Source organism: Chelativorans intermedius, assembly GCF_025398255.1.
GTDB lineage: Bacteria > Pseudomonadota > Alphaproteobacteria > Rhizobiales > Rhizobiaceae > Chelativorans > Chelativorans intermedius.
Genome location: NZ_JAODNW010000025.1, coordinates 1 through 48,200, shown reverse-complemented (window position 1 = coordinate 48,200; position 48,200 = coordinate 1). Strand labels below are relative to the sequence as shown.

General features: G+C 64.5%; 47 protein-coding genes and 1 tRNA gene. 25 read left to right on the top strand and 23 right to left on the bottom strand.

Annotated features, from left to right (window positions below; genetic code table 11):
* Positions 1-309 precede the first annotated feature (309 nt).
* Complete coding sequence (locus tag NYR58_RS17150) at positions 310-2,673, bottom strand: hypothetical protein (RefSeq protein ID WP_261522377.1); 2,364 nt, start codon at positions 2,671-2,673, stop codon at positions 310-312.
* A 473-nt stretch (positions 2,674-3,146) separates the two neighbouring features.
* A complete protein-coding gene (locus NYR58_RS17145; protein WP_261522376.1) occupies positions 3,147-3,983 on the bottom strand; it encodes a site-specific integrase in 837 nt (278 codons plus the stop codon).
* A 375-nt stretch (positions 3,984-4,358) separates the two neighbouring features.
* Between NYR58_RS17145 and dusA the strand changes: the two genes are divergently transcribed.
* Both dusA and NYR58_RS17135 read left to right on the top strand, forming a co-directional pair.
* Positions 4,359-5,366 carry a tRNA dihydrouridine(20/20a) synthase DusA gene (gene dusA / locus NYR58_RS17140; protein WP_261522381.1) on the top strand — a complete coding sequence of 336 codons (1,008 nt, stop codon included), beginning with the start codon at positions 4,359-4,361 and terminating at the stop codon, positions 5,364-5,366.
* An 81-nt stretch (positions 5,367-5,447) separates the two neighbouring features.
* Entirely contained in the window at positions 5,448-6,269 is an 822-nt protein-coding gene (locus NYR58_RS17135; RefSeq protein ID WP_261522375.1) for a sulfite exporter TauE/SafE family protein, read from the top strand.
* Here NYR58_RS17135 and NYR58_RS17130 read toward each other — a convergent pair.
* Positions 6,266-6,967: a TIGR02281 family clan AA aspartic protease gene (locus NYR58_RS17130; RefSeq protein ID WP_261522374.1), complete on the bottom strand. Its 702-nt coding sequence runs from the start codon at positions 6,965-6,967 to the stop codon at positions 6,266-6,268. The two genes, NYR58_RS17135 and NYR58_RS17130, sit on opposite strands and share 4 nt — an antisense overlap.
* A gap of 3 nt (positions 6,968-6,970) precedes the next feature.
* Entirely contained in the window at positions 6,971-7,198 is a 228-nt protein-coding gene (locus NYR58_RS17125; protein ID WP_261522373.1) for a DUF1289 domain-containing protein, read from the bottom strand.
* A 124-nt stretch (positions 7,199-7,322) separates the two neighbouring features.
* Here NYR58_RS17125 and NYR58_RS17120 point away from each other — a divergent pair, with 124 nt between their 5' ends.
* On the top strand, positions 7,323-8,255 hold the full coding sequence (locus tag NYR58_RS17120) for a nicotinate-nucleotide--dimethylbenzimidazole phosphoribosyltransferase (protein ID WP_261522372.1): 933 nt from the start codon (positions 7,323-7,325) through the stop codon (positions 8,253-8,255).
* A 9-nt stretch (positions 8,256-8,264) separates the two neighbouring features.
* On the opposite strand, the gene NYR58_RS17115 is transcribed toward NYR58_RS17120, so the two are convergent.
* Complete coding sequence (locus tag NYR58_RS17115) at positions 8,265-9,791, bottom strand: sensor histidine kinase (protein WP_261522380.1); 1,527 nt, start codon at positions 9,789-9,791, stop codon at positions 8,265-8,267.
* Positions 9,792-9,894: 103 nt separating this feature from the next.
* Here NYR58_RS17115 and NYR58_RS17110 point away from each other — a divergent pair, with 103 nt between their 5' ends.
* The 4 genes from NYR58_RS17110 (at position 9,895) to NYR58_RS17095 (ending at position 12,330) form a co-directional block, all read left to right on the top strand.
* A complete protein-coding gene (locus tag NYR58_RS17110; protein WP_261522371.1) occupies positions 9,895-10,503 on the top strand; it encodes a thermonuclease family protein in 609 nt (202 codons plus the stop codon).
* Entirely contained in the window at positions 10,490-11,101 is a 612-nt protein-coding gene (locus NYR58_RS17105) for a glutathione S-transferase family protein (RefSeq protein ID WP_261522370.1), read from the top strand. Before NYR58_RS17110 ends, NYR58_RS17105 begins: the two co-directional genes overlap by 14 nt.
* A 12-nt stretch (positions 11,102-11,113) precedes the next feature.
* Positions 11,114-11,728 carry a uracil-DNA glycosylase family protein gene (locus NYR58_RS17100; protein WP_261522369.1) on the top strand — a complete coding sequence of 205 codons (615 nt, stop codon included), beginning with the start codon at positions 11,114-11,116 and terminating at the stop codon, positions 11,726-11,728.
* A gap of 110 nt (positions 11,729-11,838) precedes the next feature.
* The gene (locus tag NYR58_RS17095) at positions 11,839-12,330 is read left to right on the top strand and encodes an Lrp/AsnC family transcriptional regulator (RefSeq protein WP_261522368.1); all 492 of its coding nucleotides are present in this window, start codon (positions 11,839-11,841) and stop codon (positions 12,328-12,330) included.
* 5 nt (positions 12,331-12,335) lie between these two features.
* On the opposite strand, the gene NYR58_RS17090 is transcribed toward NYR58_RS17095, so the two are convergent.
* From NYR58_RS17090 to moaA, 10 genes are all read right to left on the bottom strand, one after another.
* Positions 12,336-12,896, bottom strand: coding sequence for a DUF3299 domain-containing protein (locus NYR58_RS17090; RefSeq protein WP_261522367.1), 561 nt, complete (start codon positions 12,894-12,896; stop codon positions 12,336-12,338).
* Positions 12,893-13,444 (bottom strand): GNAT family N-acetyltransferase, encoded by a 552-nt coding sequence (locus NYR58_RS17085; RefSeq protein WP_261522366.1) that lies wholly within the window; start codon positions 13,442-13,444, stop codon positions 12,893-12,895. Before NYR58_RS17085 ends, NYR58_RS17090 begins: the two co-directional genes overlap by 4 nt.
* Before the next feature lie 19 nt (positions 13,445-13,463).
* Entirely contained in the window at positions 13,464-14,339 is an 876-nt protein-coding gene (locus NYR58_RS17080) for an NAD(P)-dependent oxidoreductase (protein WP_261522365.1), read from the bottom strand.
* Positions 14,340-14,387: 48 nt separating this feature from the next.
* On the bottom strand, positions 14,388-15,218 hold the full coding sequence (locus NYR58_RS17075; RefSeq protein WP_261522364.1) for an ABC transporter permease: 831 nt from the start codon (positions 15,216-15,218) through the stop codon (positions 14,388-14,390).
* Positions 15,215-15,928 (bottom strand): ABC transporter permease, encoded by a 714-nt coding sequence (locus NYR58_RS17070; protein ID WP_261522363.1) that lies wholly within the window; start codon positions 15,926-15,928, stop codon positions 15,215-15,217. Before NYR58_RS17070 ends, NYR58_RS17075 begins: the two co-directional genes overlap by 4 nt.
* Before the next feature lie 147 nt (positions 15,929-16,075).
* Positions 16,076-16,861 carry an ABC transporter substrate-binding protein gene (locus NYR58_RS17065; RefSeq protein WP_261522362.1) on the bottom strand — a complete coding sequence of 262 codons (786 nt, stop codon included), beginning with the start codon at positions 16,859-16,861 and terminating at the stop codon, positions 16,076-16,078.
* Between the two features lie 129 nt (positions 16,862-16,990).
* Complete coding sequence (gene mobB, locus NYR58_RS17060; RefSeq protein ID WP_261522361.1) at positions 16,991-17,503, bottom strand: molybdopterin-guanine dinucleotide biosynthesis protein B; 513 nt, start codon at positions 17,501-17,503, stop codon at positions 16,991-16,993.
* Positions 17,500-18,111 carry a molybdenum cofactor guanylyltransferase MobA gene (gene mobA / locus NYR58_RS17055; protein ID WP_261522360.1) on the bottom strand — a complete coding sequence of 204 codons (612 nt, stop codon included), beginning with the start codon at positions 18,109-18,111 and terminating at the stop codon, positions 17,500-17,502. Before mobA ends, mobB begins: the two co-directional genes overlap by 4 nt.
* 10 nt (positions 18,112-18,121) lie before the next feature.
* Positions 18,122-19,327: a multidrug effflux MFS transporter gene (locus tag NYR58_RS17050; protein WP_261522359.1), complete on the bottom strand. Its 1,206-nt coding sequence runs from the start codon at positions 19,325-19,327 to the stop codon at positions 18,122-18,124.
* A 170-nt stretch (positions 19,328-19,497) separates the two neighbouring features.
* A complete protein-coding gene (gene moaA / locus NYR58_RS17045) occupies positions 19,498-20,493 on the bottom strand; it encodes a GTP 3',8-cyclase MoaA (protein ID WP_261522379.1) in 996 nt (331 codons plus the stop codon).
* Between the two features lie 181 nt (positions 20,494-20,674).
* On the opposite strand from moaA, the gene NYR58_RS17040 reads away from it, so the two are divergent.
* Together NYR58_RS17040 and NYR58_RS17035 are read left to right on the top strand one after the other, a co-directional pair.
* On the top strand, positions 20,675-21,028 hold the full coding sequence (locus NYR58_RS17040; protein ID WP_261522358.1) for a DUF971 domain-containing protein: 354 nt from the start codon (positions 20,675-20,677) through the stop codon (positions 21,026-21,028).
* Complete coding sequence (locus NYR58_RS17035; RefSeq protein ID WP_261522357.1) at positions 21,018-21,650, top strand: pyridoxamine 5'-phosphate oxidase family protein; 633 nt, start codon at positions 21,018-21,020, stop codon at positions 21,648-21,650. The genes NYR58_RS17040 and NYR58_RS17035 overlap by 11 nt, the downstream gene beginning before the upstream one ends.
* Before the next feature lie 8 nt (positions 21,651-21,658).
* Here the strand turns inward: NYR58_RS17035 and NYR58_RS17030 are convergent, their stop codons facing one another.
* Complete coding sequence (locus NYR58_RS17030) at positions 21,659-22,111, bottom strand: MarR family winged helix-turn-helix transcriptional regulator (RefSeq protein WP_261522356.1); 453 nt, start codon at positions 22,109-22,111, stop codon at positions 21,659-21,661.
* A gap of 45 nt (positions 22,112-22,156) precedes the next feature.
* Here NYR58_RS17030 and NYR58_RS17025 point away from each other — a divergent pair, with 45 nt between their 5' ends.
* Complete coding sequence (locus tag NYR58_RS17025; RefSeq protein WP_261522355.1) at positions 22,157-23,086, top strand: alpha/beta fold hydrolase; 930 nt, start codon at positions 22,157-22,159, stop codon at positions 23,084-23,086.
* A gap of 157 nt (positions 23,087-23,243) precedes the next feature.
* Complete coding sequence (locus NYR58_RS17020; protein WP_261522354.1) at positions 23,244-25,127, top strand: L,D-transpeptidase family protein; 1,884 nt, start codon at positions 23,244-23,246, stop codon at positions 25,125-25,127.
* A 1-nt stretch (position 25,128) separates the two neighbouring features.
* Here NYR58_RS17020 and NYR58_RS17015 read toward each other — a convergent pair whose 3' ends face one another.
* The 3 genes from NYR58_RS17015 to gph all read right to left on the bottom strand — a co-directional run bounded on the left by NYR58_RS17015 (position 25,129) and on the right by gph (position 27,490).
* Complete coding sequence (locus tag NYR58_RS17015) at positions 25,129-26,583, bottom strand: TrkH family potassium uptake protein (RefSeq protein ID WP_261522353.1); 1,455 nt, start codon at positions 26,581-26,583, stop codon at positions 25,129-25,131.
* Between the two features lie 81 nt (positions 26,584-26,664).
* Positions 26,665-26,739, bottom strand: a tRNA-Val gene (locus NYR58_RS17010).
* A 55-nt stretch (positions 26,740-26,794) separates the two neighbouring features.
* Entirely contained in the window at positions 26,795-27,490 is a 696-nt protein-coding gene (gene gph / locus NYR58_RS17005) for a phosphoglycolate phosphatase (RefSeq protein WP_261522352.1), read from the bottom strand.
* A 100-nt stretch (positions 27,491-27,590) separates the two neighbouring features.
* Here gph and rpiA point away from each other — a divergent pair, with 100 nt between their 5' ends.
* The 9 genes from rpiA (at position 27,591) to gltX (ending at position 37,602) form a co-directional block, all read left to right on the top strand.
* On the top strand, positions 27,591-28,295 hold the full coding sequence (rpiA, locus tag NYR58_RS17000) for a ribose-5-phosphate isomerase RpiA (protein WP_261522351.1): 705 nt from the start codon (positions 27,591-27,593) through the stop codon (positions 28,293-28,295).
* 31 nt (positions 28,296-28,326) lie between these two features.
* The gene (locus NYR58_RS16995) at positions 28,327-28,878 is read left to right on the top strand and encodes a DUF2059 domain-containing protein (RefSeq protein WP_261522350.1); all 552 of its coding nucleotides are present in this window, start codon (positions 28,327-28,329) and stop codon (positions 28,876-28,878) included.
* A 121-nt stretch (positions 28,879-28,999) separates the two neighbouring features.
* Positions 29,000-30,382, top strand: a complete 1,383-nt coding sequence (gor, locus tag NYR58_RS16990; protein WP_261522349.1) for a glutathione-disulfide reductase — start codon at positions 29,000-29,002, stop codon at positions 30,380-30,382.
* A gap of 143 nt (positions 30,383-30,525) precedes the next feature.
* Positions 30,526-31,902 carry a class II 3-deoxy-7-phosphoheptulonate synthase gene (locus tag NYR58_RS16985; RefSeq protein ID WP_261522348.1) on the top strand — a complete coding sequence of 459 codons (1,377 nt, stop codon included), beginning with the start codon at positions 30,526-30,528 and terminating at the stop codon, positions 31,900-31,902.
* Between the two features lie 113 nt (positions 31,903-32,015).
* Positions 32,016-32,432, top strand: coding sequence for a GFA family protein (locus NYR58_RS16980; RefSeq protein WP_261522347.1), 417 nt, complete (start codon positions 32,016-32,018; stop codon positions 32,430-32,432).
* Positions 32,433-32,450: 18 nt separating this feature from the next.
* Positions 32,451-33,038, top strand: coding sequence for a hemerythrin domain-containing protein (locus NYR58_RS16975; protein WP_261522346.1), 588 nt, complete (start codon positions 32,451-32,453; stop codon positions 33,036-33,038).
* 50 nt (positions 33,039-33,088) lie between these two features.
* The gene (locus NYR58_RS16970; protein WP_261522345.1) at positions 33,089-34,765 is read left to right on the top strand and encodes an NAD+ synthase; all 1,677 of its coding nucleotides are present in this window, start codon (positions 33,089-33,091) and stop codon (positions 34,763-34,765) included.
* 221 nt (positions 34,766-34,986) lie between these two features.
* Positions 34,987-36,222, top strand: a complete 1,236-nt coding sequence (locus NYR58_RS16965) for an MFS transporter (protein WP_261522344.1) — start codon at positions 34,987-34,989, stop codon at positions 36,220-36,222.
* A gap of 6 nt (positions 36,223-36,228) precedes the next feature.
* Positions 36,229-37,602, top strand: coding sequence for a glutamate--tRNA ligase (gltX, locus tag NYR58_RS16960; RefSeq protein WP_261522343.1), 1,374 nt, complete (start codon positions 36,229-36,231; stop codon positions 37,600-37,602).
* A 324-nt stretch (positions 37,603-37,926) separates the two neighbouring features.
* Here the strand turns inward: gltX and NYR58_RS16955 are convergent, their stop codons facing one another.
* From NYR58_RS16955 to NYR58_RS16945, 3 genes are read right to left on the bottom strand one after another with little or no spacing between them, the layout of a single operon-like run.
* The gene (locus tag NYR58_RS16955; RefSeq protein WP_261522342.1) at positions 37,927-40,251 is read right to left on the bottom strand and encodes an NADP-dependent malic enzyme; all 2,325 of its coding nucleotides are present in this window, start codon (positions 40,249-40,251) and stop codon (positions 37,927-37,929) included.
* 34 nt (positions 40,252-40,285) lie between these two features.
* Positions 40,286-41,128 carry a fumarylacetoacetate hydrolase family protein gene (locus NYR58_RS16950; protein ID WP_261522341.1) on the bottom strand — a complete coding sequence of 281 codons (843 nt, stop codon included), beginning with the start codon at positions 41,126-41,128 and terminating at the stop codon, positions 40,286-40,288.
* 54 nt (positions 41,129-41,182) lie between these two features.
* Positions 41,183-41,962 carry an SDR family oxidoreductase gene (locus NYR58_RS16945; protein ID WP_261522339.1) on the bottom strand — a complete coding sequence of 260 codons (780 nt, stop codon included), beginning with the start codon at positions 41,960-41,962 and terminating at the stop codon, positions 41,183-41,185.
* Between the two features lie 125 nt (positions 41,963-42,087).
* On the opposite strand from NYR58_RS16945, the gene NYR58_RS16940 reads away from it, so the two are divergent.
* Complete coding sequence (locus tag NYR58_RS16940; RefSeq protein WP_261522337.1) at positions 42,088-42,903, top strand: UDP-2,3-diacylglucosamine diphosphatase; 816 nt, start codon at positions 42,088-42,090, stop codon at positions 42,901-42,903.
* Between the two features lie 13 nt (positions 42,904-42,916).
* On the opposite strand, the gene dgcA is transcribed toward NYR58_RS16940, so the two are convergent.
* Entirely contained in the window at positions 42,917-43,897 is a 981-nt protein-coding gene (gene dgcA / locus NYR58_RS16935; RefSeq protein ID WP_261522335.1) for an N-acetyl-D-Glu racemase DgcA, read from the bottom strand.
* Positions 43,898-43,996: 99 nt separating this feature from the next.
* Here dgcA and NYR58_RS16930 point away from each other — a divergent pair, with 99 nt between their 5' ends.
* The 4 genes from NYR58_RS16930 (at position 43,997) to NYR58_RS16915 (ending at position 48,075) form a co-directional block, all read left to right on the top strand.
* Positions 43,997-45,181 carry an MlaE family lipid ABC transporter permease subunit gene (locus NYR58_RS16930; RefSeq protein ID WP_261522333.1) on the top strand — a complete coding sequence of 395 codons (1,185 nt, stop codon included), beginning with the start codon at positions 43,997-43,999 and terminating at the stop codon, positions 45,179-45,181.
* Positions 45,181-46,002 (top strand): ABC transporter ATP-binding protein, encoded by an 822-nt coding sequence (locus NYR58_RS16925; RefSeq protein ID WP_261522331.1) that lies wholly within the window; start codon positions 45,181-45,183, stop codon positions 46,000-46,002. The genes NYR58_RS16930 and NYR58_RS16925 overlap by 1 nt, the downstream gene beginning before the upstream one ends.
* Positions 46,003-46,019: 17 nt before the next feature.
* On the top strand, positions 46,020-47,396 hold the full coding sequence (locus NYR58_RS16920) for an MlaD family protein (protein WP_261522328.1): 1,377 nt from the start codon (positions 46,020-46,022) through the stop codon (positions 47,394-47,396).
* A gap of 70 nt (positions 47,397-47,466) precedes the next feature.
* On the top strand, positions 47,467-48,075 hold the full coding sequence (locus NYR58_RS16915) for an ABC-type transport auxiliary lipoprotein family protein (RefSeq protein WP_315903347.1): 609 nt from the start codon (positions 47,467-47,469) through the stop codon (positions 48,073-48,075).
* Positions 48,076-48,200 lie beyond the last annotated feature (125 nt).

The following is a 48,200-nucleotide window of genomic DNA, read 5'->3' as shown; positions in this document are numbered from 1 at the left end:
CTCCTGCAGGATCCCGACAATCTGTTCTTCGGTGAAACGTGATTTGCGCATCGTCTGTTCTCCTTGTTGCTTCGAACGTTAAGAGAACAAACTCTCCTTTTGAATGGCCCAGTTTCTTGGGGGCAGGTCAATTCCGCTTCCGGCCCTATACTGGCCGTGCCAACGTGGTGTCATGAAGGAATCGAACTCCTAAGTCCGTTGACTGAGCTTTCTCCTGTCCGAGATGATGGTCAAACCCATTTGCATCCTGGGCAACTTACGAGCTTCGTATGCGGCGCAGCTGCTTACCACCGGCTTGCCCGAAGCCGCCTACGCCGCTTCCCAGACCTGGTTCAAAATCCGCGCAGCGAGAGCCGCCTTGTCCTGCGGCAGAAAACGACCGTAGTGGTGCGCGACCATATCAGGGGTGTCCTGGATGGCATAGCTCGCCTGCTCATAGGAACCGGTCTGCTTGAGAATATGCGTCGCCAGCACGTCGCGGACGTTATGTGGGCCGTGAGGGAGGAGACCGGGAATCGCGCCCCGTCCCGTGTAGGGGTTATAGATTCCATATCGCTGGATCGTCAGGCGCCAGGCCTCATAAAATGTGTTCTGATCGTACGAAGCGTCCTTGCTCGTCGTCTTCACCGTCTTGACGAAGAATGTGCCTGGATCCTCGGCACCCCCGAGAAGCACACGCCGATGCCGGTCGATATAGGCCTCGATGTGATCGTAGAGGCCGCCGAGGTCAGGGAGGATCAGTCGAAACGGCTTGCTCCCGAAATAGGACGAGTTGGCGTTCTTGAAGGCGACCGACGGGATCAGCACTTCCCAGCCATTGTCTCGTTCGCTCCATCGGATCTCGCCGCGCTTCATGTCAGCCAGCTGCCGCTCGGATCGCGGCAGTTTCCCGCGTTCGCAGACCATCAACTGACGCAGGTTTTTCTGCCGCAATCCAAGGTGCAGCCCGAAGCGCAGCATCAGGAATGATCGGGCAGCTTCCGCCGCCGGGCGACGATAGAGCCGCTCGTCCGGCATGAGCCGGAGGATCTCTTCCGTGATCTTCCGATATTCACCGACCGGGCTTTCGGCCTCCAATACCGGCATGATTGGCTCGAACGGGTCACGATGCACCCGTGCGACACGCTGGATCTCCCTCGCGCGGGAGGACGCATGCTTGAAATAGACGTCGCAGGCATCGTCCCAGTCGGCACAGGCGCGGTCGATGTCCGCCTGCGTAATCAGTCCTTCGATCGGCCGGAGCCGTGATCCGAGACGAGGATGCTGCCGCAGCCAGCCCGTTTCCCTCCGGGTGAGGGCGAGCGAAATGCGCAGCATGTCCACCTCCCAGGCCGTATAGAAGCCACGCCGCCTTTCGCGCCATTGCACATACCAGTCCCAGATGGAGGGGAAAACGAGAAGGCCGAAGGTCAGGTGTTGCAGCGGCACGCCGTAGCCGCGGACCGGGCCGCGCGGATGGGCGGCCAATGCCCCGAACATCAGGCCGAGATGCTCAACCTTCTGCGATGCGGTCTCCTCGCCCCAGACACCATTCCGCTGCAGACCGAATGCGGTGAGCGTTGCGGTCTTGAACCGGATGAGTTCGGCCATTTCCATGGCGAGGACGGGTGGAGCATCGATGACGCCGGACCGCAGATCCGGATCGGTGAAGGAAGTGCTGTCTTCGTCCTGCTCCTCGTATTTGTTTCGGTGGCAATCCGCAGCGTCAGACTGACCGTATGCGATCCCTGGAAAACGGATTGCGTAGCGCTGCTTCATCGCGGCCGCCTGGAACCGCCTGTAGTCTGTTGAGCCCCTGATGATGACGCGCTGAACCCATTCAAGGATTTCCTCCTGTTCCTGGCGGGGGCGTGTGTTGAAATCGTCAGGCAGGTGCCAGGCGAGCCGCCGTCGCTCGGCCGGAGCGATATCGTCGAGGACGTAGCCAGAGGTCGACCGCGTCTGATGCGGGAGCTTTGCTTTGAAATAGCCCGCCGGGAGGCGATAGCGGCGCTCAACGCGACCGAGAACTTCCATGCTTGCAACGCTGCGGGGCGCCTTCGTTCCCTGCAGCCAGTGGCGGATCGTGGAATGGTCGAACTTTTCGTCATCGCGAACGACGGCACGGTGGAGATGCCAATAGCTGTCGCCGTGGCGACGCATGTGCAGCTCCAGTGCCTCCCGAAAGGTTGGTGGGTCGAGCCAGTCATCGAAGAGGGGTGTTGGGAACTCCTCGATCGCGCGCGGCTTGATGCCGGGCTTCCGCCGGTTCGTTGCGGGCTGCCGTTCTGATCGATCCGTCGCGTCAATGTGCGCGGCAGCGCTTGGCTTTTCCACTGGCTGTCGCGGAGGACGGCCGCGTCGCGGACGCGGCTTGGAATCCTCTGTCGTTCGGATCTTGGCGGAAGGGCGATTGGTAGGGTTTTTCGTATTCCGGACGATTGCGTCGAATGCCGGTTCGATCACCGCTCTCGCGCCCCGAAGGACATCCCTGTCAAGGCCGCATTGAAGAGCGATTTCATCCCAATCGTAGCCACGCACCTTGCGAGGCGGTGTTTGCGACTGGGCGATCAGGCAGAGGAGAAATTCTTTGATCCGTGTGCTGTCCCGCGGGGGCAATGCGGGATCGACACGGAGGCGGCAGAAATCGGAGATCTTGCGGGCAAGCAGTTTGGTATGCGGAAGGTCAGGCATGTGGGTAGGCTATGACGATTCTCTGCGGTGATTGACGAAGACCGCGGTCTTATCCGATTCGTCGCATCGGATGCCCAATCTCCTTGCCAATACGCTGGCACTGCCGATCGGACGGCTTTATGCTTCTGATGGAGTAGGCCCCAGCTTGTCATGATGTCGGCGATGTCGACATTCCTGCTTCCGATGACATACGTCGTGGCGATTGGGACCGAGGCCAAGCTTGTGGTGCAAGGTGTGAATAGCACTGACCGAGAGCGACGGGCCCATTTAAGCTGCCCTACCTCAGCATCCCCGCTATTTTAGTGTTGGTGGGATTGTTTAAATAGCGCCGCGTGTGAAGCCGTATCTCGGGTCTATTTCCTACGCTGCTGTGCGAATATTTGGTGAAGAAGCGCTGTCCCCATCAGGAGCAGCATGGGATGAAGCGGAGAGGTCGGTCGCAGGTAAAGATGATACAGCCCCCGCAACCAGACCTAGTCCTCCGCGAGCATTCGGAAGAACTCCTCCTCGGAGGCCTGCTTTGACGTCTGCAGCTGATGCAGATCCTCGGGTTTGAGGTTGGTGTACCGCCGGAGCATTTTCCAATCCCGATGCCCGGTTACCAGCGCGACGCGTTCAATCGTCAGGCCTGCCTCGAATAGCCTGCTTGTGGCTTCATGGCGCAGGTCGTGAAAGCGCAGATCCTCAATGCCGAGTTCCTTTCTTCCTCGTCGAAACGCCGTGCCAACCGATTTGTGGTGATAGGGAAAACAACGGCCTTTCCCACCGGTTAGCACCTTTTGTTCAAGAAGAAGGTGCCATGCATCAAAACCTGCAAGGTTGAGGAGGGGGACCTTTTGGTGGTTGCCATCCTTGCGGCGCGGATCTTTCCTGTCGCGGATGAGCACCACGCGCTTCTTGAGATCGACGTCGCTCCAATCGATTTTACAGATTTCCTCCTGGCGCATGGCTGTGGCGATCGCAAAACGGACGATCCGACCCATTGGAATGATCGTGTTGGACTTATTGTCGAAGTAATCGAGCAGCGCATCGATCTCGTCTTCGGTAGGGCGCCGATCTCGCTCGAATGATCGGCCGACGAGGCCAAGCCGGGTGAGGGCGGCCCGGGCGAGGCGGACGCTTTCGGTGTCGACCGATATTCCGTGAACTGCAGCTGCGTGCGTTAGAACTGTCCGAAGATAGGATAGGTCAACGGAAAGGGTAACAGGACCCGCTCCCTGTTTCGCACGACGCTGGCCGTATTTTATGATAGCCGCGCGGTCGAGACGTTTAATCCGGGTGGTGCCCAGATCACGTTTCAAAGCTTCCATGACAGCCTGCTTTGAACGTCGGAGGGGACGCCCGACCTCGTGGAGGTCCGAGACGTGCAGGTCAACGAGATCGGCAATAGTCTTGGCATCTCGAATTTGCCGATGACTTGGTTCGCCACCAATGTCGATCAAGCGCTCTGTTTCTATCGCCCACTCGTTGGCGAGGGACTTGAGACGGAACGTCTGCGATGCATATTTTCCCTTTCGGCGAACGAGCGCTCGCCAGGTTCCCTCTTTGGTTTTGACTATGGTCGCCATGTTCCGTACAGCTTCCGAAATCCGTACAATTTCCGTACACCAAGAGATCAAAACCGGTACAAATCCGTACAAAATGATCCAATTCCGTACAGTTCGTTCACGGTTCAGGCCATCGAAATGTATCATAAATCATTGAAAAACAAAGAGAAAATATTCGCCGTCGCCCCGATGATGGATTGGACGGACCGGCATTGCCGTTTCTTTCATCGCCAGCTTACCAGACGGGCGCTGCTCTATACGGAGATGGTGGTGGCCGATGCCGTCATCCACGGGGAGCGGGAGAAGCTCCTGGGCTTCGATGCCGTGGAGCATCCCGTGGCGCTGCAGATCGGCGGATCCGAACCTGCCAAGCTGGCCCGGGCGGCGGCGATTGGCGCCGATTTCGGCTATGACGAGATCAATCTCAATGTCGGCTGTCCCTCCGACCGGGTGCAGTCGGGAACCTTCGGCGCCTGTCTGATGAAGACGCCGGATCTGGTGGGTGCGTGCGTGGCGGCGATGAAGGAGCGCGTCAAGGTTCCCGTGACGGTCAAGAGCCGTATCGGCGTCGACGACCAGGACCCGGAGGAGGCGCTCGACAGGCTTGCCGAGGCGGTCTTTGCCGCCGGCGCGGATGCGCTGTGGGTGCATGCGCGAAAGGCGTGGCTGGCGGGGTTGAGCCCGCGCGAGAACCGAGAGATACCGCCGCTCGACTATGGGCGCGTGTATCGCCTGAAAGAAAAATACCCAAACAAATTCATAGGAATAAATGGCGGCATTCAAAGTCTGGATGAGGTTGAGGCGCACCTCCTCCGGCTCGACGGTGCGATGATGGGGCGGGCTGCCTACCACACCCCGGCACTGCTTGCGGATGTCGATCAGCGCCTGTTCGGCGAGAAGCGTCGCAGGGCCGATCCGGCTGCCGTTGTCGAGGCGATGGCAGCCTATGCCCAGCGTCATATCGCGGCTGGTGGCCGGCTTTCCCACATCACGCGCCATATGGTGGGGCTCTTCCACGGGCAACCGGGGGCGCGACGCTTTCGGCAGATCCTGTCCACGCGGGCCACGCGGCCGGGAGCCGGCGCCGATGTGCTGCGAGATGCGCTCGCCGCCGTCGGGCTGCCGGAGCGCGAGGCCGTGGCCTAGCCGCTTGCGGCTGGCGGCAATTTACTTTGGACGCGCGGCGCGCTAGCCAATCTCCCGACAAGGTATGAGGAGAGGGCGGGGATGGATTTGCCGGCAAGCGAGATCGCGAGTTTTGCGCTGGCCATAGGGGCGGCCGGTGTTGTGGCAGGGCTGCTGGCGGGCATATTCGGCATTGGCGGCGGTGCCGTTCTGGTGCCGGTCTTCTATCAGGTCTTCGGGCTTCTGGGTGTTGACGAATCGGTGCGAATGCACCTGTCGGTCGGGTCTTCCCTTGCCATCATCGTGCCCACCTCCCTGCGTTCCTGCCGGGCGCATTTCCTGCGCGGGGCCGTGGACATGGAGCTTCTGCGCAGCTTCGTGCTCGCCGTGCCCGCCGGCGTGGTGGCCGCCTCGCTCACGGCGGCCTTCATCTCCAGCGCCGGGCTGCGCGCCGTCTTTGCCGCGATCCTCTTTCTGGTGGGGCTGAAGCTTCTGTTCAACAGGAAAGGCTGGAAGATCGGCGAGGAGATTCCCGGCAATCCCGTGCGCTCCCTCGTGGGCTTCGTCATCGGCTATCTTTCCACGCTCATGGGGATTGGCGGCGGCATCCTCAACAACACCTTCATGACCTTGTTCGGCCGCCCCATCCATCAGGCGGTGGCCACATCCTCCGGCGTGGGCGTGCTGATCTCCGTCCCCGGTTTCCTCGGCTACATGTGGGCCGGCTGGGGCCTTGCGCAATTGCCCGTCGCCTCCACGGGCTATGTCAACTGGATCGCCGTGCTTCTGGTCATCCCCATCACATTGCTGGTGGCCCCCCTTGGCGTGCGCATTGCGCATGCGCTCGACAAGCGTCATCTGGAGATCGGCTTCGGCTGCTTCGCGCTGTTCGTCTCGGCGCGCTTCTTCTGGAGCCTTCTCTAGTCCCGCAGTATCAGGCGGTCGCCGCGCATCTCGAAGCCCGACAGGCTGCTCAGGAACTGCATGCCGAGCAAGGTCTGCTCCAGCCGCCCAGGTTCTGCCACCAGAACCGGCACCTGCGTGCGTTCGATGGGGCCGATGGCGAGCGTGTCGACCCTGGCGCGGGCCGCATGAGCGCGCCCATTGGCCGTCATCACGGGCACGGAAAAGCGCAGATCCTCGACCGCGATTCCGACGCGCCGGGCATCCGCGGCCGAAAGCACGGTCGCCGAGGCGCCGGTGTCGACCAGGGCACGCACCGTGGTTCCATTCACCTGCATGCGCACCTCGAAATGCCCATTGGAAGACTTGTCCAGCATCACCGCCTGCCCGCCGGTTGCCGAGGAGATGGTCATGGGACTGCCGGGCACGAGGCCGGCTGTCAGCCGGCTCGCCATGTCCTGCAGCTCGTAGCGGTACTGATAGCCGGTCGTCAGCACGAGAAGGATGATGAGCCAAAAGGCGAAGTTGCGCATGGCCGCCGAGCGCCGCCTGACCGAGAAGACAAGGCCGACGACCAGCACGGACAGCCACAGGCTCATATGCAGTAGGGAGGCGAAGGCGTCGTTCTCGATGCCGAACACCTGGCCGCTGTCGTGATTGGCGATGAGCAGAAGAAGGCCGGCGGCCAGAACGGCGATGAGAATCCAGAAGAACTGCATGGTTCAGTCCGCGCCGGCCGCGCGTTCGCGCGCCATCCGCCGGCGCCGCGTCTCGCGCCGGGGCTTGCGTTCCACCGTGGCAAGGCGGGCCGGCAGCACCTCCATGACGGCGCGCCGCTGCGCGGGCGTCATGGCGGACCAGGCGCCGATCTCGGCGCGCGTGCGCCCGCAGCCGAAACAATAGCCGCTCGCCTCGTCGATCGAACAGACGAGAATACAGGGAGATTCCATCGCGTCCTTCATTCCTGTCCTGTCGCTCCAGATGGGGCCGCCCGCATGCAATGACAAGCCTCCTGACCGTTGCCAGGCGCTGCCTTCCGCTTTATGCCACGGCCGGTTTCGGGAGAAAGCGACCATGACGACCAGCGGCCTGCCATTTGACGACATTCGCAACCTTGCACGCCAATTGCCTTCTCTCGACGGCATGGGCGGGCAGGGCGGCATGGACGGCCTTCAGGCGCTGGCTGCGTGGCTGGCCGCCGTCCGCGGACATGCGCCGGCGCGGGTGACGCGGCCGGTTGTCGCCCTTTTTGCCGGGACTCATGCGGTGGTGCGGCACCAGGGCATCGAGGAACCGGCGGCGGCGGTGCGCGCCGGGGTGGAGGCCATCGCCGCAGGCGCCGCCCCCATCAGCCATCTGTGCGCCGCCGGCGGGCTCGGGCTCAATGTCTTCGACCTCGCGCTGGATGTGCCCGTCGGCGACATCACCGAGGAAGCAGCCCTCAACGAGCGGGATGCGGCGGCCACCATGGCTTTCGGCATGGAGGCGGTGGCGCTGGGCGCGGATCTTCTGTGCCTCGGCGCCGTGGGCGGCTCATCCGACCTGCCGGCCAAGGCGGTGTTGAGCGCTCTTGGCGGCATCGAGGGAGAGGCCTGGGGCGAAGACGGTGTGCTGATCGGGAAGGCGCTTCGCCACCATGCCGGCCATCTGGCCGACCCTCTGGAGGCGCTGCGCAGGCTGGGAGGACGCGAGATTGCCGCGCTTGCCGGCGCCATCCTGGCGGCGCGCACCCAGAAGGTGGCCGTGCTTCTCGACGGCTTGCCGGCCATGGCGGCGGCAGCCGTTCTCCACGCGCTCAATCCTGCCAGCCTTGCGCACTGCAGGGTTGCCGATGTGCACGGCGAGCCGCACGGCCAAGTGGCCGCCCGCCTCGGTCTGCCGCCGCTTCTTGCCTTGGGGACCGGCGGGCGTGACGGAACGGGGGCGGCGCTGGCGGCAGGGCTGATGAAGGCCGCCGGCGAAGTGGCCTTCGGCATGGCGGAGGTGAAGCGCAGGCGCGCCGGCTGAGATGTCTTTTCAGGCGATTTGCTGCCTGCCTGCGTGTTCCTCGGCGGGAATGGCGGGCAGCTCTTCGAGCACGCGCGCCGGCGGGAAGGCGACAATCGCCTCGGTGCCTTCCCGCAGCCTGGAGCGCAACTCGAGGACTCCGCCATGAAGATTGGCCAGGCCCTGCACGATGGGAAGGCCGAGCCCCGTGCCCTGCTCGGCGCTCTTGATGGCGATGGAGCCCTGGCCGAAGGCCGCGAGCACCACCGGCAGCTCGTCTTCTGGAATGCCTGGCCCATTGTCGCGCACGGCGATGTATTGACCGCCGCCCGCCGTCCAGCCGACGCGCACGCGGATTTCTCCACCAGACGGGGTGAACTTGACGGCATTGGAGAGAAGGTTGAGGCAGATCTGGCGTATCGCGCGCTCGTCCGCCAGAAGCCGCGGCAGGGTCGGCTCCACCTGCTGCACGAGGCGTATGTCCTTGGCGCGCGCCTTGAGCTCCATCATGCGGCAGCATTCCTGCACCACGTCGGAAAGCACCAGCGGCTCCTCGTTCAACTGGTAGCGGCCGGCCTCGATGCGCGACAGGTCGAGAATTTCGTTGATGAGGTCGAGCAGGTGGCGGCCCGATTCGTGCACGTCCCTGGCATATTCGCGATAGGTTTCGTTCTCGATGGGGCCCAGAACCTCCTTTGCCATCACTTCCGAGAAGCCGAGAATGGCGTTGAGCGGCGTGCGCAACTCATGGCTCATGGAGGCCAGAAAGCGGGATTTGGCCAGATTCGCCTCCTCGGCGCGCCGCCGTGCCTCGTCGGAAACGGCCTTGGCTGTCTCCAGCTCGGCAATCAGCGCGTCCTTCTCGCTGCGGTAGGACAGAAGCAGCACCGCCGCCCGGTTGCGATGATGGGCCACGTAGGAAAAGAAGGGCAGGGAGAGGATGAGCAGCACCGCCATGATCGGCTCGACGGCAAGCGGCGGTCTGATATGGAGCGCGGCATAGGCGGCCACCGGCACGGCGAAGGTCGTAACCAGCGCACCGCGCAGGGATGCGGCAATCAGCGCAGTGGCAGCGATGATCATCAGAAGGATGATGGCGGTGATGAGGGGAATGTGGCCGAGCGCGCAGCTGGCGCAGTCGAGAAGGACGAAATAGGCCCAGCCCATGCCGCTTGCGAAATGGAGAGCCAAGAAACGGCGCTTGAGCGCCTTTTCTTGCAATTGTGCCGGCGCGGCCCTGTCCGTCCACCGGGCAAGGAAGTAGAGCGCGCAATAGCCGGCGCCGGTCAGCAGCATCCATGCAAGCAGTTCGCGGCCCATGCCGGCGGCGAAACCCACCAGGCCGACCACCAGCACCAGAAGGAGCACCGCCGGCGTGCTGCCCCGGATCGCGCTGGCATGGATCTTCAGCATCTCGCGGTCGAAGGCGGGATTGCCGGCTGCCTGGGACAGACGTTCGCGCGTGCGCCGCACCGCTCGCGCCACATCGCTGTTGCGATGTGGCTTTGTGCGGTCGACAATGAACTTGTCCACCGTTTCGCTGTCCCGGAGCGCCATCGGCTGCTTCATTCCCGCCATTTGCTCACGCAAACTACGCAAGAATGATTAAGAGACCCTTCAACCCATGAGCGTGCGCTATGGAAGAGGGCGCCGCCGCCCCATGCGGCATTGGCGTCGCTTTGGCGATTGGGCGGGTGCCGCGGCACTGCTGGCGCTTCTGGTGCTGGCCGCAGGCTTGTTGGGGCAGGGGATGGTGCGGGAGGTGAGCGGCCAGGCGACGGTCGCCGACGGCGACAGCCTGACGCTGGCCGGCGAGCGCTTCCGCATCGCCGGCATCGACGCGCCGGAATACGCGCAGACATGCAGCCGGGCGGGACGGGCCTATGCCTGCGGCCGCCGCGCCCGCCAGGCGCTGGCGATGCTTGCCGAAGGGCGTGCGGTGACCTGCCGGGGCCACGAGCGCGACCGCTATGGCCGATTGGTTGCCTGCTGCGAGGCGGGAGGGCGCGACCTCGGCCTTGCCATGGTGGAATCCGGCTGGGCAATCGCCTACGGTGACTATCAGGCAGCCGAGGCGGAGGCGCGGCGGGCGAGGCTGGGGCTGTGGGCGGGAACGTTTCAGAGGCCGCAGGAATGGCGGGCGGCGCGACAGGGCAGCGAGGAAAAGCGGCCTGATCCGGTGGCCTGGGTGCTGGAGGTTCTGCGGCGGCTCATCCGGCAACACTGGAGCCCCGAGGAAAGGGAAGGAGGTGGCGATGAAGCTTTATGACGGAGGCAGGGCACCCAATCCGCGGCGGGTGCGCGTTTTCCTCGCGGAGAAGGGGATCGAAGTGCCGCTTCAGCCCGTGGACATGGCCGCGATGGAGCACCGCAGCGAGGCGCTCGCCCGCCTCAACCCGCTCAGGCGCCTGCCGGTGCTGGAGCTCGACGACGGCACGGTGCTGACCGAGTCCGTCGCGATCTGCCGCTATTTCGAGGAGATACAGCCCGAGCCGGCGCTGTTCGGCCGCGGGGCGGTCGGCAGGGCGCAGGTGGAGATGTGGCAAAGGCGCGTCGAGCACGGCCTTTTCATGACCGTTGCCGCGGCCTTCCGCCACCTTCACCCGGCGATGAAGGGCTGGGAGGTGCCGCAGGTGCCGGAATGGGGCGAGGCCAACAAGCCAAAGGCCGTGGCGTTTCTGTACTTCCTCGATTCGGAGCTTGCGCAGCGCCCCTTCATCGCCGGCGAGGCGTTCACCATTGCCGACATCACGGGCCTTGTAGCCATACAGTTCATGAAGCCTGCGCGCATTGATATGCCCGCCGAGCTGAAGCATCTGAAGCGCTGGTATGACGCGGTGGCCGCAAGACCCAGCGCCGCAGCCTGAACAGCCGCCCCCATGGCAGAGGCGCTTGAGACGCTTGTGGAGCAAATCCACGCCTGCCGGCTGTGCCGCGACCGCCCGCTGGGTGCACCATTGCCGCACGAGCCGCGCCCCGTTGTGACGGCATCGCGGCGCGCGCGCATCCTCGTCGCCGGCCAGGCGCCGGGCACGCGGGTGCATGAATCCGGCCTGCCGTTCGACGACCGCTCCGGCGACCGCTTGCGCGACTGGTTGGGGGTAAGCCGGGAGGTGTTCCACGATCCCGGGCGCTTTGCCGTCATCCCCATGGGCTTCTGCTTTCCCGGCCAGGATGCGCGGGGCGGCGACTTGCCTCCGCGGCGCGAATGTGCGCCGGCCTGGCGTGCGCGGCTTCTGGCCGCCATGCCGCAAATCGAGCTGGTTCTCGTGGTTGGGCAATACGCCCAGGCATGGCACATGCAGCGGTTGCGCGCGCCCAGCCTTACCGAAACGGTGCGCAACTGGAAGGCGATCTTTGCTGCCGGCGACGGCCCGCACCATCTGCCTCTGCCGCATCCTTCGTGGCGAAACACGGCATGGATGAAGAAAAATTCATGGTTTGAGAGGGATTTGCTGCCCTTTCTTAAGAAAGAGATACAAAAGAGAATCTGACGGTCGCGCGGTCTGCTCAAACGCCGTGAATCTTCCTTGAGAAAATTTTTCTTGAAATCGGTGGAGAGATACGCAAGTTGTGGAATAAATTTCCAATCGGAGTAGGCCGAATGGACCGTCTCGACCGCAAGATCCTGCGCCTGTTGCAGGAAAACGCCACGCTCGCCGTGGCAGACATCGCCAAGAAAGTGGGCCTGTCGACCACGCCCTGCTGGCGGCGCATCCAGAAGCTCGAGGAGGAGGGGGTGATCCGCCGCCGCGTGGCGCTTCTCGATCCCGTCAAGGTGAATGCCCGCGTCACGGTGTTCGTCGCCATCCGCACGAACGCGCACAGCCACGAATGGCTGCGTCGCTTCGCGGAGGTCATCAAGGAGTTTCCCGAGGTCGTGGAGTTCTACCGAATGAGCGGTGACGTGGATTATCTTCTTCGCGTGGTGGTTCCCGACATCGCGGCCTATGACGCCTTCTACAAGAAGCTGATCTCCAAGATCGAGATCCGCGATGTCTCTTCCTCCTTCGCCATGGAGCAGATCAAGTACACCACCGAGCTGCCGCTCGACTATCTGGTGCTCGACAAGGAGCCCGCCCACACCACGGCGTGAGATGGCTAACCGCCCGGCGCGCCTTTCAGAAAGCCCCACGGTGTGCGCGAGGGCGACGTGCCGCTTTCCATGGCGGTGCGGAAGACGCGCGCTGCACTCAGGCGGTAACCGGACTCGATGACCGCCACGCCGTCGAGGATGAACAGCTGTGTCTTCTCCAGCCCCACACCGAGCCTGCCGCTGACAGTTACCGGCTCGTAGTTCATGGAGAGCCTGTAGGGCTTCTCCGGCACCACGCGCACCACCTGGGCAGGCGGCGGCTGCCGCATGTGGGAGCAGGCGCCGCGACGCGGCACCAGCATGAACGCATAGACCAGATCGCCCTCGCGGTCGGCAGGAAGGAGATAGCCAGAGATCTCGACAATCTCGCCGTCCAGGGCCGTGGTCAGCGCGACGTCCGTGTTTTGCGGTTTGGGCCTGGATGCGATCTTCTGCGTGGCGGAAGCGCTGCTCCCAGGCGGCAGAAGATCCTGCCATCCGATTCTCATTCCCTCCGTTGCCTGAGCTCCGGGGATCGCCAGGGATGCAGCCAGCGCGGCAAGAACGGCCCGGATATGCGGCTTCATGCGCGTTGCTCCCGCTCCAGCCGCACGACGTGGCGGCGTGATCCCGCCATCCCGATCTCGCGGAACCCGCGCCTGGCATACATGGTGCGGAAGCCCATGAAGCGGTAGCTCGGCGAGTCGGGGTCCACCGGAGAGGCCTCGACGGCCTGCGCCCCGCAAGCGAAGGCATGCTCCACGGCGGCATCGAGAAGCCTGGAGGCGAGCCCCTGCCGGCGATGGTCCCTGCGGATGAAGAAGCAGACGATCGCCCACACGTCCCGTTCGGCTTCGTCCTGCCAGGGCGACAGCCTGCGCAGGCTGTTGCGCGGTGCCACGGAGCACCAGGCCACCGGCTCATCGCCCGCATAGGCGAGCAGGCCCACTGGCGTGCCGGCATCGACAAGGGATTTCAGCGCCTGCTTCCTCTCCGCATTGCTTGCAGCCTGCCGGTCGGGCATGTCCCGCCACGCCATGCACCAGCAATATTTCGGTGCGCCCGGAGATTCGAACAAAGCCTCGAAATCGGCCCAGGTGTCGGCGGTAACCGGCGCAAAGCGCAGAGCCGTCACCTTTTCCTCCTCCCCTTCCTCAGCCTTTCCGTTCGAGCCGGGCCAGCAGCGAGGAGGTATCCCAGCGCCTGCCGCCCATCTCCTGTACCTCTTTATAGAACTGGTCCACCAGCGCCGTGACCGGCAGCTTGGCGCCGTTCTCGTTGGCCTCGGCGAGGCAGATGCCGAGATCCTTGCGCATCCAGTCCACAGCGAAGCCGAAATTGTACTGGCCGGCATTCATGGTCTTGTAGCGGTTTTCCATCTGCCATGAGCCGGCCGCCCCCTTGGAAATGACCTCCACCACCTTCTCGATGTCGAGGCCCGCCTTCTTGCCGAAATGTATGCCCTCGGCCAGTCCCTGCACGAGGCCGGCGATGCAGATCTGATTGACCATCTTGGTCAATTGTCCGGCTCCGGCCGGCCCCATCAGGCCCACCATGCGGGCATAGGCTTCGATCACCGGCTTCGCCTTGTCGAAGGTGGCCTGGTCTCCTCCGCACATGACGGTGAGAACGCCGTTCTCCGCCCCGGCCTGACCGCCCGAGACGGGCGCGTCGATGAAGCCGAGCCCGCGCTTCTGCGCCTCGCTGGCCAGCGCGCGCGCGATGGTGGCGGATGCCGTGGTGTTGTCGATGAACACGGCGCCGGCCTTCATGGCGGCGAATGCACCGTCCTCGCCCAGCGTGACGGAACGCAGATCGTCGTCGTTGCCCACGCAGGCGAAGACGAAGTCCTTGTCCCGGGCCGCTTCCGCCGGCGTGGGAGCCATGGCGCCGCCGTGCTCTGCCACCCATTTCTCCGCCTTGGCGGCGGTGCGGTTGTAGACGGTCACGTCATGGCCGCCGCGATTCTTGAGATGGGCAGCCATGGGATAGCCCATTATGCCGAGTCCGATGAATGCGACCTTCGCCATTCGGCTTTTCCTCCGCTCTTTTCGGGTGGGGTGGGGGATCGTCAGGGTTCACCGACGCAGATGCCGTGTCAACCGGCGTTCGATACGGTCGATCGTCATGCGCAACGCCTCCACGATCCCCAGATAGATGAGGGCGGCCCAGATATAGGTCTGGAAATCGAAGGTGCGTGAATAGGCGCGCCTGGTCTCGCCCATGAGGTCATACACGGTGATGATGGCGACGATGGCCGACGCCTTCAACATCAGGATGACCTCATTGCCATAGGGTCGCAGGGCCACGAGCGCGGCCTGCGGAAGGATGATCTTGTAGACGGTCTGCCAGCGCGACAGGCCGAGGGCCGCCGCCGCCTCCCACTGGCCGCGCCCGACGCTCTCGAAGGCGCCGCGCAGGATCTCCGCCTGATAGGCCGAGGTGTTGAGGGAAAAGGCGAAAATGGCGCAATACCACGCCTCGCGAAAAAAGCCCCACAGGCCAACGGCCTGCAGCTCGGGCCGGAAGGAACCGAGGCCGTAGTAGACGAGAAAGGTCTGCGCCAGCAGCGGTGTTCCGCGGAAGAAATAGACATAGGCATAGGCGAGGGTGGCTATCGCCTTGTGTTTCGAGCGCCGTCCGAGCGCCACGGGGACCGACAGGAGCGCCCCCACCACGATGGAGATGACGACAAGCTTGACCGTTATCCAGAGGCCCGAGAGGTAGTTTGGCGCATACCGCCAGAAGAGATCGGGATTCCACGCCCGCACCAGAAAGAGAACGATGCCGATTCCGAAAAGCGCCCACAGGCCAAGCAGCAGCGCACCGGCCAGGCGCGTGCGGCTCCACCTTCTGGCGGGAACGGGCGGCGGCAGTTCGGCGCTGGAAGAGGTGCCTGACAGGCTCATCGCATCACCCCGCCGGCCGATACGCGCCGCTCGATGGCTGCGAACACGATGGAAGACAGCATGGCCAGCACCAGATAGAGCAGGCAGGCAACGCCGAAGAACAGAAAGGCTTCCTTGGTCACGCGCGCGGCGATGCCCGCCTGGCGCAGAATGTCCGACAGCCCGATGACGGAGACCAGCGCCGTATCCTTCAACAGGATCAGCCAGAGATTGGACAGGCCCGGCAGAGCGAGGCGGACAAGCTGCGGCAGGATGACGAGCCGCATGGTGCGCCACCGCGAAAGGCCGATGGCGTAGGCTCCTTCATACTGGCCGTCGGGAATGGCGCGGAAGGCGGAAAGGAAAACCTCGCTCGCATAGGAGGAGAAAACCACGCCCAGCGCCACCATGCCGGCCACGAAGGCGTTGATCTCGATGCCCGATTCCGCCCCGGCGAAGCGCATGAGCTGCTGCACGGCGATCTGTGCGCCGTAGAAGACCAGAAACAGGGTGAGAAGTTCGGGCAGGCCGCGGAAGATCGTGGTGTAGATGTTGGCGGCCAGGCGCATGAGCGCATCGTCGGAGCGTTTGCCGAGTGCCACCAGGAAACCCATGGCCAGCCCGAGCGGCAGCGTGGCGAGTGCCAGCGACACGGTGACGACCACGCCGGCGGCAATCTGGTCGCCCCAGCCCTGCGGGCCGAAGCTCAGAAGCGTGAGAATGCCATCCATCGTTCAGCCGTTCCCCCTGGCGCGCCCCCTGATTGTTTTATCGAGCGTCAGGCCCTGGCGGGCCCGCGCATGCCGGACGCGCTGCGATTGTGGAAAGCGGCGGAAATGGGATTCCGCCGCTCCCTTCTGGAAATACCCTTGCCGGCACTATTCGCCATAAACGTCAAAGGCGAAGTATTTGTCGTTGATTTCCTTGTACTTTCCGTTTTCGCGGATGGCGCGGATCGCGGCGTTGAACTTCTCGCGCAGCTCGTCTTCGCCCTTGCGCACCGCAATCCCGATACCCTCGCCGTAGATTTCCTCGACAGGCTTCAGTGTATCGAGCACCTTGCAGCACTCGCCATCGGGCGTGTCCAGCCACTCCTGCAGGACGATCACGTCGTCGAGAACGGCATCCAGCCGGCCATTGGCCATGTCGAGCTTGTATTCCTCGGCGGTGGGATAAACCCGCACCTCGCTGTCGGGAAAGCTCGCCTCGGCAAACTGGGCATGGGTGGTTGCCGCCTGGGCGCCGATCACCTTGCCGGCGAGGTCTTCCGCCGTGACGCCCGTGATGTCGGAATCCTTCATCACCACCAGCGCCGGCGGGGTGTTGTAATACTTCTCCGTGAAGTCGACCTGCTGCTTGCGCTCCTCGGTGATCGACATGGAGGCGATGATGGCGTCGAACTTGCCGGCCTGAAGGGCGGGGATGATGCCGTCCCAGTCCTGGGTCACGAAGGTGCATTCGGCGTTCATTTCCTCGCACAGGGCGCGGGCGATGTCGATGTCGAAGCCCTCGAGCTGACCGTCGGCCGTCAGATTGTTGAAGGGCGGGTAGGCCCCTTCCGTGCCGATGCGGATCTGCATCTTTTCCTGCGCCGTGGCCGCGCCCGCCGCTACTGCCAGTGCCGCCGCCGACAGGCCAAGTGCAATACGCCGTGTAATACGCATAAGTGTTCCTCTCTGTTCTCGTCCGCTCCGCGTTTTTCCAGCCGGATGCGGAGCTTGAGGCGCGATATTCCCACCCTTCGCGATAGAATTGCAAGCCGTAAAGCGCTGTTATCTGCAGACAATCCGCGGCTATTCCATGCCGAGATGGGACAGGATGAAGCCGGCGATGCCTGGTATGTCGTCGAGGAAGAAGAAGGGCAAGCCGGCCTCCTGCCGGTCGGCCTCGTCACTGGCGATGGCGACGATCCCCGGCAGGGAACCGGCGAGGGGCGTTTGGTCGCGCGCCTCCTTTCGCCGGCATTCGATCTTGGGGTGCGCCTCGTTCTTGTAGCCTTCGACCAGCACCAGGTCGCAGGGTGAAATGCGGGCGAGCACGGTGGCAAGCGAAGGCTCCTGCTCTCCGGTTGCCAGTTCGTGCATCTGCGCCCATCGCCGGCTGGAGACGATGACGGTCTCCATTGCACCGGCCTGGCGATGGCGGAAGGAGTCCGTGCCGGGCTGGTCGATGTCGAAGCTGTGGTGAGCGTGCTTGACCGTTGCCACCTTCAGGCCCCGTTCGGCAAAAGCGGCCACCAGGCGCACGGTCAGCGTCGTCTTGCCGGAGTTCTTCCAGCCCGTCACTCCGAAAACGCGGTGTGTCATCGCAAGGTCTCCGCCAGGCGTTGGGCTCTGCGCAGGTCGTCCTGCGTGTTAATGTTGAAGAACGGGTCAATGTCTCCGTCAATGGCGAAATCCACCATTTGCGGCTCGTGGCGCCCGCCTGCGAAGGCGCGCATGGAGGAGGGGCCTTCGACATCGAGAAAGCCCTCCAGATCATTTGCAAGGGCCACCGGCCAAAGGGCAAAGGTGGGGTGAGGGTGCCCGCCCGAGCGCGGCAGAACGATGCGGCGCATGCCATCGCTTGCCGCCTGCAGGCGGAAGACGAGATCGCGAGGAAAGAAGGGCGAATCGGCCGCCGCCGTGGCGATGCCGGAAAAGCCGCGCTCTTCCGCCCAGCGCATTCCCGTCAGCACGCCGGCCAGAGGGCCGACGCCGTGCAAAATGTCCGGCACCACGTCGAGGGCGAAGGCTGCGAAGCGTTCCGGTGTGCCGTTGGCGTTGAGAATGAGCGCATCGACCTGGGGGGCAAGCCGTGCGGCCACATGGGCCAGCAGCGGCTTTCCGCCAAGCAGACGCAGGCACTTGTCGCCACCGCCCATGCGCGTGGCGCGCCCGCCGGCCAGGATGACGCCCGCGATGCGCTCGCCCATTATGCTCCTCCTAAAGCGCGCCCTTCCGCCGGGCGACCTGTATGACATAGAGCGTGGTCAGCACGGCGCAAAGGGAGGAGAAGAACATGACGAGAAGCAGCGGATAGGGCCCCGACTCATCGGTCAGGAAAGCCCCGGCGAGGACGGAAAGTGCGGCACCTCCGCCAATCTGCAGCGCGCCGCCCAGCCCCGAGGCCGAGCCGGCCAGATGCGGCCGCACGCTGACCACGCCGGCATTCGCATTGGGCAGCGCGATGCCGTTGCCCAGACCTACGAAGAAGGTGGGACCGAACAGCGACAGCGGGTGAAAACAACCGAGAAGGAACAGCAGGATGGACAGGCCGGTTCCGATCACGGCGAAGAGGTTGCCGGCGAGCATCATGCGATTGATGCCGACCTGTCGCGAATAGCGCCCGGACAGGAAGTTGCCCAGCGCATAGCCGACGGTGATGACAGCGAAATAGAGACCATAGGCGGACGGCGAAAGCCCGAGAAGCCGCGTCGCCACGAAAGGCCCGCCGCCGAGAAAGGCGAAGAAGGCGCCGGAGGTGAAGGCGGCGGTGGCCGAGTAGCCCCAGAAGCGGTGTGACGAGAACAGTTCCGGGTAGTTGCGGAACTGGCGCGTCATGCTGGCCGAGCGATGGGCGTTGGTCTCGCCGAGGTCGAGATAGACCACGAGAAAGGCAACCACGCCAAAAGCGAGCATCAGGTGAAAGGTGGACTGCCAGCCATAAAGCTCGTCGAGGATACCGCCGATCATCGGGCCGACCATGGGGGCGACCGTCATGCCCATGGTGATGTAGCCGATGCGGCTCGCCGCTTCGTCTGCACCCACCGTATCGCGCACGATGGCGCGCGACAGCACCATGCCGGCCGCCGAAAACGCCTGCAAGACGCGGCACAGCAAAAGCGCCTCGATCGTCGGCGCGCGAATGGCCGCCAGCGTGCTGAGAATGAAAACGGCGAAGCTGAACAGCATGACCGGACGGCGGCCGAAACGGTCCGAGGCAGGGCCGATCCCCAGTTGCAGCACGGCGGTGGCCACCAGATAGAGCGAGACGTTGAGCTGCACGATGGCGTAGTCCGCGTTGAAGTAGCTTGCCATGCCCGGCAGCGACGGCAGGAAGACATTCATGGAGACGGAGGCCGTTGCCGCCGCGATGACGAGGGTCAGGATGTGCGGCGGAGTGGTGCTGTCGAAGGGACGGGCGGTCATCGTCTGCTACGGGATCCTCTGACATGTCGGCCGCAATGGCCGCACGCATCCTCCTCTCGCTTGCGGAACCGCCCCCGGTGCCGGCAAGGCGCGTGTCGCAGCGGATTTCATAAGCTTTGCTTATGATCGAAACGCGTGCAAGGCAATCGGCCAGGCGGACAAAAACGTTGTCAGCCGCCGGTGACGCTCATGTGGCGGGAAACGGCGGGGCGTTTCGTGTTGCGGTCGATGACGAAGTCGTGTCCCCTGGACTTGCGCGAAATTGCCTCGTCGATGGCACGGGAGACGAGCTCGTTGCCCTCCGAGGCGCGCAGTGGCGCGCGCAGATCGGCAGCATCCTCCTGGCCGAGGCACATGTACAGCGTGCCGGTGCAGGTCAGCCGCACGCGGTTGCAGCTTTCGCAGAAATTGTGTGTCAGCGGCGTGATGAAGCCGAGCCGGCCGCCTGTTTCCGCCACTTCCACATATCGGGCAGGGCCGCCCGTTTTGTAGGGAGTGTCGGTGAGGGTGAACCGCTCCTCCAGCCGCGCGCGCATCTGCGAGAGCGGCAGATACTGGTCGGTCCGGTCAGCGTCGATCTCGCCCATCGGCATGGTCTCGATCAGCGTCATGTCCATGCCCCGGCCATGCGCCCAGGTGAGCATCTCGGGGATTTCGTCCTCGTTGAAGCCCTTGAGCGCGACCGCGTTGATCTTGACCCGCAGCCCCGCTTCCTGTGCCGCATCGATGCCCTGCATGACCTTGTCGAGGTTGCCCCAGCGCGTTATGGCGCGGAACTTCTGCGGGTCGAGCGTGTCGAGGGAGACGTTGACGCGCTGCACGCCGCAGCGGGCGAGCTCGCCGGCGAAACGGGCAAGCTGCGAACCATTGGTGGTGAGCGTGAGCTCGTCGAGGGCGCCGCTTTCGAGGTGGCGGGAAAGCTGGCGGACCAGATGCATGATGTTCTTGCGCACCAGCGGCTCGCCGCCGGTCAGCCTGAGCCGCCTCACGCCCTTCTCGATGAAGACCGAGCACAGCCGCTCCAGTTCCTCCAGGCTCAGCAGATCCTTCTTGGGCAGGAAATGCATGTCCTCGGCCATGCAGTAGACACAGCGAAAGTCGCAGCGATCCGTCACCGACACGCGCAGATAGGTAATGGCGCGCCCGAAGGGATCGATCATGTTCACGGTTTCGCTCATCCTGCCTCCTGCCCGTGCGAGCCCGAACCCTGAATGTGGCTGCGCGGTCTGGATTTTCAATGCCCGATGCGCACGCTAGCACCGTGCCGCGGCAGGAGGCAATGCAGGCGATGCACGGTGGCCCTTCCAAGCGCTGCGATCATGGCGTAGGGGTTGCGCGGAGGCTGCGATGAAACCACCCACGGAACTGCGTGTTTCGAAGGATCGGAAGCTGCTCACCGTCACCTTCGACGGCGAGGCGTCGATGCCGCTCAGCGCCGAGATGTTGCGCGTTCTCTCGCCTTCGGCGGAGGTGCAGGGCCATTCGCCCGATCAGCGCGTGACCGTCGCCGGCAAGAAGGATGTGGCCATCGCGCGCATCGAGCCGGTGGGCAACTACGCGGTACGCATCGTCTTCGACGATGGCCACGAGACGGGGCTTTATACCTGGAGCTATCTGGCCACGCTGGGCCGCGAACGCGAGCGGCGCTGGCGGGACTATCTGCGCGCGTTGGAGGAAAAGGGAATGAGCCGTGAACGCTGAAGCGGGGAAGCAGGGACGGATCGAAACGGTTGAGGAGCTGGAATCCCTTTATGGCCGACCCGCCCGGACAGCCCTTGTCAAAGAGATCGACCACATCATCCCCTGCTATGAGGCGTTCATCCGGGCCTCGCCTTTCGTGGCGCTGGCCACTGCCGGGCCGGAAGGGCTCGACTGTTCGCCGCGCGGCGACAGGCCCGGCTTCGTGCATATCCATGATTCACGCACGCTCATGATGCCCGATCGGCGCGGCAACAACCGTGTCGATTCGCTGAGGAACATCGTACGCGATGGACGCGTCGGCCTGCTTTTCCTTGTGCCGGGATCCGGCACGACATTGCGCGTGAACGGTCGTGCCCATCTTTCCGCCGATCCGGCCCTCTGCCTCTCCCTTGCCACGGAGGGAAAGTCACCGCGCTCTGTCATCGTCATCCATGTGGAAAGCATCTATTTCCAGTGTGCACGGGCAATCCAGCGTTCTCGTTTGTGGTCAATGGATGCGCAGGCGGATGCGACACTGCTGCCCACTCCGGGTGACATCTTGGCTCAGCTTAGTGGCGGCGACATCGATGGCGCGACCTACGATGCCGAATGGCCGGCGCGCGCCGCAAAGACCATGTGGTAACGTCGCCTCTATTCCTCCTCCAGTGCCTCGACGATGCGGCGCATATGCGCGCCGATGGCATCGCAGGTTTCCGGGCTTGATTGCGCCATGACACGGTCGATGAGCGCGGTGTAGACCGCGAGTGCCTTCATCAGCAGCGCCTCGCCCTCTTCGGTGAGATAAAGGCGCATGACGCGCCTGTCCTTCTCGTCGCCCTCGCGGCGCAGCAGATTCTGCTTTTCGAGCTGCGGCAGCAGCATGGTGATGTTGGAACGGCCGACGAGAAGCCGCCGTGCCAATTCGTGCTGCGAGGTGCCCGGATGGCGGTAGAGATTCATGAGGATGTCGAGTTGCGCCACCTTCAGGCCAAGCGGAGCCAAGGCGCGCGAGAGAACGCGCATCACCGCCTTTTCGGCTCGGATCACCGCGATCCAGTTGCGAAAGCGCGGGTTGTCCCAGGGGAGCTCTTGCCGCTTGTTCATGCTTGAACTATAATGTTCATGGTTGAACTGAATGGAGTCCTCATAATGTCCTGGCCCTTGCCGCTTCTTGCAGGACTATTTTGCACAGCAGAGACGTTTGCGCCACGTCTGGCGGGACGCGCCGCCTTCGCCCTGTTCTGCCGCACGCCCGATCCGGCCCGCGCCTCGCAGCGTGCGCGCGAGGCGGTGCGCGCGGCCAGGCCGTTCATGGCGCAGGCGCGCAAGCACAGGCTGACCAGCGCATATGGGGATTTCGTCTGCCACGAGTTCCGCCCGGCAGCGGGCGGCAGGGGGTGGGCGACGGCGCTGGTGGTGCATGGCTGGGGATCGCGCACCGAGCACTTGCAAGCCATCATCGAGGCGCTGCGCGGGCAGGGGATGCGCGTGGTGGCGCTGGATCTGCCGGGACACGGCGCTTCGCCGGGGCGCCGGCTCAACATGGCGCAGGCCGTGGCCGCGGTGGGCACGGCGCAACTTTGGCTCGGCCCGTTTTCCCTCGCTGTCGGCCATTCGTTCGGCGGGGCGGTGGTCGTCAGCGCAGCCGCGGGCGCGGTGGCCGGTCTTGCGCCACTCGCGGTCGATCGCCTGGTATTGATTGCCGCTCCCAATTCGATGCAGGAGGTGTTTCAGGTCTTCGCGGATCGCTGCCGGCTTGGCCGGCGCACGCGCGCGGCCCTGAATGCCGAGGTGGAGCGGATCACGGGCGCCCCTCTCTCCACATTCTCCGTCGCCGCCCAGATGAGGCGCCTTGCCGTTCCCGCGCTTGTTCTCCATGCGCCGGACGACCGCGAGGTGCCGCCCGCCGATGCCGAGGCCATCGCCGCTGCCGGCCCGCATGTCGAGCGCCGCTGGATTGCCGGCGCTGGCCACCGGCGCATCCTTTCCGATCCGCGCGCGGTGCAACAGGTGGCCGCCTTTGCCGCGGGGCTTGGCACGCCGGCGAAGCGGGGACGTGTAGCGATCACGACTTCGTGAAGAAGGGGGCGTGAGGGCAACCCGGCCGCCGGTTACGCTCTCTTCACCGAGCCGATATAATCTTAACGATTGGTGGATTCTTTCCGGCTATTCGGGGGAGTGGTCGGCGAAGTCCAGCATTGCCATTGCGGGGCGGGACGATTGCAGGGGTGATTTCATGACGATCAGCTTCGGAAAACGCAGCGGCCTCTCGGTGCTGGCCCTTGCCGTCGCGATGGGCGCGACGGCAGCCCCCGCCAATGCCGAGCGCTATCTCTTCGACATCCTGTTCGGCAATGGCGGCGACAGGCAGCGCATCTACAGGCCGGGCCCGGATGTCCCCGCCAGCCGGCAACAGCAGGGCGAGGCCAGGCGCCGCGATGAGGAGGCGCCGCGCAAGCCGCTGCCGAAGGTCTCCGCGCCGTCCTTCTATACCTACCGCGCGGAGGCGCTGACGAAGGTGGATTTTGCCGCTCTTGCCGCCGCGCTTGAGGGCAGGGCAGGCAGCGCATCCTTCCGCGCCGCGCTCGGCGAACTGGAAGGGTTCGACCTTTCCGCCGAGAAGGAGATTGCTGCAGCGCTCCTTGACCACTACACGCGCCAGCCGGAATTCGTCTGGATTGACGACAAAGGACCCAACGAGCGGGCGCGCGCAGTGCTGGAGGTGCTGAACGATGCCGCCTCCCATGGGCTCTCCGAGGCGGACTATGCCGTGAGCTTGCCGCCGGCCGCTGGCGCGCCCGATGAGCCGCAGAAGTACCGCCGGGCGGCCATGCAGTTCGAGATGACGCTTTCGGCGCGCGCCCTGCGCTATGCGCGCGACGCCAGGCTCGGCCGGGTCGACCCCAACAAGCTCTCCGGCTATCACGACCTGCCCGCAAAGCCTCTGGAGGAGGCGCGCGTCCTCGATATCCTTTCGCGCACCGCAAAGCCCGATGCGTATCTGCTTTCTCTGCAGCCGCGAAACGCGCTCTATGCCCGCCTCCGCGAGGAGCTGAGGGCGCTCAGGGAGAGCCCGGAAAAGGAAATCGTCGTCGACCCGAAGACCTTCGTGCGCCCCGGCGACAGCCACCCCGAGTTTCCCAAGATCCTGCGCATCATCGAGCGCGATGCCGATGACGACTTCCGCGCCGAGCACGGCGCATTGCTGCTTGCCCATGCCGGCAGCGAAACTTATGCGCGGGAGCTCGTGCCGGTCATCAAGGCGGCGCAGAAGCGGCACGATCTCAATCCCGACGGGATCGTCGGCCGACAGACGGTTGGCGCGCTTGCCGGGGAATCGAAACAGGCGCGCATCGAGAAAGTGCTGCTGGCGATGGAACGCCTGCGCTGGCTGCCTTCCTATCTCGGCAGCACGCGGGTGATGATCAACGCCGCCTCCTTCACTGCCAGCTTCATCGAGAATGGGGAAGAAAAGCTTTCCATGCGCACCGTGGTTGGGCGCCCGTCCAACCAGACGAGCTTCTTCTACGACGAGATCGAATATGTGGAGTTCAATCCCTATTGGGGCGTGCCGCGCTCGATCCTCGTCAATGAGAAGCTGCCGCGACTGCGGCGCGACCCCGGCTATCTCGACCGGGCGGGCTACGAGGTGTTCAATTCGCGCGGCCAGCGCGTCTCCTCGACTTCGGTCGACTGGGGACGCTATGGCAGCAATATCCCCTTCAGCGTTCGCCAGAAGCCTGGTCCGCAGAATGCGCTCGGGGAGCTGAAGATCATGTTCCCCAACCGGCACAGTATCTACATGCACGACACGCCGGCCAGGCAGCTCTTTGCCCGCGACACCCGTGCCTATAGCCACGGCTGTGTGCGGTTGGAGAATCCGCGTGCCATGGCGGCAGCCGTGCTGCGCACCTCGGAGGACGAGGTGGCCGGCGAAATTGCCAAAGGCCGCAACGGACGGCGCAACGTGCCGCAGAAGATCCCCGTCTATGTCGGCTATTTTACCGCCTGGCCTGAGGCTTCGGGGGCGGTCGGCTACCACCCCGACACCTATGGGCGCGACGAGCGCCTGAAGAAGGCTCTGGCAAGTGTCGAGGAGACACGCGCGCCGGGAAGCTGATTCAGTTGCGCCAGAATGTGGGTGTGAGGATGACGAGCACGGCCAGGATCTCCAGCCGCCCGAGCAGCATGGTGACCGACAGGATCCATTTTGCGTAGTCGCTGAGCGAGGCGAAATTGCCGGCAGGTCCGACAATGGGGCCGAGCCCGGGGCCGACATTGGTGAGCGCCGTCAGCGACGCGGTGATCGCGGTCGTCATATCCAGATTGCCGGCGGCAAGCGCCAGCGTCACCGCCACCCAAACGAGAATGAAGCCGATCACATAGAGCGTGATGGCGCGCAGCATCTCCTCGTCCACCGTACGGTTTCCATAGCGCAGCGGTTGCACCGAGCGTCCGTAAACCAGCATTCGCAGGCCGTTCTGCAGCATGCGGGCGAGGATCAGGAAGCGATAGGCCTTTATCCCGCCCGAGGTGGAACCCGAGCAGCCGCCGAGGAACGTGGCGAAAAAGAACACGGTGACGGCGAAGGGCCCCCATAGCGTGTAGTCCTCGCTGGCATATCCGGTGGTGGTGATGATGGAAACCAGATTGAAGGTCGTGCTGGTGAGCGCCTCGCCGAAGGGCGTGCCGTCCACGATGCGCCGGTGCATGGCGAGCGCCAGCACGAAGGCGATCACATAGGCGAGAAAGAGGCGAATCTGCGGGTCGCGCAGGGCGTCCAGCCGGCCGCGCACCACCAGAAGGATAAGGATGGAGAAGGGCAAAGCCCCCAGGATCATGAACACGGTGCTGATCCAGAGCACGGCATCGCTCTGAAAATAGCCGAGCGACGCATCGTGGGTGGAGAAGCCGCCCGTTGCCACCGTCGTCATGGCATGGTTGACCGCGTCGAAGGTGCGCATGCCCACCGCGGCATAGGAGATGGCGCACAGGGCGGTGAGCACCACATAGATGCCCACCAGCGCGTGAAGAAAGCTCGACAGTCGCTCGAAGGGCCGATCCTCGATGTCGGAAGATTCGATGCGGAAGAAGGAGAAGCCGCCCACATTCAGCATCGGCAGAAAGAACAGGCCGAGCGCGATGACACCCAGCCCGCCGATCCATTGAAGGATCGAGCGCCACAGCAGAATGCCGGGCGGCAGATCGTCGAGCCCGGTAATGACAGTGGAGCCGGTGGTGGTGACGGCCGAGACCGACTCGAACACCGCGCTGGCAAAATCGAGATTGAGCGAGGCGGCATAGAGGGGAAGGGCGCCGATCAGCCCGACAGTGAGCCACAAGGTCACCACCACGAGAAAGGCCAGCCGGGTGGAGCGGATGGGCGTTCGGTCGCGCGTGGCGGCCGCCACGGTCAGCGCCACTGCGCCTGTCGTGAAGGCGGAGACGGCAAAGACCTGCCAGTCGCTGTGGCCGTAGTAGAGATCGACCGCCGCCGGGACGAGCATGGCCCCCGCGATATACAGCGCAAAGATGGATGCCACGAAGGCTGACGCTCTGACGACCGAGGCGTGCACGATGGGTCGCTTTCAGGATTGCATTGACTGGCTCGTGAAACAGCAGCCTTGCTGCCGCGCTCCCTTGGGTCCTCTTGGAAGTGGTGGGCGCGGTAGGGATTGAACCTACGACCCCACCCGTGTGAAGGGTGTGCTCTCCCGCTGAGCTACGCGCCCGCCCGACCGGTCAATGCCGAGCGCGCGGCGATATAAGGGGTGGCCGGCGCGGAAGTCAAGACGCCGTTTGGTCGGCAGCCGCTTCCACGAGTTCTTCCACAAGCGACACGGTGAGGGCATCGAAGTGGGAGATGACGCGGCTCGGCTCGAACAGGTGCACGGGACGGTCGGTGTAGCCGAAATCCACCGCGACGACGGGAATGCCGGCGGCCTTGGCCGCGTCGATGTCGGCCCGCGAATCGCCGACCATGACGGCAAGTCCCGGGGCGCTGCCGGCCTGCGCGATCGTGTCGAGCAGATGCCGCGGATCGGGTTTCCTGTAGGTGAAGGTGTCGCCGCCGCTGATGGCCTCGAAATGCCCGGCTATATCGAGCCCTTCCAGAAGCCGTCGCGCCGGCCGTTCGTGCTTGTTGGTGCACACCGCTGCCTTGAAGTCGGCCCGGCGCAGGCGGTCGAGCGCTTCCAGTACGCCGGGAAACGGGCGCGAGCGCCCCGGGATGCCCGCCTCGTAGTGCTCCAGAAAAAGCGCCTGGAGGGAATCAAGGTCGCTGTCGGGCAGCGTCTTGCCGCGTGATGCGAAGGCGCGCGCGATCATGGCGCGGCTTCCCGAGCCCACGAAGCGGCGGACATCCCCAAGGTTCACTGCTGGCTCGCCGGCGCTCTGCAGGCAGTGGTTGAGACTGTCGAGCAGGTCAGGCGCTGTATCGACGAGCGTTCCGTCGAGATCGAAGACGACGATGGGTGCGGTCATCCGTTTCCCCTTGGCACGGTGCGGAGGATTGCCGGCGTGAAAGGCATTTGCCGGCCGCGGCGAAAAAAGTTAGGAAGCATGCCAAAACGCTCGAGGCAAGATGACTGAGGACACCAAAGCGCTGAAGATCGAGGCCGCGCGTGCGGCGCTCGCAAATGTCGAGCCCGGCATGAAGCTGGGATTGGGCACCGGCTCCACGTCGGAGGAGTTCGTGCGTCTGCTGGCAACCAGGGTGGCCGAGGGGCTTGAGATCGTCGGCGTTCCCACCTCCATCCGCACGGAAACGCTGTGCCGCGAACTCGGTGTGCCGCTCACCACACTGGATGAAACGCCGGAGCTCGATCTCACTGTGGACGGCGCCGACGAGATCGGCCCCGGTCTGGCGCTCGTCAAGGGCGGCGGCGGGGCGCTTCTGCGCGAGAAGATCGTTGCCGCGGCATCCCGCCGCATGATCGTCATTGCCGACGAAAGCAAGCTCGTGGAGGCGCTCGGCCGCTTTCCGCTGCCCATCGAGGTCAATGCCTTCGGCCTGCGCGCCACGATGCTGGCCATCGAGGCAGCCGGCCGGCGCTTCGGGTTGACCGGCGAGATCAGGCTGCGCATGGCGGACGGGAAACCGTTCGTCACCGATGGCGGCCACCACATCGTCGATGCATCATTTGGCCGTATTCCGGCGACAAGAGCATTCGCTGACGAACTCAACGCCATTCCCGGTGTCGTGGAGCACGGCCTCTTCATCGGGCTTGCGAGCCTGGCCATCCTGGCCGGCCGAGACGGCATCAGGACAATCGACGCGCAAAGCTGACAAGAACCCGAGAAACGGAGCAGGACCGACAATGAAACTGGCAAGATGCGCCCGCCTTGTTGCGCTCACCGCCGCAATGGCTCTCACCGCCTTCTCGATGCGGGCAACGGCTCAGGAGATTTCTGATTCGCATCTGAAGGCGGCCTATGCCGCCATCGACGCGATTGCCGCCACCAACGATTTCGACGCGATCCTGCCGCAGGCCGCGCAACGGCTGAAGGCGGAGCTTATCCAGCAGAGCCCCAACATGGTGGAACTCATCAACGCCACCGTCGACCAGAAGGCGCTTGAGCTGGCGAGTCGCCGCGCCGACCTGGAGCGGGAGGCCGCGCTTGCCTATGCGCGGGTCTTCAGCGAGGAGGATCTCAGCGCAATCACCGAGTTCTACACCTCGCCGGCCGGCAAGAAGCTTCTCTCCGATGGCCCGATCGTCACGCGGGAAGTGCTGCAGGCGGCCGAGATATGGCAGCGCGGTCTGGTGCGCGATCTCGCAAACGCCGTCGGCGAGCAGCTGCAGGCGGCCAGTGGCGCCCAGGCGCCTGCCGAGGGCGAAACGGGGGCGGAGCCCGGCGCCGGCCAGTAGGCGGCAGCAAACGGATTGTTGAACGCAATTCGATGGCCCGGCGCGCGCGCCGGGCTTTTCTTTTCATTGCGCATCCCATAGCTGAAGGTGGCATTGCAGGCAGAACCATGGACAGGACAGCATGGCGGACTTCGATCTCGATCTCTTTGTCATCGGCGGCGGCTCAGGCGGCGTGAGGGCAGGGCGCCTTGCCGCGGCCATGGGCAAGCGTGTGGCGGTCGCGGAGGAATACCGCTTCGGCGGCACCTGCGTCATTCGCGGCTGCGTGCCGAAGAAGCTGTTCGTCTATGCTTCCCAGTTTCGCGAGCATTTCGAGGATTCGGTGGGTTATGGCTGGTCGCCCGGCGAGCCGCGTTTCGACTGGCCGACCCTCGTGGCCAACAAGGATCGGGAGATCGCCCGTCTCGAAGGGCTGTATCGCAAAGGGCTGAAGAATGCCGGCGCGCGGATCATCGAGGGGAGGGCCGTGCTCGTCGACCGGCACACGGTGCGCGTCGGCGATGAAACGCTGACGGCGGAGAAGATACTCATCGCCACTGGCGGGCGGCCGAATCCGCACAAGGCCCTGCCGGGGCACGAGCATTGCATCTTCTCCAACGAAGCCTTCGACCTTGCCGCGCTTCCGCGTGCGATTGCCATCGAGGGCGGCGGCTATATCGCGGTCGAGTTCGCCAACATCTTCCATGGTCTCGGCGTCGACACGACGCTGATCTATCGCGGCAAGGAGATCCTCGGCCGCTTCGACGGCGACCTGCGCCGCGGAGTGCACGAGGCAATGGAGGCCAAGGGGATCCGCATTCTCTGCCACGATATCCTGGAGGCCGTGGAAAAGCGCAGCGACGGGCGGCTGGATGCGAGGCTGAAATCCGGCGCGACCATGACCTTCGACCAGGTGATGCTGGCCATCGGCCGTATTCCCAACACCCAGGATCTGGGACTGGAGGCGGCCGGCGTGAAGACAGGACCCCGGGGAGAGATCCTGGTGGACAGCTACTCGCGCACCAATGTCGAGAACATCTGGGCAATCGGCGACGTCACAGACCGCGTGCAGCTCACGCCGGTCGCCATACACGAGGCCATGTGCTTCATCGAGACGGCATTCAGGAACAACCCGACCGAAGTCGACCACGAGAACATCGCCACGGCCGTCTTCTCCCAGCCGGAGATCGGCACGGTGGGCCTGAGCGAGGAGGACGCGGCAAGGCGCTACGATGCGCTGGAGGTCTACCGGGCCAGCTTCAGGCCGATGCGCCACACGCTCTCCGGCAGACAGGAGAAGATGATCATGAAGCTGGTCGTCGATGCGGCCTCGCGCCGCGTTGTCGGTGCCCATATCCTGGGGCCGGATGCGGGCGAGATGGCGCAGCTTCTCGCCATCCCCATCAAGGCGGGCCTGACGAAGGACGCGTTCGACCGCACCATGGCCGTCCACCCCACCGCCGCCGAGGAGTTGGTGACGATGTATGAACCGAGCTACCGGGTGAAGAACGGGCAGCGCCTTTGAGGGACCGGCTTGCGGCGCGCCTTTTGCCGATTTCCGTCGCCGGCCGGGCAAAAGCGGGGTAGTATCGGGGGACAGCTTCCGCTAAATAGCCGCTTTCCGGCCGGCACGGGCCTGCCGGGGACGCAAAGCCTATGGGTGTGGACATGACGAAGTGGTCGCCGAGTTCGTGGAGAAACAAGCCAATCTGCCAGGTGCCGGACTATCCGGACCAGGTGGCGCTGGCCGAGGTCGAGGCGCGCATGGCCACCTATCCGCCGCTGGTTTTTGCGGGTGAGGCCAGAAAGCTGAAGCGGCAGCTTGCCAGCGTGGCCAATGGAGAAGCCTTTCTGCTGCAGGGCGGCGACTGCGCGGAGAGCTTTGCCGAGCACGGGGCCGACAACATCCGCGACTTCTTCCGCGTCTTCCTGCAGATGGCTGTGGTGCTGACCTTCGCCGGCGCCCAGCCTGTGGTGAAGGTGGGCCGCATAGCCGGCCAGTTCGCCAAGCCGCGCTCCTCCGACACGGAGACGAAGGACGGAGTCACGCTGCCTTCCTACCGCGGCGACATCATCAACGGCATCGGTTTCGACGAGGTGTCGCGGCTTCCGGATCCGGCGCGCCAGGAGATGGCCTATCGCCAGTCGGCGGCCACGCTCAACCTCCTGCGCGCCTTCGCCCAGGGCGGTTTCGCCAATCTCGAGAACGTGCACAAGTGGATGGTGGGCTTCATTTCCGACAGCCCGCAGGGTGAGCGCTACAAGGCGCTGGCCGACCGCATCACCGAGTCGATGGACTTCATGCGCGCCATCGGCATCAACGCCGAAAGCCATCCTTCGCTGCGCGAGACTGATTTCTACACCAGCCACGAGGCGCTGCTTCTCGGCTATGAGGAGGCTTTGACACGCGTCGATTCCATCTCCGGCGAATGGTATGCCACCTCCGGCCACATGATCTGGATCGGCGACCGCACGCGCCAGCCCGATCACGCGCATGTGGAGTATTGCCGGGGCGTCAAGAACCCGCTCGGCCTGAAATGCGGTCCTTCGCTTGAGCCGGACGGCCTTCTGCGCCTGATCGACCTGCTCAATCCGGAGAACGAGCCGGGCCGGCTGACGCTGATCGCCCGCTTTGGTGCCGAGAAGGTCGGCGAGCACCTGCCGAGGCTTGTGCGGGCGGTGGAGAAGGAGGGCCGCAAGGTGGTCTGGTCCTGCGACCCCATGCATGGCAACACCATTTCGCTCAATGGCTACAAGACCCGGCCCTTCGACCGCATTCTGAAGGAGGTGGAGACCTTCTTTGCGGTGCATCGCGCCGAAGGCACACATCCGGGCGGCATCCACATCGAGATGACGGGCAAGAACGTCACCGAATGCACCGGCGGCGCGCGCGCCATCTCGGCCGACGATCTTTCCGACCGCTACCACACGCACTGCGACCCGCGCCTGAATGCAGACCAGGCGCTGGAGCTTGCTTTCCTGGTGGCCGAGCTGCTCAAGAAGGACGCAGCCGCGCAGCCGGCACGGAAGGTTGCTGCCGTTTAGGACAGGGCCTGCCCCCGTCGTCAGGCATTGTTGATCGCAGCGTTCAGCGCTTTGCGTTTCAAGAGCCCACCCCGCCATGCCATAGTGGCGGGGTTTTTTTCTGGAGGATTGCCATGTCGCAGACGAAACGGGGAAGCTGCCTTTGCGGGGCGGTGCGCTTTCGCACGCACGGCGCCCTGCGCGGCGTCGTCTATTGCCATTGCTCGCAGTGCCGCAGGCAGTCCGGCCATTTCTATGCCGCCACGGATGTCGATGATGCATGCCTCGAGATCGAGGGTCCCGACAATCTCACCTGGTATGCGGCTTCGGACTTCGCCAAGCGCGGCTTTTGCCGCACCTGCGGTTCGGCCCTTTTCTGGAAGCGCAACGGGGCGGACAGAACCTCGGTCATGGCTGGCAGCTTCGACCAGCCAAGCGGGCTGAAACCCGAGGCCCATATCTTCGTTGACGACAAGGGCGATTACTACGAAATCGCCGACGGCCTGCCGCAATATGCCCGTTCCACGGATTCGGTGCCCGTGGCCGGCTAGGAGTGGAAGCGATCGACGATGACCGACCTGCCGCCAGCGCTTCATCTCGAAAACCGCCGGCAATTGCCCGAGGATCTGCGCTTTCTGGTTCGGAGATATCCGCGCGAGACGTGGGGCAGCCATGCGAATCTGGACGAGATGGCGCAATTCTGGCTGCAAAGGCACGACATGTTCCGGGAGCTGGGCGGCATGCTGCGGCGCGGGGTGGACGACTACCGTGAAGGCAGGCTGCCGCCAGCCTCGTTCGCTCAGTGGTTCGCGCCCCGTTTGCGCTTCTTCCTGCAGCAGCTTCACGGCCACCATCAGGTGGAGGATCTTCATTATTTCCCCGTCTTCGCAAGGGCGGAGCCGAGACTGCAGCGGGGCTTCGACATTCTCGACAGTGACCATCACATCATCCACGAGGCGCTGGAAAGGAATGGCGAAAGGGCGCGCGAGCTCCTGCTGGCGCTTCGGCAGGATGCCGACCGACAGCGCTTCGCTGCCGATGCCTATGCCGAGGAGAATGTGCGGCTTGTCGCCATGCTCGCCCGCCATCTCGACGATGAGGAAGACCTTGTCATCCCGCTGATGCTGGAGCGGGGTGAAGACGGCTTCGCCGGTTGAGCCTTGCCGCGCGTGTTGCATGGCGCGGAAGGCCAAGCTACAGGAGCCTCATGAACGTGGCTCCCGATACTCTCCGCATCGCCGTTGCCCAGCTCAATCCGACGGTGGGCGACATCAACGGCAATCTCGCCAAGGCCCGCGAGGCGCGCGCCGACGCCGCCCGGCAGGGCGCCGATCTGGTGCTGTTTACCGAGCTATTCATCGCCGGCTATCCGCCGGAGGATCTGGTTCTCAAGCCCGCGTTCGTGGCAGCCTGCGAGAAGGCGGTGGACGCCTTCGCGCAGGAGACCGCCGATGGTGGCCCGGGGGTCGCCATCGGCACGCCGCTTTCCCGTCCTTCAGGCATCCACAATGCCATCGTGCTCCTGGATGGCGGCAAGATGATCGCGGAGCGCTACAAGATCGATTTGCCGAATTACGGCGAGTTCGATGAAAAGCGGGTCTTCAAACCCGGTGCCAGCATGCCCGGTCCGGTCAATTTCCGCGGCGTGCGCCTCGGCATCCCCATCTGCGAGGACATATGGGGAGACCTTGGCGTGTGCGAGACGCTGGCCGAGTCCGGCGCCGAGATCCTCCTGGTGCCCAACGGCTCTCCCTATTATCGCGGCAAGCTGGAGGTGCGCCACCAGGTTGCCATCCGGCAGGTGATCGAAAGCGGCCTGCCGCTTCTTTACGCGAACATGGTGGGCGGTCAGGACGAGCTGGTCTTCGACGGCGCCTCTTTCGCCATCTCGGCGCAAAAGCGGCTGGCCTTCCAGATGAGCCAGTTCGAGGAAACGGTTGTCGTTACCACCTGGCGGCGTGAGGGCGACGGCTGGTCGTGCGATGAAGGGCCGATGTCGGTCATCCCCGATAAGGAGGAAGCCGATTATCGCGCCTGCATGCTGGGCCTGCGCGACTATGTGAACAAGAACGGCTTCAAGAACGTGGTGCTCGGGCTTTCTGGCGGCATCGACTCGGCGCTGTGTGCGGCGCTGGCGGTCGATGCGTTGGGCGAGGAGCGGGTAAGGGCGGTGATGATGCCCTATCGCTACACCTCGCAGGCCTCTCTCAAGGACGCGGAAGACTGTGCCCGCGCGCTCGGCTGCCGCTATGACATCGTCCCCATCGCCCCTCCCGTCGAGGGCTTCACCGAAGCGTTGGCCCGGCTCTTCGACGGAACCGGCGCAGGCGTGACGGAGGAGAACCTGCAAAGCCGCGCCCGCGGCACGCTGCTGATGGCCATCTCCAACAAGTTCGGTTCCATGGTCGTGACCACCGGCAACAAGTCGGAGATGTCGGTGGGCTATGCAACGCTCTATGGCGACATGAATGGCGGCTTCAATCCGATCAAGGACCTCTACAAGATGCAGGTCTATGCGCTGGCCCGCTGGCGCAACGCGCATGTGCCGCCCACCGCGCTTGGACCCTCCGGCGAGGTCATCCCCGTCTCCATCATCGAAAAGGTGCCGTCGGCGGAGTTGCGCGAAAACCAGACGGACCAGGATTCCCTGCCTCCCTATCCCGTTCTCGACGATATTCTCGAGTGCCTTGTGGAAAACGAGATGGCTGTCGACGAGATCGTGGCGCGCGGCCACGACCGCGAGCTGGTGCATCGCGTCGAGCACATGCTCTATGTCGCCGAATACAAGCGCCGGCAGGCAGCACCGGGTGTGAAGATCACGCGCAAGAACTTCGGCCGCGACCGCCGCTATCCCATCACCAACCGGTTTCGGGACCGCTCGTAGCGCCTCGGACGCGGGATGGAGCCGTGTCCATGCCGTCATCCCGCCCGGCAGGGCGGGCCGGCAACCGGATTGCGCCCCCTGCCGCGCCACTTTGGCGTACCGTCGGGCGCATCATCGGCTTGCATCGCGCGCACAAGGCCCTAGGATGCGCGCCGACCCGCCGAGTCCGGCGCGGCGCTGGCCGAAAAGATCCGGGCCGGCGCTCTTCATCAGAGAAACACATGTCCTTTCTGCTCTTCCTTCGCGAGAATGCCCGTTGGCTCGCCGGCGGGTTCCTGCTCACTTTCTTCTCCTCCTTCGGACAGACATTCTTCATCTCCCTGTCGGCAGGCGACATCCGCGCAGAATATGGCCTCTCGCATGGTGCCTTCGGCATGATCTACATGCTGGCAACGCTCGCCAGCGCATTCACGCTGCCGCGCTTCGGCCAGATCGTTGACCGGCACTCGGTCAAGACCGTCACCTTCATCGTCGTGCCGGTGCTGGCCGTTGCCTGCATTTCCATGGCGCTGTCTTCCTCGGTGATCGTTCTGTGCGTGACCATCTATCTGCTGCGCCTGTTCGGTCAGGGCATGATGACGCAGAACGCATTGACGGCGATGGGCCGCTGGTTTGCCGCCCAGCGGGGGCGCGCCGTCTCGCTTGTCACGCTGGGGCACAATGCGGGCGAGGCTGTGCTGCCACTTCTCTTCGTCGCCGTGGCGGGTGCCGTCGGCTGGCGCAACAGCTGGCTGGTGGCCGCCGCCGTTCTGGTGGTCGTCGCCCTGCCGGCGATTGCGGCGTTGATGGCGGTGGAGCGGGCGCCGCGCTCCAGCGATCCGCCACCGCGCGTTTCCGCCGCCCGCCACTGGACGCGGGCGGAGGTGATCCGCGATCCCCTGTTCTATGCGCTGCTGCTGGGGGTGATGGCGCCGGGTTTCATCGGGACGACCATCTTCTTCCATCAGGTCTATCTGGTGGAGCTGCGCGGCTGGTCGCTCGAGGTCTTCGCGTCCGCTTTCACCTTCATGGCCGCGATGACGGTGACCTTCGCGCTGGTCTCGGGCCAGCTCATCGACCGTTTCTCGGCCGTGGCGCTTCTGCCGAGCTTCCTGCTGCCGCTCGGCGCGGCCTGCCTGGTGCTTGCCTTTTTCGAGGGGCAATGGGCGGCATTTGCGTTCATGGGGTTGCTCGGCATCTCCTATGGCTGTTCCTCGACGCTTTTCGGCGCCCTGTGGCCGGAGATATACGGCACGCATTATCTCGGCGCGGTGCGCGCGCTTACCGTCGCCATCCTGGTGTTTGCAACGGCCATGGGGCCGGGACTGACCGGCTATCTGATCGACCTCGGCGTCTCCTATCCGCTGCAGATTGCTGCCATGGGCTTCTACTGTCTTGCCGCCGCAGCCCTCATGCTGGCGGTTTCGCGAAGACTTGCGGCGCGTGCCTTGCAAAGCCCATATGCCTCGGCTAGCTGAAGCGCCATGAGTGTTACCGTTCGCTTTGCCCCGTCTCCCACCGGGCGCATCCATATCGGCAATGCGCGCACCGCGCTTTACAACTGGCTGTTTTCGCGCAAGGCCGGCGGGCGCTTCATCCTGCGCTTCGACGACACCGACAGCGCACGCTCACGCCGGGAATTTGCCGAGGCGATCGAGGAGGATCTGCGCTGGCTCGGCATCGAGCCGGATCTTGTCGTGCATCAGTCGGAACGCTTTGCCCGCTATGAGGAGGCCGCGGCCGGCCTCAGGGAACGCGGCCTTCTCTATCCCTGCTACGAGACGGCGCAGGAGCTCGAACGGCGGCGCAAGGTGCGCCTGTCGCGCCGTCTGCCGCCGGTCTATGGACGGGAGGCGTTGAAGCTCGACGATCGGGAGCGTGCGCAGCTCGAGGCGGAAGGGCGAAAACCCCATTGGCGCTTTCTGCTGCCCAATTTCGACGACGATCCCTTTTCGCCGCGGCGCACGGAAATCCACTGGGAGGACGTAGTGCGCGGACCGCAGACCGTGGATCTGGCGTCGATGTCCGACCCCGTTCTCATCCGCGAGGATGGCACCTTCCTCTACACGCTGCCTTCCGTGGTGGACGACATTGCGCTTGGCATCACGCATGTGATCCGCGGCGACGACCACATAACCAATACCGGCGCCCAGATCGCGCTGTTCGAGGCGCTCGGCGCGCAGGCGCCGGCCTTCGGCCACCACAACCTCCTGATCGCGGCGGACGGCGAGGGGCTTTCCAAGCGCACGGGTGCGCTGTCGCTGGCCGGCCTGCGCGAGGCTGGCATCGAGCCCATGGCGGTCGCTTCGCTGGCCGTTCTGCTCGGCACTGCGCAGGCCGTGTCTGCGTGCGAGGATATGGACGCGCTGGCCGGGAGATTCGATCCGGCTTCGACCTCCCGCTCGCCGGCACGGTTCGACGTGGACGAGCTGAAAGCGCTCAACCGCTCCATCGTTCATGCCATGCCTTTTGAGAAGGCCGCCGCACGACTTGCCGCGTTGGGCATTGCAGGCCCCAGGGCGGAAAGTTTCTGGAACGCGGTGCGCGGCAATATCGAAACGCTGGCGGATGCCGTGGAATGGTGGCGCATCGTCACCGAAGGACCGCCGGAAACGGCAACGTTCTCGCAGGAAGACCGCGCCTTCCTGCGCGCAGCCTTCGCCCTTCTGCCCGAACAGCCCTGGAACCACCAGACCTGGCATGAATGGACGCGAGCCGTGAAGGCGCAAACCGGGCGCGGGGGCAGGGCGTTGTTCAAGCCGCTGCGGCTGGCGCTTACCGGACGGGATTCCGGGCCGGAGCTCGCAGATCTATTGCCTCTTCTGGATCGGGAAAAAATTTTGGCCCGACAACCCTGACGCGCCGTTCGGCCTCTCCCATGGGACGCGCAGGCGTGTCTTCGAGAATCTGCTCCGCTGTCCCTTCATCGCCGACCGGTCGCGACGTGCCGCGCAGGTCCAGGATCGACGACCGGGTGGCCATGGGCGGCGGGGTGCCCTGGCTGCCGCCGTCACCGGCGATAATGGTATAGCCCTTCTGCTGGCCTGCCGCTTGTGGCGTCATGGAAATGAGGATGGCGTGTGCCATGGCACCCGCCGCAAACCATGCCCTGCCCGACATTTCTCATTCCTCTGCGCATCTCGATACGGCGGGAAGGATAGCCCTGTGACGTTAAATGCCGGTTAGCCGGGCAGGGCGGGCTGATTCTCCCGGTTCTGCAGCGCCTCCACCGCGGCGAGAGCGGTCATGTTAACGACGCCGCGCGACGTCACCGAAGGGGTGAGGATGTGCGCCGGGCGGGCCGGGCCGAGCAGGATCGGCCCGACATGCAGGGCGTCCGTCATCGCCTTGACGGTGGTCAGCGTGATGTTGGCTGCATCGAGATTGGGGAAGACAAGGAGGTTGGCCTCGCCTTCGAGCGCGGCATGGGGAAAGACGCGTTGCCGCAGCCCCTCCGAAAGGGCGGAATCCCCATGCATCTCGCCGTCGGCCACGATGTCGGGCGCGATACGGTGCAGAATGGCAACAGCCTCGCGCATCTTCAGCGCGCTCGGGCTGTCGCGCGAGCCGAAGTCGGAGTGCGAGAGCAGTGCGGCCTTCGGCTCGATGCCGAAACGGCGGATCTCCTCGGCCGCCAGCACGGTCATCTCCGCCACCTCCTCGGCGCTCGGGTCCAGCGTGACGTGAGTATCGGTGAAGAAGGTGACTCCCCTTTGGGCGATCAGCATCGACAGCGCCGACAAGGCGCACACGCCTTCGCGCCGGCCGATGATGGTATCCACATATCGGAGGTGGCGCTCGAAACGGCCTTCCAGGCCGCAGATCATCGCGTCCGCCTCGTCGCGCATTATGGCCAGCGCCGCAATCACCGTGGTGTTGGTGCGCACCAGCGTGCGGGCGACCTCCGTGGTTACGCCGCGACGTCCGGCAATGCGGATCAGAAGATCGACATAGGCGCGATAACGCGGGTCGTCCTCGGGGTTGATGATCTCGAAGTCCCTGCCGGGCCTTATCTTCAGGCCATAGCGCTTGAGCCGCACTTCCACCACATGCGGCCTGCCGATGAGGATCGGCTGGGCGAGCCCTTCTTCCAGCACCACCTGAGCGGCGCGCAGCACCCGCTCATCCTCCCCGTCGGCATAGATGACGCGCTTGCTGCCGGCCTGCTTCGCCGCGGAGAAGACCGGCTTCATCACCAGGCCGGAACGGAAAACGAAGCGGTTCAGCCGGTCGAGATAGGCTTCCATGTCCTCGATGGGCCGGCTGGCCACCCCCGAGTCCATCGCCGCCTTCGCCACCGCCGGGGCGATGCGCAGGATGAGCCGCGGATCGAAGGGCGAGGGGATGAGGAAATCCGGCCCGAAGATCGGTGTTTCGCTGGAATAGGCGCGGGCGGCGACGTCGGAAGGCTCCTCGCGGGCCAGGGCAGCGATGGCGCGTACCGCCGCCAGTTTCATCTCCTCGTTGATGGCCTTGGCGCCGGCATCCAGCGCGCCCCGGAAGATATAGGGGAAGCACAGGACATTGTTGACCTGGTTGGGATAGTCCGAACGACCGGTGCAGATCATGGCGTCCGGCCGCGCCTCGCGCGCCGCCTCTGGCATGATCTCCGGCACCGGGTTGGCAAGGGCGAGTATCAGTGGCCGCTCGGCCATCTCCTTAAGCATCTCGGGCTTGAGGACGCCACCCGCGGAGAGGCCGAGGAAGACATCCGCCCCGCTGATCACATCGGCTAGTGTGCGCGCCTCGGTGTCCTTGAGATAGGGCTCCTTCCAGCGATCCATCTCTTCCGTGCGCCCGCGCCAGGCGACACCGAAACGGTCCGTGATCCAGATGTTTTCCGTGCGTGCGCCGAGCGAGACGAGGAGATTGAGGCAGGCAAGGGCGGCCGCGCCCGCGCCGGAGGTGACGATCTTCGCCCGGGCGATGTCCTTGCCGGCAAGCTCCAGCCCGTTGAGGATCGCCGCCGCCACGATGATGGCCGTGCCGTGCTGATCGTCGTGGAAGACGGGGATACCCATGCGCTCCTTGAGCCGTTCCTCCACCTCGAAGCACTCCGGCGCCTTGATGTCTTCCAGGTTGATGCCGCCGAAGGTGGGTTCGAGCGCGGCGATGGTTTCGACCATCGAGTCGACATCCGGCGCGTCGATTTCGATGTCGAAGACGTTGATGCCGGCAAATTTCTTGAACAGGACGGCCTTGCCCTCCATCACCGGCTTGGAGGCAAGCGGCCCGATGTTGCCAAGGCCGAGCACCGCCGAGCCGTTGGAAACCACGCCCACCAGATTGGCGCGCGCGGTGTAGTCGGCGGCAGCGCCCGGATTGTCGCGAATGGCCAGGCAGGGTGCGGCAACGCCCGGCGAATAGGCGAGGGCGAGGTCGCGCTGGTTGCCGAGCGGCTTGGTGGGCTGGATCTCAAGCTTTCCCGCCACCGGATAGCGGTGGAAGAAGAGAGCAGCCTCGTCGAGATCCGAGCCGCCGCCCTTCGCCGGTGTCCTTGGTGCCATTTTTACTGTCCGTGCTCTGGGAAACGTCGTCCTCTTAGCGTGCGACGACCCGTTGGCGCTGCTCGCCGAGGCCGGAAATCCCGAGCCGCATCTCGTCGCCAGCCTTCAGATAGACCGGCGGCTTCATGCCAAGGCCGACGCCGGGCGGCGTGCCGGTGGTGATCACGTCGCCGGGTTCGAGCACCATAAAGCGCGACAGATAGGAGACGATCTGCGCAACGGAGAAGATCATCGTCTTCGTGTTGCCCGTCTGGCGACGCTCGCCATTGACATCCAGGAACATGTCGAGGTTCTGGGGATCGGCAATCTCGTCGGTCGTTACCAGCCAGGGACCGAGCGGACCGAAGGTGGGAGCGCTCTTGCCCTTCACCCACTGGCCGCCACGCTCCGTCTGGTACTCGCGTTCGGAGACGTCGTTGCAGACGGCATAGCCGAAGACGTGGGACAGGGCGTCCTTCTCCTCCACATAGTCGCAGCGCTCGCCGATGATGACGGCCAGCTCCACCTCCCAGTCGGTCTTTTCCGAGCCCTTGGGCAGCATCACGTCGTCGTTCGGACCCGAAAGGCAGCTCGGCGCCTTCGAGAAGACCACCGGCTCGCTGGGCACCGGCAGGCCGGACTCGGCGGCATGGTCGGCATAGTTGAGCCCGATGGCGATGAAGTGGCCGGTGCGCAAAAGCGGTGCGCCGATGCGCACGGACGAGGGCACTTCAGGCAGGCTGCCGATGTCTGCGGATGCGAGAATGCGTGTCAGCGCCGGCGACAGCGTCTCGGGCGTGAAGTCGCCGACCAGCGAAGAGACGTCGCGGATCGTGCCGTCGGTGTGCAGGACAGCCGGCTTTTCCGCGCCCTTGTTGCCAAACCGCAAGAGTTTCAAGTTTCTCTCTCCCTGTTGTTTGAGGTGGATGGCCGCAAGCGCGGCTCAACGATTTCAGAAGGCGCTCGTGTAAAGCCCGCCGTCGAGAAGCAGGTTCTGGCCGGTGATGTAGCCGGCATGGGCCGAGCACAGGAAGGCGCAGGCGCGGCCGAACTCCTCCGCCGTGCCGAAGCGGCCGGCCGGAATCTCCGCCGTCTGGCGTCGCGCTTCCTCCTCATAGCTCACGCCGGCCTTCTCCGCGCCATAGCGAATGCCGCTTCTCAGCCGTTCGGTGTCCATCTTGCCCGGCAGGATGTTGTTGATGGTGACGTTGCGGCTGGCCACACCACGCGCCACGCCGGCCAGAAACGCCGTGAGCCCCGCCCGGGCGCCCGAGGAGAGATCGAGACCCTGAATGGGCATGTAGACCGAGAGCGATGTGATGTTGACGATGCGCCCGAAGCCGCGGCTTGCCATGCCGTCGATGGTGGCCTGAATGAGCTCCAGCGGCGTGACCATGTTCTGCGTCACGCCGTCGAGGATCGCCTGGCGCGTGAGCTCGCGGAAATCGCGGCGCGGCGGACCGCCGTTGTTGTTGACGAGGATGTCCGGTTGCGGACAGGCGGCAAGCAGTGCCTCCTGGCCCTCGGGCGTCGAGACATCGGCGGCAACCTCGGTGACGACGACGCCGTAGCGCGTGCGGATTTCTTCCGCTGTTGCCTTCAGGGCGTCGGGATCGCGTCCATTGACGACGAGATTGCAGCCGGCCTCCGCCAGTGCCAGGGCGCAGCCCCGGCCCAGCCCCTTGCTGGATGCACAGACGATTGCATTCCTGCCCCTGATGCCGAGATCCATGGTCTTCCCCGATTGCTTCAGACTGGTGATCGTCTACTCCCGCCGCCAGCGCCTGGCAACCGTCACATGGCTGTGACAGGAATCTGGTCATAGCAGCGGCGACAGCCACCGCATGGGACGACGAGATGCCTGCCACCGCGCCGCGCACCTTCCGCACCATCTTCCTTTCCGACATCCATCTGGGCTCGCGGCCCGCCAAGGCCGAGTTTCTGGTGGATTTTCTGCGCCATCACGACGCCGACACCATCTATCTGGTGGGGGATATCGTCGATGGCTGGCGGCTCAGGCGTTCATGGCACTGGCCTCAGGCCCACAACGACGTGGTGCAAAAGCTCCTGCGCAAGGCGCGCAAGGGCGCCAGGGTGTTCTACATCGCCGGCAATCACGACGAGTTTCTGCGCCCCTTTCAGGGGGTGCATTTCGGCGGCATCGTGGTGACGGACCGCGTCATTCACGAGGCGGCGGACGGACGGCGCTTTCTCGTTCTCCACGGCGACCAGTTCGATGCCGTTGTGCACAATGCGCGCTGGCTCGCCTATCTGGGAGACAAGGCATATGACGCCGCCATCGTCGTCAACCGCGTGGTGGGCGCTGTCCGCAGGCTCCTTGGTCGACCGTACTGGTCCTTTTCCTCCTGGGCCAAGGTGAAGGTGAAGAAGGCGGTGAAATTCATCAGTTCCTTTCAGAACCTGCTCGCCCAGGAGGCCGCCCGTGCCGAGGTGGACGGCGTCATCTGCGGGCACATCCACCATGCCGCCATCGAGCAGATCATGGGCGTTCACTACATGAACACCGGCGATTGGGTGGAAAGCTGCACGGCACTCGTGGAGAATTTCGACGGCAGTTTCGAGATCATCACCTGGACCGAGATTGCCCAGCCCGCGGCCCTGCAGGAGCGGCCCCTGCCGCCGGTGAAAGGCGAAACTGCAAAGGCGGCGTAGAACCGGCCTGCCGCTATCCCCACAATGCCGGCGATGGGGGAGAAACCCGTGCGCCGTCATAGACGAGGCCGGGCGAGCGGTCATGCCGAAGAAGAAGCGGCCCGTCCAGGTCGACGAATTCCGCCTCCTGCGCCAGCAGGACCGCCGGCGCCATGGCAAGCGACGTGCCCACCATGCAGCCCACCATGATGGAAAAACCCCGTTCGCGCGCCCGTTCGCGCAGGATGAGCGCCGCCGTCAGGCCGCCTGCCTTGTCAAGCTTGATGTTCACCGCGTCGTAGAGCCCTTCGAGAGCCGACAGATCCTCTGCCGTATGCACACTCTCGTCGGCGCAGACAGGCACCGGCCGCTCGATTTCGCGCAGGATTGCATCCTCCCCGACCGGCAGCGGCTGCTCGACGAGCGCCACGCCGCAACCGGCTGCAGCGTGCAGATTCTCGGCAAGACTGTCTGGCCGCCAGCCCTCGTTCGCATCGACGATCAGCCGGCTGCCGGGGGCAGCCTCGGCCACCGCGCGCAGGCAGGCGGCATCGTGCTCGCCGCCCAGTTTGATCTTCAGAAGCGGCCTGTCCGCGTGGGCGCGTGCCTGGGCTGCCATTTCCTCGGGCGTACCGAGGGAGATGGTCTGTGCCGTGGTCAGTGCGCGCGGGGCAGGACAGAGTGTTTCCTGGACACGCCGGCCCGTGCGTTTGGCCTCCAGGTCCCAGAGCGCGCAGTCGAGCGCGTTGCGCGCCGCACCGGGCGGCATGAGCTTCATCAGCGCCTGACGGTCTATGCCATCCGCCACGGCGCTGCGCATGGCCTCGATCTGTGCTACCACGCTTTCCACGGTCTCCCCGTAGCGGGCATAGGGCACGCATTCGCCGCGGCCCGTGGCTCCCTCCTGGGTGAGGGTGCAGGTGACCACCTGCGCCTCGGTTTTCGCACCGCGGGCGATGCGGAAGACGCCGGCTATGGGAAAACGCTCGATCTCGACGGCCAGGGCAGGAGCCATGATCACCTCGCTTTGTTGCGCCCGCTGGTGGCGTTATGCACGGATTTTACAGGCAGAAGTAGTTTTCTTTGCACGCACCAGCCTTTATGGATGACGCTTATGGTGTTCGGAGCCTCGAGGCAAGCAGGCGGCACGGCCGTGCAGGAGAAGGCGGAACCGGCGCGCATTGATTGCACGCGGGATGACGGCGTGTTGACGTGCCGGCTTTCCGGTGACTGGACGACGCGCACCGTGGGTGAGGTTGACGGTCGTATCCGCGAGCTCCTCAGGAGCGAGGAAAAACGTCTCGATCTGGACCTCGGTGCGATACGCCATCTCGACACCGCCGGTGCGTGGCTTGTAGGCCGGCTGATTGCCGACCAGAAGCGGCGCGGCGCCACGGTCTCGGTGAGCGGGGAGTCGAGCGCCGCCACCATCCTTCTCGATGCGGTCATGCCGATTGCCGAGGCGCCGGAGGCCCCGCCCGAGTCGCGCGGCGGCTCCTGGTTCATCGGTCTCTTCGCGGCTGTCGGACGCTCCGTCCATGACGCGCTGAACGACATTCTCTACGGCCTGCACATATTGGGGGCGACGGTCAGCGGGGCGCAGATGAAGCTTGGCCGCAAACATGCGGTCAACCCTGCAGCCATCATCCATCAGATCGACCGCATGGGCGTTGGCGCCATTCCCATCATCGTTCTGATGTCGGCGATCGTGGGCGCCATCATTGCCCAGCAGGGTGCCTTCCAGCTTCGCTATTTCGGTGCCGAGATCTTCGTGGTTGACCTGGTGGGCATCCTCGTGATGCGCGAGCTGGGCGTTCTGTTGACGGCAATCATGATCGCCGGCCGCTCCGGCAGCGCCATCACGGCCGAAATCGGCTCGATGAAGATGCGGGAGGAGGTGGACGCGCTGACCGTGATCGGCCTCAATCCGGTGGGCGTTCTCGTGTTTCCGCGCATGGTGGCGCTCGTCATCGCCTTGCCGTGTCTGACCATCATCTCCAATTTCGCCGCCCTTGGCGGCGCCATGGGGATTTCCTGGCTTTATTCAGGCATCGCGCCGTCGACCTTCATCGACCGGCTGCGCGACGCCATTGACCTGACGAGCATTTTTTCCGGCCTCATCAAGGCCCCATTCATGGCATTGATCATCGGCGTCATCGCTTCCGTGGAAGGCATGAAGGTGGGCGGCAGCGCCGAATCGCTGGGCAGGCAGGTGACAACATCCGTGGTGAAGGCCATCTTCGTCGTGATCGTGGTCGACGGCCTGTTTGCCATTTTCTACGCAGCCATTGATTTCTGATGACCGAGCACCAGCATGACAACGAGGCGGCGCGGCAGGCGCCGGCAGGCGGGGATGACATCATCCTCCAGGCGGAGGGGGTGACCGTGCGCTTTGGCACCAACACGGTGCTGGAGAACCTTTCGCTCGACGTCTATCGCGGCGAGATCCTGGGATTTGTCGGAGCCTCGGGCACTGGCAAATCGGTGCTTCTGCGCACCATCCTCGGGCTTGTACCCAAAGCCAGCGGCACCATTCGCATGTTCGGAAGGAACCTCGCGGAACTTTCCGATCAGGAGCGCATGCTGATCGACATGCGCCAGGGCGTGCTGTTCCAGCATGGGGCACTGTTCTCCGCCCTTACCGTCCTGGAGAACATCCAGGTGCCCATGCGCGAATATATCGACCTGCCCAAGAAGCTGATGGATGAGCTTGCCCTGCTCAAGGTCGAGCTGGTGGGGCTGCCGCGTGCGGCGGCCAACAAGTATCCCTCCGAGCTTTCCGGCGGCATGATCAAGCGGGCGGCGCTGGCGCGGGCGCTGGCGCTCGATCCCGACATCGTCTTTCTCGACGAGCCGACATCCGGGCTCGATCCGATCGGCGCAGCCGAGTTTGACGAGCTTGTCATCAAGATGCGCGATACGATGGGCCTGACCGTCTATATGGTAACCCACGATCTCGACAGCCTGCTGACCGCCTGCGACCGCATTGCCGTGCTCGGCCAGAAACGTGTACTCGTGGAGGGCACGGCGCAGGACATGATGCAGTGCGACGAGCCATGGGTGAAATCCTATTTCAGGGGTAAGCGGGCGCGACGCATCGTCCCTTCGGAAGATGCATGAGAAAAGAGCCTTAAAGTATGGAAACAAAAGCCAATTATGTTGTCGTTGGGCTGTTTACGGTGCTGGCGGTTCTCGCGGCCTTCGGCTTCATTTACTGGGCGGCGGGCATTGGTGACCGCAGCGAGATGACACCGCTGCGCTTTCGCATCATGGGCTCGGCGGCAGGGCTCAGCCGCGGCAGCGCCGTGCTCTTCAACGGTGTCCGGGTGGGCAATGTCCTGCGTGTCTATGTCGACCCGGACAACCCGAAATATGCCGTCGCCGATGCCGAGGTGGACCGAAAGCAGGCGCCGATCAGCCGCTCCACGCGCGCGGATGTCGGCCTTGCCGGGCTGACCGGCCAGGCCAGCATCGAGCTGACGGGCGGCGACCCCAACGAGCCCAATCTTCTTGAACAGGCCGAGGAACAGGGCACCATCGTGACCATCGACACCAGTCCCTCGGCGGTCACAAATCTTCTGCAGACGACGCAAAGCGTTCTCACGCGCGCCGACACGATGATCGGCGAGTTGGAAGGCTTCGTGTCGGATGCGCGGGGGCCGCTGACGCGCACTCTGGTGAATGTTGAGACCTTCTCCGATGCACTGGCGAAGAACTCCGACGGGATCGACCGGTTCCTCGCCAGCGTGAGCGAGCTTTCCACCACGCTCACGGCCGTCTCCGGCCGCCTCGACTCCACCCTCGAAGCGGCCGAGGGGCTGCTGAACTCCGTCGACCGGCAGCAGGTTGCGCAAGTGATGCAGAATGTCGACCGCTTCACCCAGCAGCTTGCCGACGCTGGTGGACGCCTCGATGGCATCGTCACCGGGGTTCAGGAAACGGTGACCGCCCTGAACACCTTCTCCGAGAATGCCAACCGCACGCTCGGGCGGGTCGATGGCATCGTGGCCGGCATCAACGCCGAGTCCGTCTCCGCCGCGGTCGACAATTTCGCCGAAGCCAGTGAACGCCTCGACCGCGCTTCGAGCGATATCGCACGGGTGAGCGAGGCGGTCGGCCGCAGGACGCAGGACATCGACCAGATCATCACCGATGCCAGCCAGCTTGCCAGCCGGCTCAACGAAGCCTCGACCCGCATCGACGGCGTTCTGGCCAAGCTGGACGGAATGCTGGGCAGCGGCGACGGGGAGGGGCTGGTGGCCGAGGCGCGCGCCACGCTGCAATCCTTCCGCCAGGTGGCCGACACGCTCAACGCCCGCATCGGCACGATCACCGACGGGCTGGCGCGTTTCTCCGGCCAGGGGCTGCGCGATGTCGAGGCGCTGGTCATCGACGCACGCCGCTCGATCAACCGCATCGAGCAGGCCGTCAGCGATTTCGAGCAGAATCCGCAGCGTATCATCACCGGCGGTGAAGGCACGATCCGCCGCTATGACGGCCGCGTGCGGCGTTGACAAGCCGACACGGGTTCGCAAGAAGGAAACGGAAATTTAAAGGCAATCCTTTTAAATTTGGGAGTTTCATTTGAGTTTGAGGGGTTCTTCGATCGGAGGGCTTGCCCTGGCAGGGCTCCTGCTTGGCGGGTGTGCCGCCATTCCGGGATTCGGGCCGCCGCCGGTAGACGCGTATGACATCAGTGCGCCCATGCCGCCGGATTCCGGCCGGCGTCTTTCGCGCACGCAGATTCTGGTGCCCGAACCCTCGGCGCTGAAGATTCTGGATGGGCAGGATCTGGTGGTGCGCGCGGCCGATGGCACGGTGCAGCTTCTGGGCGGGGCGCGTTGGTCCGACCGTCTTCCGCGCCTTGTTCAGGCGCGGCTGATAGAGGCCTATCAGCGCTCGGGCCGCATCGGCGGCGTCGGCCGGCCGGGCGAGGGGCTGGCCATCGACTATCAGGTCATTGTCGACATCCGCACCTTTGAAATCCGCGCAGGCACCAGTGGTGAACGCGCGCATGTGGAGCTCTATGCCCGCGTTCTCAATGATCGCAACGGCGTGGTGCGCGCCGGGCGCAGCTTCACGGTCACCGCGCCTGTGGTGGGCAGCGGTGCCGGTGCCTTCGTCGCGGCCCTCGACCGCGCGTTCCAGAGCGCGGCGGTGGAAATCGTCGACTGGTCTATCGGCGTGATGTGAACGAGCGCCGTCGACCCGAAGAAAAACCCCGGGTCTTGCGACCCGGGGTCAGACCGCTGACAAACCCCTGGCTTTGGCCGGGGGTTTTTGATTCACTGGGTCATGTTGAAGCGACCCGCCCCTGA

Excerpts from the sequence above, each read along its gene's own strand:
- NYR58_RS17150 (WP_261522377.1), bottom strand. The coding sequence starts at position 2,673 with ATGCCTGACCTTCCGCATACCAAACTGCTTGCCCGCAAGATCTCCGAT.
- NYR58_RS17145 (WP_261522376.1), bottom strand. The coding sequence starts at position 3,983 with ATGGAAGCTTTGAAACGTGATCTGGGCACCACCCGGATTAAACGTCTC.
- dusA (WP_261522381.1), top strand. The coding sequence starts at position 4,359 with ATGTATCATAAATCATTGAAAAACAAAGAGAAAATATTCGCCGTCGCC.
- NYR58_RS17135 (WP_261522375.1), top strand. The coding sequence starts at position 5,448 with ATGGATTTGCCGGCAAGCGAGATCGCGAGTTTTGCGCTGGCCATAGGG.
- NYR58_RS17130 (WP_261522374.1), bottom strand. The coding sequence starts at position 6,967 with ATGCAGTTCTTCTGGATTCTCATCGCCGTTCTGGCCGCCGGCCTTCTT.
- NYR58_RS17125 (WP_261522373.1), bottom strand. The coding sequence starts at position 7,198 with ATGGAATCTCCCTGTATTCTCGTCTGTTCGATCGACGAGGCGAGCGGC.
- NYR58_RS17120 (WP_261522372.1), top strand. The coding sequence starts at position 7,323 with ATGACGACCAGCGGCCTGCCATTTGACGACATTCGCAACCTTGCACGC.
- NYR58_RS17115 (WP_261522380.1), bottom strand. The coding sequence starts at position 9,791 with ATGGCGCTCCGGGACAGCGAAACGGTGGACAAGTTCATTGTCGACCGC.
- NYR58_RS17110 (WP_261522371.1), top strand. The coding sequence starts at position 9,895 with ATGCGGCATTGGCGTCGCTTTGGCGATTGGGCGGGTGCCGCGGCACTG.
- NYR58_RS17105 (WP_261522370.1), top strand. The coding sequence starts at position 10,490 with ATGAAGCTTTATGACGGAGGCAGGGCACCCAATCCGCGGCGGGTGCGC.
- NYR58_RS17100 (WP_261522369.1), top strand. The coding sequence starts at position 11,114 with ATGGCAGAGGCGCTTGAGACGCTTGTGGAGCAAATCCACGCCTGCCGG.
- NYR58_RS17095 (WP_261522368.1), top strand. The coding sequence starts at position 11,839 with ATGGACCGTCTCGACCGCAAGATCCTGCGCCTGTTGCAGGAAAACGCC.
- NYR58_RS17090 (WP_261522367.1), bottom strand. The coding sequence starts at position 12,896 with ATGAAGCCGCATATCCGGGCCGTTCTTGCCGCGCTGGCTGCATCCCTG.
- NYR58_RS17080 (WP_261522365.1), bottom strand. The coding sequence starts at position 14,339 with ATGGCGAAGGTCGCATTCATCGGACTCGGCATAATGGGCTATCCCATG.
- NYR58_RS17075 (WP_261522364.1), bottom strand. The coding sequence starts at position 15,218 with ATGAGCCTGTCAGGCACCTCTTCCAGCGCCGAACTGCCGCCGCCCGTT.
- NYR58_RS17070 (WP_261522363.1), bottom strand. The coding sequence starts at position 15,928 with ATGGATGGCATTCTCACGCTTCTGAGCTTCGGCCCGCAGGGCTGGGGC.
- NYR58_RS17065 (WP_261522362.1), bottom strand. The coding sequence starts at position 16,861 with ATGCGTATTACACGGCGTATTGCACTTGGCCTGTCGGCGGCGGCACTG.
- mobB (WP_261522361.1), bottom strand. The coding sequence starts at position 17,503 with ATGACACACCGCGTTTTCGGAGTGACGGGCTGGAAGAACTCCGGCAAG.
- mobA (WP_261522360.1), bottom strand. The coding sequence starts at position 18,111 with ATGGGCGAGCGCATCGCGGGCGTCATCCTGGCCGGCGGGCGCGCCACG.
- NYR58_RS17050 (WP_261522359.1), bottom strand. The coding sequence starts at position 19,327 with ATGACCGCCCGTCCCTTCGACAGCACCACTCCGCCGCACATCCTGACC.
- NYR58_RS17040 (WP_261522358.1), top strand. The coding sequence starts at position 20,675 with ATGAAACCACCCACGGAACTGCGTGTTTCGAAGGATCGGAAGCTGCTC.
- NYR58_RS17030 (WP_261522356.1), bottom strand. The coding sequence starts at position 22,111 with ATGAACAAGCGGCAAGAGCTCCCCTGGGACAACCCGCGCTTTCGCAAC.
- NYR58_RS17025 (WP_261522355.1), top strand. The coding sequence starts at position 22,157 with ATGTCCTGGCCCTTGCCGCTTCTTGCAGGACTATTTTGCACAGCAGAG.
- NYR58_RS17020 (WP_261522354.1), top strand. The coding sequence starts at position 23,244 with ATGACGATCAGCTTCGGAAAACGCAGCGGCCTCTCGGTGCTGGCCCTT.
- gph (WP_261522352.1), bottom strand. The coding sequence starts at position 27,490 with ATGACCGCACCCATCGTCGTCTTCGATCTCGACGGAACGCTCGTCGAT.
- rpiA (WP_261522351.1), top strand. The coding sequence starts at position 27,591 with ATGACTGAGGACACCAAAGCGCTGAAGATCGAGGCCGCGCGTGCGGCG.
- NYR58_RS16995 (WP_261522350.1), top strand. The coding sequence starts at position 28,327 with ATGAAACTGGCAAGATGCGCCCGCCTTGTTGCGCTCACCGCCGCAATG.
- gor (WP_261522349.1), top strand. The coding sequence starts at position 29,000 with ATGGCGGACTTCGATCTCGATCTCTTTGTCATCGGCGGCGGCTCAGGC.
- NYR58_RS16985 (WP_261522348.1), top strand. The coding sequence starts at position 30,526 with ATGACGAAGTGGTCGCCGAGTTCGTGGAGAAACAAGCCAATCTGCCAG.
- NYR58_RS16980 (WP_261522347.1), top strand. The coding sequence starts at position 32,016 with ATGTCGCAGACGAAACGGGGAAGCTGCCTTTGCGGGGCGGTGCGCTTT.
- NYR58_RS16975 (WP_261522346.1), top strand. The coding sequence starts at position 32,451 with ATGACCGACCTGCCGCCAGCGCTTCATCTCGAAAACCGCCGGCAATTG.
- NYR58_RS16970 (WP_261522345.1), top strand. The coding sequence starts at position 33,089 with ATGAACGTGGCTCCCGATACTCTCCGCATCGCCGTTGCCCAGCTCAAT.
- NYR58_RS16965 (WP_261522344.1), top strand. The coding sequence starts at position 34,987 with ATGTCCTTTCTGCTCTTCCTTCGCGAGAATGCCCGTTGGCTCGCCGGC.
- gltX (WP_261522343.1), top strand. The coding sequence starts at position 36,229 with ATGAGTGTTACCGTTCGCTTTGCCCCGTCTCCCACCGGGCGCATCCAT.
- NYR58_RS16955 (WP_261522342.1), bottom strand. The coding sequence starts at position 40,251 with ATGGCACCAAGGACACCGGCGAAGGGCGGCGGCTCGGATCTCGACGAG.
- NYR58_RS16945 (WP_261522339.1), bottom strand. The coding sequence starts at position 41,962 with ATGGATCTCGGCATCAGGGGCAGGAATGCAATCGTCTGTGCATCCAGC.
- NYR58_RS16940 (WP_261522337.1), top strand. The coding sequence starts at position 42,088 with ATGCCTGCCACCGCGCCGCGCACCTTCCGCACCATCTTCCTTTCCGAC.
- dgcA (WP_261522335.1), bottom strand. The coding sequence starts at position 43,897 with ATGGCTCCTGCCCTGGCCGTCGAGATCGAGCGTTTTCCCATAGCCGGC.
- NYR58_RS16930 (WP_261522333.1), top strand. The coding sequence starts at position 43,997 with ATGGTGTTCGGAGCCTCGAGGCAAGCAGGCGGCACGGCCGTGCAGGAG.
- NYR58_RS16925 (WP_261522331.1), top strand. The coding sequence starts at position 45,181 with ATGACCGAGCACCAGCATGACAACGAGGCGGCGCGGCAGGCGCCGGCA.
- NYR58_RS16920 (WP_261522328.1), top strand. The coding sequence starts at position 46,020 with ATGGAAACAAAAGCCAATTATGTTGTCGTTGGGCTGTTTACGGTGCTG.